The organism is Glutamicibacter sp. 363, assembly GCF_052379505.1.
Lineage (GTDB): Bacteria > Actinomycetota > Actinomycetes > Actinomycetales > Micrococcaceae > Glutamicibacter.
This window is the reverse complement of record NZ_JBQSYR010000008.1, coordinates 1-55983: the sequence shown is the minus strand read 5'-3', so window position 1 is coordinate 55983 and position 55983 is coordinate 1. Positions and strand designations below refer to the sequence as shown.

The following is a 55983-nucleotide window of genomic DNA, read 5'->3' as shown; positions in this document are numbered from 1 at the left end:
GGCAGGTAAGTAGCCAAAAGCTACCGGCCCCAATCCGAAAGTGAGTACCAAAGGATGAAAGTAATGGACGCGAAAAAGGTCGCACAGGATCCAACGGATCTGCCGGCGAACGTCGAAGCAATGCAGCATGCCGATGAAGCAGATGCCCTCACGCCCGAGGAACTTGCGGCGCAGTGGGAAGCGGAAGCTCCGGAGCCGGCTGGACCAATCGCAAACCTGGTTTCCTCCCTGGTGGTTCTCGGACTGAGCCTTGCTGGACTGGGGCTGTCAATCGGGTTGGGGCTGGGCACCCCTGCGGCGCCGGCGGCAGGCATGTGGCCATTTATCATCACACTGATCGCAGCGGTGATGGCAATCGCGCAGATCATTGTCGGACGCTCCGGAGGCAAGGACGGCGAGAAATTCAGCGGTATGAGCTGGTATGCGGTCATCGGTTTCGGAACACTGATTCTGATGGTGGTGCTGATGCCGCTGATCGGCTTTGAAGTTCCGGCACTGCTGTTGTGCTTCGTCTGGATGCGTTGGCTAGGTGGTGAACGCTGGAGGTCGGCCACGATCTACTCGATCTTGATTGTCGCCGCCTTCTACGCGATCTTCATCGCCGCACTCGGCACCACCATTCCCCGACTGTTTTAAGTCGCAAGTAAAGGTATATGCGCATGGAATTCTTCGGACCGGTCCTCGACGGCTTCACCGTCGTCTTGGATCCCACAAACCTTCTCTACTGCCTGCTCGGTGTCGTCGTCGGTATGCTCATCGGCGTGCTGCCGGGCCTCGGCCCCGCCGCGACGATCGCGATTCTGCTGCCGATGACCTATGGCGTCGAGCCGGTCACTGCGATCATTATGCTCGCAGGAATTTTCTACGGTGCCCAGTACGGTGGCACCATCACCTCGGTACTGCTTCGCCTGCCCGGTGAAGCAAGCAGCGTGGTCACCGTCTTCGACGGATATGTCATGGCCAAGCAAGGTCGGGCAGGTACCGCACTGGGAATCGCGGCCATCGGCTCTTTCTTTGGCGCCACGGTCTCTATTATCGGGTTGACCTTCTTGGCCCCTCTGGTTGCAAGCTTTGCCTTGGACTTCGGACCACCGGAATACACCGCGCTGGCAATGCTCGGCATCCTGCTGGTTGCCACAATCTCCGGGGGCACGAAGATCAAGGCGATCATCGCCGCCGCGGTAGGCCTGTTCCTTGCCACCGTAGGCCGTGATGGATTCACCGGTGCCGAACGTTTCACCTTTGGAAACCTGTCGCTGGCCGACGGAATCGATTTCGTACCCATCGCCATGGGACTCTTCGGCGTCGGCGAGATCCTCTACAACCTTGAAGAACGCCACCGTGCAGCCACGGCTCCGATGAAGGTCTCTAATGTCTGGCCCAAGGCCAAAGACATCAAAGAAGCTTCGGGCGCTATTGGCCGCGGTTCGGTGCTCGGGTTCTTCCTGGGAATTCTGCCAGGCGGCGGTGCGACTATCTCTTCGCTTGCCTCCTACGCCATGGAAAAGAAAACCGCGAAGGACCCCTCGCGATTTGGCAAGGGAGCCATTGAAGGAGTTGCGGGCCCTGAAACGGCAAACAACGCCGCGGCGACCAGCTCGTTCATCCCCTTGCTGACCCTGGGCATCCCGGCGAACGCCACCATGGCAATCATCTTCGGTGCCCTGTTAATCCAGGGAATCACCCCTGGCCCGCAGCTGATTAGCAACGACCCCGAACTTTTCTGGGGCGTGGTGAACTCGATGTATATCGGAAATATCCTGCTGCTGATCATGTCCATTCCCCTGATCGGGGTGTTCGTCAGGATCCTGCGCATCCGTGCAGCGATCCTCGCTCCGATTACCGCATTGATCACCCTGCTGGGGGCCTACACGATTCGAAACTCGATGTTCGACGTGCTGCTGGTGGTGCTCTTCGGCGCCCTTGGCTACCTGATGAAGAAGTTCGGTTTTGAACCAGGCCCACTGGTCTTGGCCTTCGTCCTAGGAAGCCTGCTGGAATCCAACCTGCGCCGCTCACTGCTGGTGCTGGAAGGAGATCCCGCGGGGTTCTTCACCCGCCCAATCTCTGCAACGCTGCTGGCTCTGTTCATCTTCGTTGCGGTATGGCCAATGATTAAGTCAGCTATCGACAGGCGCAAAAACGGCTCGCTAGCCGACGCGGCCGCGAAGGAAAAGGAAAACGCATGAGTATCATCGTCGGATACGTCCCCAGCAATGTCGGAGAGGCCGCGGTAGCCGCGGCAATCAAAGAATCGAAGTTGCGCCAGGAGGAGTTGCTGATCGTAAATTCCTCGCGCGAAGGTTCTTTGGTGGACAAGAACACCGCATCATCAGAAGATCTGGACAGAGTCCTGGAAGCCGCTACACAGGCGGGCATCGATGCTCGGGTGCTCGAATCGACATACCGTGATGATCTCACCGAAGAGTTCCTGGGATTGGCAGATGAGCACCAAGTGTCACTCATTGTCATTGGGCTTCGCCAGCGCTCGCAGGTGGGGAAGTTCATCATGGGTTCCCAAGCGCAACGCATCTTGCTCCAGGCCCAGCACCCGGTGCTAGCGGTGAAGGTAGAACAAGCGTAGCAAGCGCTTCTCCGCAGATAAATCAAGGCCGTAGTTACCCCGGAATATCCGGGGTAGCTACGGCCTTGATGCTGTTGCAGTGAGCACCTGTGCTGCCTAAATGCCAGTTAGTTGCCCTCGGGAATGCCAGATTCAAGGTCCAATCGGTGCAAGGAGTTCGCGAGGTGCAAGCGCATGGCGGCGCTGGCAGACAATTGGTTTCCCGAGGCAATGGCAGCTCGGATTGCTTCGTGTTCCTCGGCTACGCGTTCCAGGCGCGGGGCAAGCTTGCCATCAGGGATCTCGAACCGCTGACGCGGCATGGCGATCATTGCCGGTCCGAAGAGCTCTACGGCTTGCACGAAGTATGGGTTCGCGCTGGCGCGAGAGACCGCCAGATGGAATTCATAGTCACAGCTCATGGCTTGGGCAGCGTTGGGGCCGGCGGCGCGGAAAGCGGCCAGTGCCGAGTCCATGTCGGTGAGATTCGCTGAGGCAGACCGGCTTGCGGCACGAGCCGCCGCCTCGGATTCAATGCCCATGCGGAACTCGATCAGCTGACGGCGTTCGGCCAGGGTGCGCGGTACACGCGCCTGCGTCGAGGCATCCTCTGCCGGGGGAGTCAACGCGAAGCTGCCTGCGCCCCGGCGAGTATGCACCAGTCCCTCGGCCTGCAGCCGGGTGATGGCTTCACGGACCACTGTGCGCGAGACCCCGTGGTCGGCAATGAGCGTATTCTCGCTGGGAAGCTTGTCGCCGGGGGCGATTGCCCCAGAACTTATCCGCTCACGAAGGTGTTCGACCAGCGTGGTGGTCAGATTCGGTTTCATGCTCTCCATAGTTCAACAATAAGCGCCGGGACACCTCAACGAGGTGTCCCGGCGCTTATTAATGCTTCCTTAGGCCCGGCCGAACTCAACCGATTCGGTGGTCCAGGCGCGTGCCTGATCGCTGAAGCTGAATCCCAGACCTGGTCGATCTGGCACGATCATGCGGCCATCCTTGGTTTCCAGGCGTTCATTGAACAGCGGATCCAACCAGTCGAAATGCTCCACCCAGGGTTCGCGTGGGTAGGCGGCGGCCAGATGCAGATGGATTTCCATGGCGAAGTGCGGCGCCAGATCCAGTCCAGCCTGATCGGCTAGCGTCGCCAGACGCAGGAACTGGGTGATGCCGCCGACGCGTGGAGCGTCAGGCTGAATGATGTCGCACGCACGGGCGGAGATCAGCCGCTCGTGTTCGGCGACCGAGGCAAGCATCTCGCCGGTGGCGATGGGGGTATCCAGAGCAGCGGTCAACGCCGCATGGCCCTCGGCATCGTAGGCGTCCAGCGGCTCTTCGATCCATACCAGGTCGAACTCTTCGAGCTTGCGGCCCATGCGCAAGGCGGTAGCGCGGTCCCACTGCTGATTTGCATCCACCATCAGCGGGAAGTCCGCCCCGATGTGCTCGCGCACGGCGGCGACGCGGCGCAGGTCTTCGGCGCTGTCGGGCAGGCCGACCTTGATCTTGATGCCGCCGATGCCCTCGGCAATGGATTGGGTCGCGCGGTCCTTGACCTCTTCGATACTGGCGTTCAGGAATCCGCCGGAGGTGTTGTAGGTGCGAACCGAATCGCGGTGGGAGCCAAGGAACTTGGCCAAGGGAAGCCCCGCGCGCTTGGACTTCAGGTCGTAGAGCGCAATGTCCAAGGCGGCTAGTGCCTGGGTGGCCACCCCCGAACGTCCCACCGAGGCACCGGCCCACAGCAGCTTGGTATAGAGCTTGGCGATGTCGTTGGGGTCCTCGCCGATCATTGTCTGCGCGACTTCCTTGGCGTGTGCGTACTGCGCGGGGCCTCCGGCTCGCTTGGAGTAGGAGAAGCCAAGGCCCTGGTGGCCCTGTTCGGTGGTGATTTCCGCGAAGAGGAAGACCACTTCGGTCATCGGCTTCTGGCGTCCGGTGAACACCTTGGCATCCGAGATCGGCGTGGCTAGGGGGAGCCGTGCGGTGGAGAGTTTGACGTGGCGAATGGCATCGGGTGTGTAGCTCATGGGGTTTCGAACTCCTGCAGTGGATGTGCCCTGTGCGGGCCCTTCATGCAACTTATGCTACAAGTTCAAAACTTGTAACACAAGTAGTTTATCGGGGAATCCGAAACCGATTCTCACGGCACACCGAATCGCCTTCGCCGTGGTTAATGTGAAAGACCGCCCGGAAAATCCGAGCGGTCTTTCGTGTGGGAGGCCTGAACTAGCTGATGGCCTCGGGGATGGGGGTCGAGCCGTCGTAGAAATTAACTGTTCCGCGAGTCGCCGCGTCCGTAGCCAGCACGTGCGTGATGACCTCGGCGACGTTCTCACGAGAGGTGTTGGCTTGGTCATCTTGCGCGGCTTGACCCTGAATCTTGCCTTCTGCATCGGCCAAGACGATCTGCCCGGTTGCCGGGTCGAGGGTCAACACGCCCGGGCCGAGGATCGTGTAGTCCAGATCGGTGCCGCGCAGGTACTCATCCGCGTCATGCTTGGCCTTCGCGTAGCCAAAGAATGAATTCTCCGGATCGAGGGTATCCACGTCCACCGCGGCGCGTGAGTACGAAACCATCACAAAGCGCTTCACCCCGGCCTGCTGTGCCGCTTGCATGGTGCGCACGGCTGCCTGGTAATCCACCGCGAGCGTGCGTTCGGGATTGCCGCCGCCGGCACCGGCGGAGAAAACTACGGCCTTGGCGCCGGCAAACTGCCGAGCGAGGCTGTCCACGTCGGCCTGCTCGATGTCGAGCACGACCGGAGTCGCGCCAAGGGCGGTGATTTCTTCTGCATGGTCCGGATTGCGAATCAACGACTCGACGTCCATTCCCTGACGTGCGAGTTTGGGCGCCGCGAGAAGTGCGATCTTCCCGTGTCCGCCAATAATGACTACTCGATTTGTTTCGGCCATATTCTGCTCATTTCTCCTCGGTTGTCGTCTTTGGCACAACACCAAGTAGTGGCGCGATATTCCATACCCCGGTCTTGAGCTGCTGGTTTTGTGTCCTCGGCCGCTGGAGAGCATGTGGCCGAAAGCCATTTCCCGTGGCTGCTCGCTCCGAAGCGGGACCAATTCCTGCAGGTTAAAGCGGTACTTGATGCACCCAGCTGGCGGCCTTTCCGGCGCTGCATTACACGGCCTCCAGCAAGCCAGCGCGTAGCAGGCCAGATTGCGTTGCCTCATAGTGGCCTGCCAGATAGGTGAGTGGCGGGCGAAAGTGACAAGATGGTTCCAGACGTGTTCAACAACAAGGAGTCATCGTGAGCTACCAAGTCGGTCCCGCAGAACAGATTGCCAGAGGAGACGCATTGCTGGTCCCCGCCAGTGACAGCGGCGCCAGCGAAGACATTGCGATTTTCCATGCAGCAGACGGCAATTTTTATGCGTTGCAGGACGAATGCCCCCATGAGATCGCTTCGCTCTCCGACGGCTGGGTCGAAGGGTGCGAAGTTGAATGCCCCTTGCACGCATCCACCTTCGATTTGAAGAGCGGAAAGGTGCAGTGCCTTCCCGCCACCGATGACGCGCGCACCTACAAGGTTGCGGTAGTTGACGGGAATTTGGAGCTAGATATCTAAATGCCGTCAGTTCATATTGTCGGCGGTGGCGTTGCCGGATTTACCCTTGCGCGCGAATTGGTCAACAAGGGATATTCCGGAAGCATCAAGATCAGTGACCCCGAGGGGCTTCCCTATGACCGGCCACCGCTAAGCAAGTCGCTGCAGCGTGAGCACTTCGTTCCGCTTGCTTGGTTCGAGGAACATGGTGTGGGCCTGGTCCAGGAATCGGTCACCGAACTGAGCGTACCCACGGAGCCGGACGATTGGGTGGTGCTCGCCACGGGCACCACTCCCAACAAACTTCAGGTGCCAGGCGCAGAATACGCGCGCAGCCTGCACACCGGAGACGACGCCGCTTACCTGTCGTCGATGCTGGAAGATGGAATGTTCGGCCAACGAGTCCTCGTCATCGGCGCCGGGCTGGTCGGTGCGGAGTTCGCCGCCACCGCAAAAATGCTCGGTGCGCAGGTGACCCTCGTGTCCAGCTCTTTGGCACCACTGTCCAAAGTCTTGGGCACAGACATGGCAACGGCGTTGCATGCCGAGCATTCCCGCCGAGGGATTACCTCGATGACCGGTGCGGTGACCGAGCTCGGTCCGACGCACGCGATGGTTTCCGGTCGGCGGATCGACGCAGAAGTCATCGTTGCAGCAATCGGTGTCACCGCCGAAACCAAGCTCGCAGCAGAGCTGGGGCTGGAAATCAACGACGGGATTCTCGTCGATGAATCCCAGCGTGCCACCGGTCAGCGGCAAGTCCTTGCCATCGGGGACGCCGCGCGCATGGTTCAGCGGCCACGCGCGGTGCACTGGGAAGCAGCCATGGAAGACGCAGCCATCGCTGCCGCAACCATCATGGGCACCGAAGCAACCGCACACTCGGTTCCCTGGTTCTGGTCTGACCGCCACGACAGCCACGTCGAAACGGTGGGGGACTTCGGCAAGGCAAGTCGAACCATCTCGCGGTTGAACCGGAGAGGCCAGCTGCAAGTACTCTTTGGTTTGGACGAGTCTGGAAGCCTGATCGCCGCATCAATGGTCGATGGCGGGCTGATGTCCAAGGCAGTTAAACGACTTATCGCCCGAGGCGTCACCCCGAGCATTGAAGAACTACGAGACCCACTGGTCGGTCCTCGCGACCTTGGACGGCAGGACCGAGCATGATCACAGAACGTAATTCGCAGTTGCCCGAAGCTCTTCGCGTTCCGACGAAGCGCGTAGGAGCCGGCTGGATAGCGGCGGTCGTCATTGTCCATATCGGCATCAATGTCGGCTTCTTCGCGCCGATTCAGGTGCTGCTCGGCCTGCACGCCGAACAGCTGGACGCGAGCCAGAAAAACGCCATTCTTTCGCTGGTCACCGGCGTGGGCGCCGCGGTATCGCTGGTTGCCAACCCGTTATTCGGTGCTTTGAGTGACCGGAGTACCTCGAAGTTTGGTCGACGCGTCCCGTGGGTGATGTGTGGAACCGTCTTTGCCGCGCTGGCATTGCTCTTGATGTCCACCGCGCAGACGGTGACCGTGCTGGTGATCGGCTGGGCGTTGATGCAGGCCGCCGGCAACGCGGCACTGGCCGCGATCTTCGCGGCCATCCCCGATAAGGTGCCGGTGGAACAGCGTGGACTGGTCGGTGGACTGGTAGCACTGGGCCAGACCTGTGGTTCGCTTATTGGCGCGGTCATCGGCATGGTGGCCGCCTCGAACCTGGTTTTCGGCTATGCCATGGTCGCTACCGCGGTGGCGATCTGCGCCATCCCGTTCGTATTAATGCGCCAGGACGTGCCATTGCCCAAGGGCACGCTGGAACCGTTGAAACTCTTGGAATTCATCAAAAGCTTCTGGATCAATCCGGTGCGGTACACCGATTTCGGGTGGGCTTGGCTGACTCGATTCCTGCTGTATCTGGGCAGCCAACTGTGTTTGGTCTACCTGCTTTTCTTCCTGCAAGACGAACTGCATCATCCGGAGCCGGCTACCGGGGTGCTGGTGCTGACCGCCATCTACGCCTTCTGCGTGATCTTCTCCTCGGTGATCTCCGGACGGTTGTCAGATCGGGATGGGAAGCGCAAGAAGTATGTAATCATCTCCTCGGTCATCGTGGCCATTGCTGCCCTCACGCTGGCTTTCGCCTCGTCCTTCGGCACAGCAATCATTGCCGCGGTACTGCTGGGCATTGGTTTCGGAGCCTACCTGGCGGTGGATTTTGCCCTGCTGACCCAAGTGCTTCCGCATGAAGACTCGCGGGGCAAGGATCTGGGCATGATCAATATTGCGAACTCCCTGCCTCAGGTCGTAGCCCCGCTTGTCGCTTGGCTGTCGGTGACTTGGTTCGGCGGGTATTCAACCTTGTTCATCTGCTCCGCGGTGATCAGCCTCGTTGGTGCCGTACTGGTCACGAAGATTAAAAGTGTTCCGTAGTGGTAAATGACAATTGATTGGCTGGTGCATGACGCACCTTTCCTGGTGACCTTCACTTTCTTCTTTTGCACAGCGTTGCTTCGCGGCAACGCGACCTATTGGGTAGGCCGCGCAGTGGCACGCGGAGTGGAAAATACCCGGTATCAGAGAATCATGCACGGAATTATGTACCGGCGTGCCCAAAGATTCATTGCCCGGTGGGGAATGCTTGCGGTTCCATTGTGCTTCCTCACCGTCGGAATTCAGTCTGCGGTCAATGCCTCGGCCGGGGCTAGCCGGATGCCACTACGGCGCTACCTGCCTGCGGTGACAGTAGGAGCGCTGGCCTGGGCCTTGATCTATTCGACCATTGGCATGGCGGTGTTCTACGCCTGGCTCTTGCTGGATTGGCCGTTTATTGTTGCTGCACTATTGGTCATCGCGGTGATCGTGTATTTTTTCCTCCGCTACCACAAGCGCAATTCGGAACGGATTAGAGATGCCGCTTGCGATGAGACCATGCCTGATCAAGCATGAACTCACTATGATGTTGTTCTAGAGAATGCAAAGACGTCCAAGACAGCAAGGCCCGCAAATTTGGTAGTGAAAGCTGGTGCAAATAGATGCTCAATACCCCCGCGTCTGGCGAAAAAAGAACTGCCCAGCTCGATGAGCTAGACCGGCGGTTGTTGGCGCTGCTCTCGGAGAATTCGAGGAGAACCAACAACTCGTTGGCCGAGGAATTGGGAATCGCGGCATCCACCTGCTTGGCTCGACTCAATGCGCTACGCGACTCCGGAGTCATCTCCCGATTCACCATCGAGGTCGACCCGCAAGTACTTGGTCGGGAGCTCGAGGCGCTGATCTTCGTCAAAATACGCCCGGGTGCACGTCACCTCATGTCCAGCTTCGCTTCGGACATGCGCGCTAAACCCGGAGTCCGCCAACTGTTCTTCCTCGGCGGCGCCGACGACTTCGTCCTGCACGTTGCGGTCCGAAACTCTTCAGATGTGCGACAGTTCGTCTTGGACAACCTGTCGGCAAATCCCGCGGTGGCCACCACCCAAACTTCTCTTGTCTTTGAACACAGCCACGGTACCGACGAATATTAGCGAACGGTTGCAACCAGGCTGGTACCCCGCGACGATACTGACGTTTGGATGAGAACGTATCGGGAATATGGTCCACAACGGAATCGAAGCCAGCGTGCGAAAGTAGAACGATTTGCAGGCTTCGGGAACACGCTCTCGATTCGTACTTCCTGACGATAGCGACTAGCATTATTCGAATAAAAATGCTAAGATGAACGTTCTCTTCCGAGGTGAGGCGTATCGAAGTCGCGAACCATCGCTGATGATGCCTCGGTCGAGTCTAGCCGCATCCGCGGTTGAGTTTTGAGGAGGCCGAGAACTTAATGAGTGTTGACGTAACTATACTGGCCGCATTGGTCACCCTTACGGCGCTTGTTGGCGCCAGTATCTATCTGGTCGCGAAATACCGGCGAACACACGCAGCAGAGATCCGCGAGTCGCTGATTCGGCATGCAAATAAGCATGGCGTCGCATCCCCGGAGAACCTGACGAATCAGGAGCTCAAGGCACACATTCACGAAGTTAAGCGCGACCGCAAGCAAGGGCAGATGAAGACCGCCTAGCAGGTATCGGTGCGCTACCTTCAATGGCGGCGGTGAATAGAACATTTTGGATTCGCTCACCGCCGTCATTCATTTCCCCGCTCAGGCTCTTCGCTAGACCCGTCGCATTCGCCGCCTGAGTGATGATGGACGGGTCGCAAAACCTAGATTAGTTAAAGAATAAATATTCTTCAGAATCATATTTACGCTTTGATTTTTAGCCTCTTTGATAAATGGCGCAAGTCACCATTTTTGCCGTAACTTCCGGTTATTCATGCGGATTGAATCACAAGGTGCTGTGACGTTGTGAACGAATTAGAGGGTTCTGTAAAAAGGGGGAAATTTATGGGCTTTACTGGAATTACGATGTTGGCAAAAATCTAGGAGCAGAACATGGGTGCGATCCCTCTCGGCGAAGACATACTCTTGGCCCGTCATGGCGCAAGTATCGTCAAGTTTCGTCAGGATCGCAAAAACCGTGCAACTGTTGCCTATCTGCGTGGGGGCGCAACGGATTCGGCTTCGAATCTGCTCAGTGCCCGAGCGCTTAGTCCGGCAGAATCGATTAGCCGCGGAGCAGTTTCCTACCTGGAAGATGAATCGGTAGTCAGCCGCCAGGAAGTGCGCTCGCTGGTGAAGATCTCTCTCGGGTTCAGCGCCGTGATGGGAATCGTCTTTGGCGGATTGCTGCTGGCTCTGTACAAGGTCGGTGGCAACGAGGCGATCGCGTCACTGTCGACCATGGGTGCTATGCCCTAACTCCAGAATTTTCAAGCAGTTTGGGCGAAACCTATTGGTTTCGCCCAAGCTGCTTCTGTATTGCTGGTACTTCGGCTGCGTGCGCATCTCGGAGCGCCACTGACAAGACTCGTAATTAAGAAATTCTGGGCATAGGATGGCGACAATCCCACGGATTGGAGCCCGGCATGCGTTTCGTAATGGAAGTAAACTTCGACTCCGAGAGTATGAAGCTCAAGCCACTCGAGGAGTTGCAGAAGATACTCGCGGACTGGTCGAAGAATATCGCCATCTACCCGCTAGAGCCAGGCGCTCAGGGGGACATCCTCGATGCCGAGGGTGAAGAGGTTGGCGAATGGGCGTTCCTTGATGACTAATCCCGCTTCTTAGAGAACCGCCCAATCACATAACCTATGGCCAAAGTGGCGGAGAGCACGGCCCACAGCGGAGCTGCGGTGTGGAAGAGCAGTAGTTCCACACGCACGAATTGAAGGTTCTGCAAGATAAAGACCAGCGCAATAATTCCCAGCGCGATGGCTGCCCACTGTTTGGCCGAAAGCCTTGAACTCCCAGCAGGCGTACGGCTTTGCCTCATAGCTGGTCTCGCGAAGCCAGCAAGCCGAGCACCAGCGCGCGGATTCCGCGTCTAAAGGAATCGTCGCTGGTGTTGATTCCCGTCTCGCGCTGCGCCGCAACGGCCTGCGTGAAATTAGGGGTGGCATCTTGGCGATTGCTCGTGTCAAAAATGTCATGTGGCGCTGCGGTGTCCATGGCTGAGCCGAAGATGAACGACTCCAGGGCGACAATCGTCGGAACGATCTCGGATTCGGCGAGCCCGTAGTTTTTCAACGCCTTTGCCACATGCTCATACATGCCCAAGGTGCGTGGCGAATCGGCCACCGGGAGCACGGCGATAATCGGGATCAATGGAATGTGCTTGGCGAAAATATCGCGGTAGCTGGTAGCCCAGTGAATCAGCGCCTCGTGGATTTCTAGTTTTTCGAACGCGGAGGTGTCCACCTCCGCCATCACCAATTCCTGAATCCATTGCAGTAGGTCTTGCTTGGAATCCACGTGGTTGTAGAGGGCCGAAGGCGAGACCCCCAAGGACCTGGCCAGTTGCTGCATGGTCAGTGCGTCATAGCCGTCCTGCGATACGAGACCCAGCGCGTGCTCGGTGATGCGGTCACGGTTGAGTATCGCTGTGCGTGGTCGACCGGCCCGTCGGGCACCTTCGGTGGTCATTCCAATTTCCCCCTGACGTGGCATGCTTCACAAGCGCATGTTCGTACTCTATGCTATACGCAGAGGTAAATGAACCAAATTCATTTAGCGTTGAGGAGAATTACCATGAAACAACTTGAACGTGACGTCGTTGTGATCGGTGCTGGGCCATCGGGTCTCACCGCCGCCTTCGAACTGCAAAAATGCGGCAAGACCGTGGCGGTGCTCGAAGCGCGTGACCGTGTAGGCGGGCGCACCTGGAGCGAAGAAATGGACGGCGCCACCATTGAAATCGGTGGCCAGTGGATCAGCCCGGATCAGACCGGATTGTATTCGCTGATCGACGAGTTGGGCATCGAAACCTTCGAACGCTACAAGGCGGGCAAGAGCGTCTATCGAACCACCGATGGCGAGAGCATCGTCTATGAAGGCGCGGATTTCCCGGTCGCGGCAAGCACCGTAGTCGAAATGAACAAACTCATTGAGCTGATGAATGAGCTTGCGGCACAGATGAATCCAGACAAGCCATGGGAGCACCCGCGCGCCAAGGAGCTGGACATGGTCTCCTTCCATCATTTCTTGCGCGAACATTCGGCAGACAACCTCGCCTGCGAAAACATTGGGCTATTTATCGCCGGTGGCATGCTGACCAAACCGGCGCACACCTTCTCGGCATTGCAAGCGGTGCTGATGGCATCCTCGGCAGGATCTTTCGACAACCTTGTTGATGAGGATTTCATCCTTGACCGACGCATCGTGGGCACCATGCAGGGAGTTTCCAAAACGGTGGCCTCGCGCCTCGGCGACGACGTATTCCTGGACAATCCGGTGTTGAAGCTCGAATGGTCTGAAGATGGGGTAATCGCCCACGGAGCTACCGTCAGCGTGAAGGCCAAGAAGGCTGTCATTGCAGTTCCGCCGAACCTGTACTCGCGCATCAGCTATGTGCCGGCGCTTCCCCGCAAGCAGCTGATCACCCACCAGCACCACTCCATGGGTCTAGTGATCAAGGTCCATGCCGTGTACGAGACGCCGTTCTGGCGAGAAGCCGGGCTATCCGGAACCTGTTTCGGCCCAAGCTCCTTGGTACAGGAACTCTATGACAACACCTACACCGGAGAAAGCACCGGTACCCTGGTCGGTTTCATCTCTGACGTCAACGCCGATGCCATGTGGGAACTGAACGAAGAAGACCGCAAGGAGCAGATCCTGCAGGGGATCTGCGAATTCCTCGGCGAGAAAGCCTTGGAGCCAAAGGTCTTCTACCTTTCGGATTTCGGCGCCGAAGAATGGACCCGCGGGGCCTATGCCACCAGCTACGACTTGGGCGGCCTCTCGAGGTTCGGCGCAACCCAAAATGACAACGTCGGACCGCTCTACTTCTCCTCCTCAGACCTCGCCGGAGAAGGATTCCAGCACGTGGATGGCGCCGTGCGAATGGGCCGCCGCTCGGCCGCACGAATCATCGCCGAGCTTGACGGGGCCAGCTACGACGAAAACTATGACGGTGTGGCTCCACTGAATAAGGTCACCGCCTAGCCATGAAATTGCTTGTAGGATACACCGCAGATCAACGCGGCGCCGAAGCCATCGAACTGGCCGCGGCCCTGGTGCAGGGCACCTTGTCACCCAGCCTGGTGATCGCGATAGTGCTCCCTGCCAGTACCCCGTTCAGCGCCGTCTATCCCGGCGGGGACCACGGATTCGACTCGATTCTCTCCGCCAAGGTCGATGAATGGGCCGCCCACGCGCTGAACCAGGTCCCGGCGGGAGTCACCGTTCGCGTGGTAGCCCGCTCGGTGCCTTCGGTGGCCGAAGGTCTGATGGAGCTGGCCGAAGACAGCGGAGCCCATGGGATCGTCTTGGGCGGACGCAAACGCCACCGGGCGGGTTTCTTCATGCCCGGTGGCGTGGCGAACGCGCTCCTGCACGCTTCGAGCGTTTCGGTGATCATGTCCAGCCCGCAAGCGCTAGCCTCGCTGCGTGCGGCCCAAGGGAGGATCACCCGCATGACAGCCTTCGTGGGGGACCGCCCCGGGGCACGCGAGGTGATCGCCAGCGCAGCTAGATTCGCCACAGCCCGTGGCGTGGATTTACGTGTGGCCACCCTCGTGGCTGACTCTGATGTGTCTGACCCGGCCACCGAGCTGAACCAGCATCTGGTGCGCACCAGGAAGTTCCTCACCGAACTGACCGACTCCATGGGAATGCAGGCATCCGTTGAAGTGGTTTCGGGGCAAAGCCTGGATGAGGCCATCGAGTCCCTGGAATGGATTGATGGCGAATTCGCCATTCTTGGCTCGGCGCGGCTTGCCGCCACCCGGCGCCTATTCATCGGTCCCAAGGCACAACGAATTCTGCGCCAGCTCAACGTCCCCATGGCCGTGGTGCCGAACTAAAAATCCGTGGAGCGGGCGCTGCCCGCACCCTGGACAGACGACGACGCCTGCCCAGCATGAACCCCAGAAGGTAATCACTATGTCGCAAGATCTCAGACGGGACACCGTCGAGCAACCGGACACCGGCCTGCACTCCAAGGGACTGTCCACCGGCACCGTAGGCGTGCTGGGACTGGTCGTGATCGGTATTTCCTGTATTGCCCCGGCCTACACCTTGACCGCCGGCCTAGGCGCCACGGTGTCCGAGGTCGGCACGCAACTTCCGGCCATCTTGCTGGCGGGTTTCATTCCGATGCTGCTGGTGGCACTGGGCTACCGCGAGCTAAACAACGCGATGCCGGACTCGGGGACTTCATTTACCTGGGCCACCCGCGCCTTTGGTCCCATGATCGGTTGGATGGGTGGCTGGGGTCTGATCGCGGCGACGGTGATCGTCTTATCGAATCTGGCGGCCGTAGCCGTGGATTTCTTCTATATCCTCATCGCCCAGCTCACCGGCAATCAAGCGATTGCCGAGCTGACGGATAATCTTTGGGTCAACATTCCCACCACACTGGCCTTTATCGCCGCGGCGGCTTATATTTCCTATCGCGGACTGAACGCAACCAAGGTGTTTCAATATATTTTGGTCGGTTTCCAAGTATCGGTGCTGCTGCTCTTTGCCGTCATGGCCTTCACCAACAGCACGCCCTTTGACCGCACGCCGATCACCTTGGACATGTTCAACCCGGCGAGCGTGGATTCATTCTCGGCCTTTGCCGCGGGCATCTCGCTATCCATCTTCGTGTTCTGGGGATGGGATGTCACGCTGACCATGAACGAAGAAACCACCGACCCCAACAAGGTACCCGGACGCGGCGCGACCTGGACAGTGCTCCTGATCATCGCCTTGTATCTAGCGGTTTCCTTGGGAGTCCTCTACTGGGCAGGTGTGGGTGAAACCGGGCTCGGGGCAGGCAATGAAGCGAACCAAGAATCGATTTTTGCGGTGCTTTCAGGGCCGATCATGGGTCCACTGGCCATCCTGATGTCATTGGCGATTCTCTCTTCTTCGGCAGCCTCGCTGCAGTCAACCATGGTGTCTCCGGCACGCACCTTGCTCGCCATGGGCTACTACAAGGCCTTGCCGCCGAGCTTCGCCAAGATTTCGCCACGCTTCATGTCGCCCTCGGTAGCTACCATCGTCTCGGCAGCTGCCGCCGCGGTGTTCTATGTCGTGACCCGGCTGATCTCCGAAAATGCATTGTGGGACACCATCACGGCGCTCGGGCTGATGATCTGCTTCTACTACGGACTGACGGCGCTGGCCTGCGTCTGGTATTTCCGCGGTGAACTATTTACCAATGTGCGGAATTTCTTCTTCAAATTCTTGGCTCCTTTGGCCGGCGGTGTGGTGCTGCTGGTGATGTTCTTCAGCACCGCCGTCGAATCGATGAACCCCGATTACGGTTCCGGATCCGCGATCGGCAACGTGGGAATGGTCTTCATCCTCGGCATAGGTGTGCTGCTGCTTGGCGTAGCAATCATGCTCTTCACCAGGGTGCGGCATCCCGCTTTCTTCAAGGGAGAAACAATCAAAACGCGTTGAGCGCAGCCATATTGTGCCCTCAACAAATATCATTGAACCACCCACGAATGCCTTGTGGGTGGTTCAATGAGTTCATGGCTACTTCGGTTCTTTTTATCTGCTCGCGCAATGCAGGCAAGTCGCAAATGGCTGCGGCATTGATGGATCTTGTTTCTGGCGGCACGGTCACCAGCTATTCGGCCGGTACAAACCCTGGCACCGTGATCAATCACGAGGCGGTCGATTCTTTGGCCGAAACCGGTGCAGACATGTCTGCCGGAACGCCCAAGGCTATTGATTCATCGGTCGTGGAGAAGGTGGACCGCGTAGTCATCTTGGGGAGCGAAGCCAACCCGAGCATTGACGAAGCGATCCCCACCGAACGCTGGATCACCTATGAACCGAGCGAAGACGGGGTCACCGGTGCGGAACGGATGAATATGATCCGTGACGAAATTGCAGATCGCGTTCGCGAACTGTTCCATGAACTGGAGAAGTAAGATCACCACGAGCAAGACCAAGCAGGGCAAGAATTCATGGTGGCTTCCAGGCATCTGCCTAGTCCTCACTGGCTGGTGCGCCAACCAGTACGTATCGCTTATTAGCTGGTACCAGCAGCACCGCGAGTTGAACGAAATTGAAGCGATGCTGGTGATGGGCAGCTATTTGCTCGGCATGATCCCCACTTTGCTCTTGGGCGGGCCCCTGGCCGACAAATTTGGCCGCAAGCCGTTCACGCTGCTGGCGCTGACCGCGTCCACGCTGGGTTCGGTTGCCATGATGTTCGGCATGGTGAACGACTCCGGGTTGTATCTCGGACGTGTCTTCACCGGAATGGGGATGGGACTGGCGATGGTCGCGGTGACCAGCTGGGTTAAAGTACTGAGCGTCGGTCCGGCAGGAGCCACTCGTGCGGCCCTGTGCACCTCGGCAGGCTTTGCCTTGGGACCGATAATTTCCGGGGCAATAGTTGGCGCGAGCGCTAGCCCCGAACTGGCTTATGGAATTCACGCCGTAGCTGCTGTGTCTTGGCTGCTGCTGATCACCACAGTCAAGGAAGAAAAAGCTGCCAAACTTCGAACAGCTGGAGGCAGCACCACGGCGGAGAATCTCGCCCGCTTCAGATTCGTAGTTCTTCCAGCGGCTCCGTGGGTCTTTGGGCTGGCCGCTAGTGGCTTTGCCATAGTTCCCGCATTGAGCACGGACGCTGGCCAGTCATCGCTGTTCTACACCACCGCCGCGGTTGCCATCACCATGGGCATGGGAGTGATCGTCCAGCCACTGGCCAAACGATACAACAACACCAGCAAGGTGAACCTATTGCTCGCCGGGCTCACTCTGGCGGTCCTGGCTTTTCTCTTGATGATCGTGGTTTACACGACCGGCTCCGAAGCCTTGGGCGTCGTCGCCTTTATTCTCTCGGGTTCGGCAAATGGCGTCTTGCTGGTGGCTGGGTTGAGCCAGGTGCTTGACCTTGCCGGATCGGCAGAAATGGGCAAACTCACCGGACGGTTCTATGCGGTGTGCTTTATCGGATTTAGCTTCCCGACCCTCTTCGCCATGTGGCGTCCATTCGCGGACCCTATCTGGTTTATCGCGTTGCTAATCGGGCTTTGCTTGCTCAGCATGGTGTGCGTATTTGCCGCGCGTAGAAACCTTCCGGCAAGGACACTGGATCTAGTAGCTAGCTAGTTCTTGGTTCCGCTGAGTTTCTTGAGCAATTCGGTGGTGCGGTAGGGGATCACGTCGCGCAGAATCATCGAGGTAGATGTGCGCGTGATGCCCGGGCATAGGCGGATCTCTTCGGAGACTCGATATAGATCATCTGGATCGGTGGCCGAGACGCGGATCATCAAGTCGGTTTCTCCGGCAGGAGCAACACATTCGAGTACCTCTGGAATGCCGCGCAGTGCTTCGATGGCTTCATTCAAACTTGACTGGTTGAGCTCTGCACTGACGAACGCGCTGACTCCGCGCCCCATCGAGCTTGGCAGGATCCGTGCGGTATTCGGACGCAACGCGCCAGAGTGGGCTAGCCGTTCCAACCGGGTCTGCACGGTGCCGCGGGCCAAACCCAGCTGCTGTGCCAGCATCATGATCGGCACTCGGGGATCGGCATCCAGAGCCAACAGGATTCGGCGGTCGGTCTCATCGAGCTGATACGTTTCCGAATGCATATGGAGTTTCTCCTGTGCTGGCAAGTTGGGTGGGCGGCGGCGTAAGTGCCTTCATAGGATTTTAGTCAAAATGACCAGCCGCACCCAAGTGTGTTGCACGGTCTGACCGGTTTTGTTGCGTCTAACTCATTATGTGTCATCGCCCGGATGCAGTCGAATCTTCGAATGCCGACTTATCCACAACCTGCCTATTTTCACACCAAATAACCGCAAATAACAGTAACCTTTCAAGTATGAGGTTTATGAGATTGGAAGACGTCGCCGAAGAGCTGAACGTCAAGCTTCCGCAGGTACGCGCACTGGTGAAAAGCGGCGAGCTTCCGGCGATACAGATTGGTGGACGCGGCATGTGGCGGGTAGAAAGGGTCGAATTGGAAAACTACATTCAGCACCGCTATGCCCAAGCCCGCGAGGAAATCAGCGACGGCAGCGAATAGCGCATGTGCAGGCGACAGCAGTAAATCCCGACCGAGGGACAGCCCCGGACGGGATTTACATCCAGGAGTTCAACTATTTCTGCATAAAACGTTCCAAAGATGCCTTCACGAAGGGAGCTTGGTCTTCGTAGTTCTTCGCGAATCGTTCATCGGCCACGTACATCTCGGCCAACCCCAATACATATTGTCTTAGCTGCGCTTCATCTCCCTCATGGCCCGGAGTTCCGGGGATGCTATTGAGCCAAGCTACATGCTCCGCAGCAATTTGTTGGGCTTGGTCACCAGTTGGGTCTATGCCCGAACGCCCAGCCTGTATCCACTTTTCATTTAGGTCCTTCACCAGCTGCAGCTGTGCGGCCTGTTGGCCCTTCGACTGTCCGCGCCACCACTGATCCGACTTTACGTAGCTCTCTTGGCTCCAACGGGCGACTACCTCGTCTTTGTATTGTTCGTTGAAGCCGTCGAAGGCTTGATCTACATTCATGCTCTCTCCTGATTTTAGCGATTGGATGGTGTGCCTCAGGGCGTTGATTTGCGCATCTAAGGCAGCGCGTTGGTTCCGCAACTCGGTGATATGGGTTTGGAGGGCAGAAATCTCATCTTGATGCTCGTCAATGATTTCGCCAATGGTTTCCAGCTTCAGGCCCAACTGACGCATTAAAAGAATGCGCTGCAGGCGCACCAACTCATGCCGTGTGTAAAAGCGGTACCCATTGTCTGCGGTCCAGCTCGGATGGAGCAGACCGATATGGTCGTAGTGGCGCAGGGTTCGACTACTCACACCTGCGGCCCGTGCCACTTCGCTGATCGAGTGCGCACCACCGGGATTGGTCGGCAGAAAATCGTTCATGGCTACCACGCTAAGGGTTGACGCAGCGTCAAGGTCAAGGCGTAGTGATGATTCTGCAGACAAAGTTGTCCTGCAAATACCAACCTTGTGTAGATTTACTATGAATGCCGATTTCGGCACCGACTGCACCCGCACCAGGAGCGGAATTGGCACCGACCATTACCCAACGCCGTTGGGCGCTGTATACGCTGTTTTTCCTTCCCGGGCTGACGATGTCCTCTTGGGTTACCCGAACACCGGCCATTCGCGATCTGCTCGAAGCTACCCCCGCCAAGATGGGGCTTGTGCTCTTCGGCTTGTCCGTAGGATCGATGCTTGGAATTATCTTCTCCGGAAAGCTCGTTGCGCGTTTCGCGGCCCGTCCGGTGATCCAAGCAGGCTCATCCGCCGTGATTATCTCTATGCCGCTGATTGGAATGAGCGCCCACTTCCAATTGGAATGGTGCGTCGCCGCGGGTCTATTCATTTTCGGCGCCGGAATGGGCAGTGCAGAAGTTGGCATGAACGTGGAAGGCGCCGAGGTGGAACGAATCACCAAGAAGCCATTCCTTGCCAGCCTGCATGGCTTCTTCTCGCTCGGTACCGTCATTGGGGCGAGCCTCGGGATAGTCTTCACTTCGCTGGCCTTCCCCGTAATTTGGCACTTAGTGCTCAGCGGCCTGCTTTCCCTCGCACTATTCTTCTGCGTCAATCGCTATCTTCCGCAGGGAACCGGCAAAATCGATATGCACAGGCAAGATGGAGAAGCGCCGCAGCGCACCGCGCGGTTGTGGCTGGATCCTCGCCTGTTGCTAATCGGCTTCATCGTCTTGGCGATGGCGCTCGCCGAAGGGTCCGCCAATGATTGGCTCCCGCTAGTCATGGTGGACGGCCACGGATTTGACCCGGCCGCGGGCTCCCTGATTTTCACCGGCTTCGCGCTGGCGATGACCATTGGCAGGTTCTGCGGCGGCTGGTTCATCGCACGTTTCGGCGCGAGCCGGACTTTTGCCGTGAGCGCCTTCCTCGGTGCGTCCGGCCTGTCCGGCGTCATCTTTCTCGAAAGCCCGGTTCTTGCAGGCAGCGCAGTCATTCTTTGGGGAATTGGCACCTCGCTCGCATTTCCGCTGGCAATTTCTGCCGCTGGAGCCTCGGGAAATGATCCTGCAGGACGAGTAGCTGTGGCAGCAACCATTGGATACATCGCATTCCTGGTCGGTCCGCCACTCCTCGGATTCGTGGGTGATGAATTTGGGCTGCGTCAGGCATTGATCCTGCCTTTGTGCTTTGTCATCGTGGCGATGTTCTTGTCCTCCGCAGTGTCCGAGCGAAAGATCAAGATTGAAAGAGTCCATAGCGAAACCGTTGAAGACAGTGACCCGCGACACTAAATTCAGCGCATTCGGCAGAATGTCGGCTCTAAGGTACCCCAAGGTACTAGGACTGATCATATTGATCACTCATCAATAGGTCGGTTGCACACAGTGATTGATTTGGTATTTACTGGTTTCAGTTGAAGTCATCGGGTTACCGCCTGGCATGGCTTACGCCGATCACCGCAAAGATCACCCATATCTTCGCTGGCGCATCTAGACACGGGACAAATACACCGTCGTCGGGCATCGAAAGGTCTGATCAAGAGACCCGTACACGCTTCCCCGTTTTGAGGAGAAACGTGGACGGGTCTCTTTGCCGTTGTACCGCAGGGCAGTGCAGCCCAAAACGATCCGGACCGCCGAAACCGTTGAGCTTGTCGACGCTGTGACACCGGTGGCCGACGCGCTGAAACAGCTCCTCGGGTCCTAGGATCAGACTCGCTCCTCTGACACAATGAGCCCGTGGGAGCACATACGTTGAACATGAGAAGCAGCCGGAACTTCTGGAGTCCCTGGTGGGCTCAGATCGTTGCGGGGTTATTCGTTGTACTGCTTGCCGTTGCTCCTTGGCTCTGGTTATGGCTTGGGCAACGAGACGAGTCGCTGTTGCCTGCTCCGAATTCCGATGCAGCGGGCCTGATTATTGTTTTGTCTCTTGTCGCTTTACTCGGCGGTTGGTTTGCCCGAGTCATTGGGCGGAGTGCGACGAGCTTCGCGATTCTGACCGATGTGGGCATGATGCTCTCCCTCTTAGGACTTGCAGCGCAATGGATATTGGGCGGCGACCCGGATTTTCTGCAGGGAGGTGCCAGCCCCGAAACCCAAGGGGAACTATGGGTTTTCGGAACACTGCTGGTGATTTCCCAGGTCCTCTATTTTGTCATCGCAAAATTGCGGCTGAGCGTGGTGGCGCTGGTGGTCGCCTTGCTCGCATTCAGCGTGGGCCAATGGATACAAATGGTGGCGACTTATACTCCGGCAGATCCGAACATCTATTCCTCGCTGATTTACGCCGGCCCGTTGCTGCTCGGACTCGTGCTGGGATTCCTCGGTTTTCTCCGAGCCTGGCACCTGGTTCTCTGGATTGTTGCCTTGGCAATTCAATGGATCATGCCCGCGGTGATCTCAGCGGTAGTCACGATCCTGGAAAACCCTGTGGGGTCATGGGGCGAGTCCTTGAGCGAATTCGGCGGGCTGACCGTAGCTTCCGTGCGGCTATCCGACTGGATCATTCCGGCGTTGGTGACGCTTGCGACGGCGATGATGGTGAGCGTCATTCTGCTCATCGTCCGCAAGGTCAGGCGGCGCTCCTACTAGCCCCGCTGCGGCCAATGCGCTCGCAGCCTTGGAATGCAGGCAAATTCTGGAATACTCGAAGGAGATTGGACCTTCAGCACCGGGCACCACCTGACGTAAAGGAAGATTCGTGATGGACAAGGACGACACCAAGGTAGCAAGTACCCTGTTGGCTCAGGAATTGGGCGATCTTGAATTAGCGAATCCGATCAAGCCAGGGAGTTACTCGGCCCAGCGGATCAGTTCCGCTTCCGGCGCCACGCTCGTGCAGATCGCTTTTGACGCGGATGTCGAATTGGCCGAGCATAAGGCAGCGACTCCCATCATCGTGCAGGTTCTCGACGGGCAGGTGGACTTCAGCGTGGGTGATCAGACTCATCAGCTGAGCTATGGCGGAATGATCCGGTTGGAGGCAGGTGTGGTCCATGCCGTTTACGCGGAAAACCCTGCCCGCATTCTGATCACCTTCATCGACGCCTAGGGCTGTATCAGCTGGCCGTTCTCTCCTCCGAATAATTCTGCGCTGAGCTCCGCGACCGGAAGCGGCGCAGAGGCGGCCAGTGCCGAGACATGAGTGGCGGGCACCGGCAGCCAGCGCAGCTGGTATTCTGCCGGGTGCTTCACCTCGATCCAGCGCCCCTCACGCTCGGCACGAAGCGCACGCGCCGATAGCACCGGGACGGCGGACGGCTCTTGGCGCAGCCCCGTGCCCGAGGCTTTGAGCAGAGCCTCCTTCGCCGACCACGCGATGAGGCGCACCCGATCCGCGTTGGCCTCTCGACGAACCAGTCTGCGTTCCGCGGCGGTGAGCGCCACGTCATCAAAACCGGCAAAAACGCCTTCGGGGGAAAAGCCGGGCCCCCGCTCGATGTCGACTCCAAGGTCGATCTGCTTCGGGCCAACTGCCGCAATGAACATTTTGCGGCTACGCGAAAGCGAGATCGAATGCTCTGGGGTTGCAGGTTTCCCATGCTCTACAGAGCCACACGAAGTGCAGCGACGTGAGATCCGCAGCTGCTCGGCCATCGCCAGATCGCCGTGCTGGACATGCGCCAGCAACAAGCGCAGCAGCGTGCGCGCCCCGAGGAAGGCCGCGCGGTCTTCGGCCTGCAGGAAGTCGGTGGCGCGCCTCGCCTCGGTGCCAAGAATCCGCTCTGGACCGCCGAATTTCTCCGCCGCCAGCTCGACCTCGCGGGCGGTAGCCACCGCGTAGAAAATCTGTGACTGAGAATTTTCGATGCCCATGTGCTTAAGCCTACGTGCTGGAATTCGGCAGGGGAGGAACCACGGGTCCCGCCGGGTAAGGGTCAGTGGACCGCCTGATGCATCAAAAAAGTAAGCCAGCTTACGTCTGCGCGCGATAAGGCGACAAACTGGGAAAATGATGTGCAAGCCGGGCCAGATTATGGAAAGGTGTTGCGTAGAAGTACTTTCGGTGGCGAGCTTGGGGCGGCTTTCCTGATGGGGTGGGTGCCGATTGAAAGAACTAGCACACGCCGCTCGGACATTGCCAGATTCCCTATGAACCGTGATGGATGAGCGCCGCCGACTGATAGCAAGTAGGGACATATGAGGAATCCGGGACGCACCGCAGCACTGGCCTTGGCCGTGACCATGACAATCGGAACCGGCGCTCAGGCAGCCGCAGCGGCACCGGCATCCGCAGATGTGCCGAACTCATTGCCGACGGCGAAGCTCACCGTCCAAACGGCCAAATCGGCAACTATCAAGCGCACCACGGCAAACCTGCGGTTGCGCGAACGGGCCTCAACCTCCTCAGCCACGTTGCTGGTGATCCCGAAGGGCACCAAGCTCAGCGTGCTGGCGACCAGCAATGGTTGGAACAAGATCAAGTACGGCGGGAAAACCGGGTGGTCCGCTGGGTCATACCTGGAAAAGACTTCGTCCACCACGGATTCCAAGGGCGGTTCGGTCCGCTACACAACGGCGAACCTCAACCTGCGCACCGGGGCCGGGACCGGCTACCGTTCGCTCGGCGTGATCCCCCAGGGGGAGAAGGTCACCGTTTCGCAGACATCCAAGGGATGGGCCAAGGTGTCCTCGTCAAAGGGGACCGGCTGGTCCAGCGCCAGCTACCTGACCTCGAAGGGGTCTTCGTCGAAGCCAAGCAACCCGAAGACGGACTCCCCGGAGGGCTCGCGCTATACGACCGCGAACTTGAATCTGCGCACCGGGGCCGGAACCGGCTACCGCTCGCTTGGCGTGATCCCGGAGGGCGAAAAGGTCAATGTGCTGCGTACCTCGGGCAACTGGGCCCAGGTCTCCTCCTCGAAGGGGACCGGTTGGGTCAGCCGGACCTACCTGGGCGGTGGCGCCTCGAACACCGAACCAAAGACCCCGCCCACCGCCAAAAAGTCCGCGTACACCACGGCCAACCTGAACGTGCGCTCCGGGGCCGGAACCAGCCACCGTTCGCTCGGCGTGATCCCCAAGGGCGAGAAGGTCACCATCCACACGACCTCCAGCGGCTGGTCGCAGGTGAGCTCCTCCCAAGGCACCGGTTGGGCCAGCAGCGCGTACCTGTCCACGAGCGCCAAGAGCGACAGCCAGCCCAAGGGCGAGGACAAGGACGACAGCGTCCGCCCTATCGGGGGCAGCACCCAGTGGACCACCGCGAACCTCAACCTGCGCAGCGGGGCAGGTACTAGTCACCGTTCCCTCGGCGTGATCCCGAAGGGCGAAAAGCTCACCGTCCACCTGACTACGGCGGGCTGGTCGAAGGTGACCGCCTCCGAGGGCACCGGCTACGTCAGTGCCGACTACCTGAGCGACGAAAAGCCCTCCAGCGCGCAATACCGCTGGACAACCGGCAGCTTGCATCTGCGCACCGGCCCGGGGACCAGCTACGCCAGCAAGGGGATTCTCCCGGCCTATGGGCGCGTGCAGCTGATCAGCGCGCAGAACGGCTGGGCTAAGGTGACCAGCAGCGTCGGCACCGGATACGTCAGCTCCCGCTACTTGAGCACCGCAGAGCTGCACCCGGTGCGCAGCGATACCCAAGTGGTCATCAAGCAGCTGCGGCAGCTGTTCGCCGGTGACTTCACCTCGCTGGGCACGGTGCGTCCCGGATCCGTTGGCCACAGCTCCGGCAAAGCCGTGGACGCGATGATCGGCAACTACCAGAGCGCCGCCGGAATCGCCGCCGGAGACCGCATCTCCCAGTTCCTGCTGGATAACCGCAAGCAGCTGGGAGTCCACTACCTGATCTGGCAGGACAAGATCTGGTTGTCCGAGGCGAAGGGCTGGGAGCCGTACTCGACCTCTGGCAAGTACGGCACCCAATTCACCGACAACTGGAATGACACCACCCGGCATATGGACCACGTCCACGTGGAAACCTACGGCGATTCCGCCACCGGAGGCGCTCTGGATTACAGCGCGCTGAACGGCTAGGCAAGTAGAGGGCTGCGGATCCTGTCCCCTGAGGGCAGGGCCGCAGCCCTTGCGTTTCCCTGCAGGGGTATTGTGTCTCACCGCACGCGCAAGGACAGACTCTGCTGCGCTTCAGCCGCGGAATACGGCATGTTGGATCTCCACCGAGATCCTGTATTTCTTATTGCTTCGAGGAATGGAATGACCTGAAGCGATCATCCGGAAAAAGCGCCAATCGGTAAATCAGCAGTCCGGGCTCCGACCGGTGCCTGGCATGGGCGCTCTTAGCCGGGCGCAGCAATGGTAGTTGATAGCTGCCCGCGGTTACCTATCCAGCCATGACGGTGCCGCAGCGCTCAGCCCTTGTTATCCTCGGCCCAACGGTGTCATTCTGAGGTATGGGTGCGAACATCACTTGGTATCAACCTCGCCGCCGCCGGGCGTCGGCTGCAGCCATCGTGGCGGCGCTCGCCGTGCTGCTCTCCGGCTGTGCTCCCACCGAAGGGGCCGAGGACTACCCCGTGCCGCATCACAGCTTCGTCAGCCGCCCGGATCTGACGCCGCCGAAATTGGCAGTTTCGCACGGCGAAACCGCGGCCGCAAAGCACGGGGGAATGACCGAGTATATTTTCTTGACCCCGGGCTACGAGACCGGCACTCCCTCATCCGGGGCGATGATCTTCGATGCCCAAGGCGAACTTGTCTGGATGGAACCGATCGACCCGGAGGACCCTAAGGACAACTATTTTGACCTTCGTCCGCAGGAATACCGCGGCGAAACAGTATTAACGGTCTATCAGGGCACCAGAGACGGAGGCCGCGGCAATGGCGAGATTCTCATCCTCAACGCCGCCTACGAACAGATTGCCAGCGTCACCACCGGCGGTTCTCTAGGTCCGGGCAAGGCAGACTTCCACGACTCGACCATCACCGCAGCCGGCACCATGCTGATCGCTTCCTATGTGCCCACCCCGGCCGATCTGTCTGCCGTGGGAGGCCCGGAGGATGGAAACATCGAAGATGCGGTGATCCAAGAGGTCGACATTGCCAGCGGCGAGGTGATCTTCGAATGGAGCGCGCTGGATCATGTTCCGCTGACGCAGACGATGCTGGATTTCGACTCCGAACGGGCCGCGCAGACGGAGGACGAGGACGAACTGGGCACCGCGGAAAAGCCTTTTGACTACTTCCACATTAATTCGATAACCGAAGACCACGACGGCGCAATTCTCGTCTCGGCCCGGCATACTTCGGCGGTGTACCGGCTGGACCGCACCACCGGGGAGGTGGTCTGGACGTTGGGTGGATCGGCCAGCGACTTCGACCTCGATGAGGATGCCGTGTTCGTCTGGCAGCATGACGCGCAGCGAGCACCCGACGGGACGCTGACGCTGCTGGACAACCACGCCAAAGGAGATGAGAGCGAACGGTCCTCCCGGGGGCTGCGGCTGTCACTGGACGAGGGGGCAATGACCGCCTCGGTGGTCACCGAGTATGCTCCGCCGCAGGAACGGGCGGCCGGCAGCATGGCCAACGCCCAAGAACTGTCCAACGGCAACATGCTTATCGGCTGGGGCTCGCAGTCCTATTTTTCGGAATACAACCATGATGGTGAATTGCTCTACGATATCTGCCATGGCGATGCCTGCTACCCGGAAGGATTCTCTGGGGGAGGCACCAGCTACCGGGCGTACAAGGCTGCGTGGCACGGGCAACCATCGACCGACCCGCAGCTCACGCTCCGGGATCGCACCGCATACGTCTCCTGGAACGGTGCTACCGAGGTCGCGCAATGGCGCCTGCTAACCGGGGACGACGCGGCAACCGCAAGCGAACAGGCCACCGTCGAACGGGAGTCCTTTGAAACAGCCATCCCGTTGCCCGGCGATGCACGGTACGTCGTTGTTGAAGCCTTGGACGGCAACGGTGAGGTGCTTGGCAGCGCAATGCACCAGGAGTAAGCGACTGGCAGGTAGGCCGGTGTGGATTTCGACAGCTCGGCTCGTCGGGTTAGCTCGCTGACTCCGACACAAGTGGCCGCTGCATCGCCGAAGGCCCGGAGCAAGGCCATGGCCTTGTCTTCGGCGGTGCGTGCATCGCGGGATTCCGGATCCTGGGAAGTCAAACATGAAGTGGGCCGATCTGCATGCAATTCATTGCCTGAAATCGGCGGAATCCACCATTACCGGATTCGGCGATCTAACCGCGGCGGGGATCCGACATGCATCCCCCAAGATTGCATGTCGGATCCCCGATTTCCGCCCCCAGCGGCGCCGGCTCAGCGCACCACGATGGTGATCGCCTTGCTGGTCCGATCGACGGTGATCTGGTCCCCGCCGGCTCCATTGAGCGCAGGCAGCGCCGCGGGCTCGGCGTTCGGCACCGGCTCGACCGGGCTATCCGCGCCAGCGTCCGCACCTTCTACCGGTGGCACGGTCTCGCTCACGCCCTGTGCTTCGTCCAGGACGCCGGCACCGGCGTCGGCCGGCTCCTGGGCCCCGAGCGGATGCAGCGGTGCACCCGGCCGCCAGAAGGTGTAGCCCCAGTTCGCCGACCACTTATAGGACCACCGCGAGCGGTTCCCGTTGGCCCGCAGCAGCACGTTCGTGAAGCGCACGTCGTGCCCGCTGCGCGCCAGCATCACCGGGCCGGGATTGCCCGCGAAGCTGAACTGGTCCAGTACGGATCCGTTCGGAGCGTGCGAGCGGAAGGTCAGTCCGTTCAGCCGCACCGTGTTGATGCCCGGGTTGTAGAGCCGGATGTTGGCGCGGATATAGGTGTCGCGGCCGGAGCCGAGGAAGACCGGGGTGACCTGGATCGAGTACCAGATCCGGGAAGCGGCCTCGAGCGCCTTGCGGGCGTCGATCCGGCCGAACCCGAAATGCTGGTCCCGGCCCCCGGAACCCAGGTCCCGCGCCGTCAGCTTGATGATGTCCTCGACCTCCCAGGAGCGCAGCGCCGGATCGACGGCAAGGATCAGCGCCATCAGTCCCGCGACATGCGGTGTCGCCGAGGAGGTGCCGTTGAACGTGTTCACATAGTTGCCGCCGGAGTAGCCGCCGGAACCCATGATGTCGGTGGTCGGGATCTTGACCCCGGGCGCCACCACGTCGACTTGCGGGCCGTAGTTCGAGCCCCACCAGGTCTCGCCGTCGAGGCTGGTCTTGCTCTTGCGCTGGTCCCACTGGTTGCTGGCCCCGACCGCGAGGAAGCCGCGGATCGAGGGGGAGAGGCGGGCCGGGTAGCCGACCCCGAGAATGTCGCCGTTGCCGGTGGCCGCCGCGATCGGGGTGCCCCGGCCGCCGCGCCCGGTGGCCTGGGCGTAGCGGAACGCGTTGGTCACCACGGTGCTGGTGGGGCTGCCCCACGAGTTGGACAGCACATCGGCCCCGAGGTCGACCGCCTTGCGGACGCCGGCGGCGATGATGGCGTCGGTGGTGGACCAGAAGCCGTTGCCGATGCCGTAGGCGATGCGGATGTGCCGCACCCGGCTGTTCGGCGCGACACCGGCAATGCCGCGCCCGTTGTGGGCGGTGGCCGCGACGATCCCGGCGCAGGCCACCCCGTGGCCATCGGCCGACCTGGGGGCCGGGTTCGGGTCGTTGAAGCGCGCGTCGTAGCCCGGGGCCAGGACGTAGTCCTCGTGCGCGTTGCCGCCCTCGTCGATGACCGCCACCGAGATGGCGGAGCTGCCGCGGGTGATGTCCCAGGCCTCGGGGCAGCGGATCTTCCTGATGCCCCACTGCGCCGGCAGCAGCGGGTCGTTGGGCGTGAACGCCGGGCCGGTGCCGTTCGGCTCGGCCGTTTCCACGAGCTCCTCCAGGGTGCTGGTCAGCCGCGGGGCGATCCGCACGAAGTTCGGCACGGCGTACTCCACGCCCTCCTGCTCGTGCAGCTCGTTGGCGATGGCCAGCGCGGAGTCCGGCGCGCGGGTGGTGCGCAGCAGGTAAGCGCCGGGCTCCGGGTAGTCCTCCTGGACGGTCTGAAGATGGTGCTTTTTGATGAGCTTCGCCGCGGCGTCGGCGCCGGGCTCGAACTTGGCGATGAGCTCGCCCTGGTCGATCAGCGCGCTCGGCGCGTCTTCGCCGTCCCCGGCCTGCGCGGCCACCGGCTCGTAGATGTCCACTGCCCCGGCCTCCGCGGCGGCTTGCGCCCCGGCTGGCCGCGCGAGCGGCGCGTCCTCGACGCGCATGACCACGAGGTTCTGGTCGGTGACCCGCAGCAACTGGACCGGGTGCTGCGGGTCGTGGGATGCCGCCGCGGCGCGGGCGTTCATGGCCTCGGCCTGATCCGCGTCTGCATGGATGGCGACGAAGTTCGGTGATGCGGCCAGCGGAACCCGCTCGCCGTCGGCGTAGTAGTAGGCCTGCGCCTCATTGTTCTCTGACATTGGATTGCTCCTGGAGCCGATAACGGATGCGGCGCCCCTTTGCGCCGCACCCCCTAGGAGCGCCGGCGGCGGCCGGTGATACACCGCCGCCCAAAAAGTTTCCGCTCAGCTGCCCGGGCCGGCCCGCCAGTCGGAGCCGAACCAGGCGAAGCTGCGCTCCAGCGGCCCGTCGCAGGCCGCGGCGAGCGCCGCGGGCCCCTCCTGCCCGGAGGCGAGCCGGCGGTGCAGGCCTGCCATGGTCCGCTCTGCCAGGGCGTCGGGGATGTCGGTCAGCGGCGCCACGACGGCGCCCACCCCCATGGCGAGCAGGCTCGAGGTCAGGCCCAGCGCCTCGTCCCCGGGGCGCAGCCGCCCCCGCCCGGCGCTGCAGGCGGAGAGCACCACCAGCGAGGCGCGGATCGGCACTTGCTCCAGCTCGTGGGCGAACAGCGAACCGCCGTGCAACCGCAGCGAGGAGAACAGCGGGCTGTCTTCCCGGTGCTGCCCGTGGGCGGCGATGTGGACGACGTCGTAGGCGGCCAGGGCGGCTTTGAGCGCGGCCGGTTCGGCGGGGACCGGCCGGGCGCCGGCCCAGCAGCCGGCCACCGCCGCGCATTCGGTTTCGGCCAGCGCCAGCCCGGGACCGGCAACCACGGCCACGCTGGGTGGGCCGGCAAGCCTGACGCCGCCGGCAGCCCAAGCCGCAACCGAGCGGTTGAGCGTGAAACCGCGGTGCCGCAGCCGCGGCAGCATGCCCCAGGGCAGCCTGGCCAGCTCCCCGCTGGGGATGATCACCAGCGGGGCGTTGCCGAGGTCCTCGGGCAGCACCAGTTGCTCGAGCCGTTGCAGCGCGGCGTTCAGCGAGGAGCGCACCGCGCGGGACAGCGGGCCCGCCGGCGCGTTGCCGGCCGCCGCGGTGTCGGCCAGGGCGGCGGCGATCAGGTCGGAGACCTCTGCCCGCCCGGCCAGCGGCAGCAACCGCGCCGGAGCGCCAGGCGCCAGCTGCACCAGATGCAGCGCGTCCGCGGACCAGAAGTAGCTGAGCACGCCCACCGCTGACAGCTCGGCACGGCCCACCGGCCCGGGCAGGTCTTCCGGTTCATGGGTGCGGTGGGTCCAGTGGTGCTCGCGCAGCTGCCTTTCGATTCTGCCGGCCGCGACGCGCAGGGCACCTGCCGGACCCGGTGCGGCGGTGCGCAGCTCTTCGCGCAGCCGGCGCAGCGTGGCGAACAGGGCGGCGGCCGCGTCGTCCGCGGGCGGCAGGACCGAGGGCACCTCGGCGAGCGCCGCCCGCCAGCGTTCGGTGGCCCGCAAAGCGGTCCAGCCCTCGCCGCTGGCAGCCACCCGCGCTAGATCGGAGCGCATGATGGGGGCCAGATGGACGGCGACGGCGGTACGCAGATCCAGGCTTGCCATGCCGGCGCGGGCGGCGGCGGTATCCCGCGCCGCGGCGCGCAGCAGGCGGCCGCGCCGCGCCGGGTCCGTGGTGGTGCAGAGCCCTGCGAGGACGGCCAGCAGGCGCGTGGAAAGGTAGGGGGAGGCCCGCATGCGGCGCAGGCCGCGCAGGGCCTGCGGATCGCCGGGCTCCGGCTCGGGTCCCTCCGCGGCGGCGATCAGCTGCAGGGCGGCGGCCCGATCCGCGAGCCAGGGCCGTCCGGTGGCTCGGGCATCGGCGGCCAGGGCCGCGGCCTGCGCCGCAAGCTGCGCTTTCCCGGGCTCGGAGCCCAGGACCAGCGCTTCGAGCCGTGCGGCCCGGGCCTCCTGGGTGCGGGCCGTTTCGCCGCGCCCCGCGGCCTGCGCCAGGACCCCCTCGGCGAGGCGGACCGCCTGGCCGGGGTCTCCGGCGAGCGCGGCGCAGCGGGCCTGGTCCAGCCGGGCCTCGGCCCATTCTTCGGCCAGCCCGGCCAGCTGCAGCTCGGCCACGGCCTGCTCGAAGAGCTCGGTGGCCTCCTCGATGAGCCCGGCCTCCAGCAGCACGCGCGCGCGGTCGTGGCGCGCGACGGAACGGTCCACCTCGACCTCGAGCCCGTCGGCTTGCGCCATGAGCTGCAGGGCCGCTGGCAGGTCCCCGCGCAGATACTCGACGAATCCCAGGTTGTGCAGCGCCATGAACCGGTAGGCCGGCAGGTCCTTGCCCAGCTCCGCCGCCGCGCGCAGGTCCGCGGCGGCCTCGGCCAGGGCGCCGGTCTGCGAACCGATGGTGCCCTTGTTCAGCAGCAGCCGCACGCGGTCATCGAGCGGGAGCCGTGTTGCGTACTTCACCGCGGGCCGCAGCTGTTCCAGCGCCTCCTCGAAGTTTCCGGCTCTGGCGTGGAGCACCCCGGCCTGGATGCGGGCGAGCGCCACGAGATTGTCGTCTGCGGCGGTGGCGGCTTCTTGCAATACCGCCTCGATCTGCGCCAGCGCCGCGGGAAGCCCGCGCGCATCGCAGATCAGCCAGGATTCGGTGAGCCGGATCCGCTGATCGAGGTCCATGCGCTCGGGCCGGGGCAGCGCGGCCAGGTGCCGGCGGGCGGTGCCCAGCAGCGCGCCTGCCTCGGGCAGCCGGTACGCGGCAATGGCCGCCCGGGCGCCCCGGTAGGCTTCGGTTGCCGCCGACAGGTGGTCCTCAAGCGGCATAACTAGAACTCGATGACTGGTGTCAGCACCGGCTTCGCCTCCGGGTCCGCGGGCCGCAGCAGGAACCGGATCGGCCCGTGCGGGATCGAGCGCCAGAGCAGCCGGCCGTTCACATCCGAGGTTGCCCAGTGCGCGGTGCTGCCCGCGTAGAGCGCCACGTCGAGCCCGCCGCCGGTCACCCAGCCATCCACGCGCAGCGACCCGTCCGGCTCCGGCGCGGTGGACACCATCAGCTGCAAGGCCGAGCTGGTGAAGGTGACCGAGTCGGTGGCGCTGGTTTCGGCGGCGCGCAGCGCCGGAGCCTGGCCTTCCAGCAATGTGGCAAGCTCCGCATTGAGGGTGGCCAGGGAGAGCGCAAAGAGCACCGTGTCGTCCAGCGTGGGCGGCGGCGGGTCCAGGGTGTCATAGATCGCCGCGAGCTGCTCCAGGATCGCGGTATCCAGCCCGTCCAGGGGCCGCTGGTGCGGCTCGAATTGCTCGTTCATTGGGTGCTCCAAGCCGGGTCGGCGGTCAGGTAGGTGCGCAGGGTGTCCAGGCAGCGCCCGCGGGTGGGGCCGATGGACCCGACCGGGATGCCCAGCGCCGCGGAGAGGGCGGCGTAGTCCGGCGCTCCGCCGCGGCTGATGACGCGCAGGATGGCCTGGCAGCGCGGCGTCAGTCGGGAAAAGTGCGCCCAGAGCGTGCGCCGGGCCTCATCGCGCAGCAGCGCCTCGGCCGGACCTGGCATGGGGCCGGGGCCGAGGTCTGCTGCACCGGGTTCCGGGTTCTCCCAGGGTTGGGTGCGCCCGCGATCGCGGGCCACGCGCCAGGCTTCGCGCCGCACCGTGGTGCCCAGCCAGGCGAGCACGGTCTGCGGGTCCCGGATGGTTTCCGCCCGATCCACCAGCCGCAGCCAGGCGGTCTGGACCACATCCTCGGCGTCGGCGCGCTCGAGCCGGCAGCTGCGGGCCAGATGCCACAGCGTGGGATTCAGCAGCCGCACCAGCTCTTCGAGCAGTTCGCGCCGGCCGCCGCGGAACTCTTCGAAGAGGGTTGCGGCCTGCCCGACGAGGTCAGTATCCCCGGTCATGGCCGTTGCCAGCCCAGCGTGGTTCCCAGCGCCGTCCATCCGCGTTCCAGGCGTTCGGCCAGCCCGGTGGCGGCGGTCTCGGCCAGGGCGCGGGCGAGCTCGGCGGCGAGCACCGGGGCGGAGAAGGAGGTGCCGCTCCACACCCCGAAGCCGCCGGTGAAGTCATCTGGGTCCAGCGTGGCGCGCGGCAGCCCGGAATTCTGCAGGGCGGCGATCATCTGCCGGTCCCCGCCAAGGTGCGTGGGCATCGTGGAGACCAGCGCCGCGCCGGGGCGGTGGCAGCTGACCCATGGCCCGGCGTTGCTGAAGTAGGCGACGCTGCCGTCCGGGTTCAGCGCGCCGACCGAGCACAACGGAAGCAGCCCGGCGGCGGCAGGTCCGGCGGCGAAGCCTGCCGGGTACATCGGGGCGGTCGTGGAGTTGTTGCCGGCCGAGGCGACGACCAGCACGCCGAGGCGGCCGAAGTCCTCGAGCAGCGCGCGCAGCGGGGCATCGGCAAGCCGGTCCGCCGGGGCCTCGTGGTAGTAGCCCAGCGAGAGGCTGAGCACGTCGATGAGCTCCGCCTGGTCTCCGGACGCAAGGGCGGAGAGCTGGCCGGTGCGCAGCGCCTGGAGCGTGGCGATCAGGCAGGATTCGGAAACCACGCCGTCGTCGGCCATGACCGGGATGCCCAGGATGCGGGCCTCGGGGCAGCGTTGGCGGATGAGCCCGGCGATGAACGTCCCGTGGCCGGCGAAGGGCGGCAGCGTGCCGTCCAGCGGGTTGCGCACCGGTTCGGGGACCGCGCAGCCCGGTACCGTCCCGTGCCGCCCCAGCAGCTGCCCGTCGACGTGGACCTCTGCGGTCGCGGTGGCCGGGTCCTGGAACCAGGGATGCTGCTCCAGGCCGGTGTCCGGCACGACCACCACGGGCGCGCGCTTGGTGCGCGGGCGGCCGTCGAGCGGGTCCGGCAGCACCACCGACACCGGGGTCCGACCGCCCATCCCCGGTGCTCCGTAGCTGGTGGCCGGCGCCCCGGCGACGCCAGCGTAATAAGGCACGCCCGCATAGTAGGGCACCCCGGCGTAGTACGGGGTGGCGACCAGCGCGTGGTCCAGGGCCACCCCGTCAGCGGCCCCCGCCCGGCGCAGCCGCCTCAGCAGCTGCCAGGCATCGACATCCTCCGGGTCGCCATGCAGCACCAGCCGGCTGACCGGCGGTGCGAGCTTCACCGGGGCCTGTTCCCGGCCGGGCTCGATGCCCAGCGGCGTGGCCTCCACCTTGATCCCCAGCTCACCGGCCACCTTGTTGATGGCTGCGAGGCGGCCGGCGATCGTGCTCGGCTCCGCTAGGAGCATCAGGGAATTGGCCACATAGGCGGTCGCACCGCCGGAATGCGGCACCACCGTGCGAAAGTTCCAGGCCGCTGCGACCAGCGGGTCAAGGTGCGGGAAGGGATTGCTGGCGACGGTCAAGTGCTCGGTCATGATGGTCCTCTCAAGGTCGAGTTCTTGAGACTTAGGAGGGATGAGGCTCCGCGGTGATACATCAATGCTGGAACAGAATTTTCGGCACCATTCCAATATGCCTGCATCCTACGCCGGATCCGGGTTCCGCGCACCGCTGGAGCGCCTGCTCAAGGCGCAGCCCCGGCCCATGCAATGGGCTAGCGGAGCAGGGCAGGGGCGCCGCACATAGAATGAAGTGGTGAGCGAGCAAACTGAACGAGAACTTTTCGAATTAGTGCAACCCATCATCTTGCGGATCGATAAGGAAGATCCGTCTACCGAGGATGAAGGGATCTCGGCGGTGGCCCGGGCCGCGGTCATTGCCTACCTGCAGAATCCGCAGAACCCGGAATGGCAGACCTGGGCTAGCCAGGCCTTCGCGAAATCGGTGCGCCGCGCGAATCCGAAGATGTTCGCCAAGGTCTTGGAAATGTTCCCCGAACAGATGATCAGCGAGGTGGGCAAGGCCCAAGCCGTCGGGTTGCCACCGCTTCCCGCCACGGACTTGCCCAAGCTGATCGCCAAGCTGCAGGTCTCCGGAACCGAGCTGCCAAAAAGCGACGAGGCGCTGGTCGCCTCGGTGAACATCGTGCTGAACAAGTCCTTGGACATGTCTACGGGCAAAGCCGCCGCGCAAGCAGCCCATGCGCTCTTCGCCTGGCTGACCGAGGCACGGCCAACCATCATCGAAGGTTGGCTCAAAGTCCACGCGCCGGTTGGCATCAAGCAGCTGCCGCGCAACGAGTTTGATCGGCTCTCCGCTCAAGCGTCCGGTCCGGTGATCCAGGACGCCGGGCGAACCGAAATTGAACCCGGCTCGACCACCGCATTTGTTCTCTGCGCTGAGTCGTAGAGCTCAGCTTTAGCTCGGGTATCCGCGAGCCTCATTTGTGTGTCATGATTCTTTTTGGCGGTAACAGTCATGTCACCACAGCGGATGGCTGTTCACTTTCGTGAGCCACTGAGGATCGGCAGAAATGCCTTGTCACGAAGGTAAATAATTTCATGTATGCCAACCGTGTACTGAGTCTTGCGCTCGCAGCGGTATTAACCGTGGGGCTGGGAATGCCGGCTGCCGCTTCAGCGCAGATTCGACCGGAATCCGCGGTGGAAATTTCCGCGGTGAAAGCGAAGATCTCCAAGAAGACCACGGCGAATTTGATTCTGCGGAAAACCGCGTCAAGCACATCCGCCGCGCAGCTGGTGATTCCGAAAAATACCACGCTATCGGTGATCCGGAGCAGCTCCGGATGGGACCAAGTAAGTTTTGCGAAGAGGACCGGATGGGTCTCATCAAAATACCTGACCACGGTTGGGGTTCCCAGCGAGTCCAAGCCCAAGGCAAGCGTTTATCGCTACCTGAAGTCTTTCCAGCCCCTGCGTCAGAAGGCCTCTGCCGCAGCGCCTTCGCTGACCGGTGTGATCCGTAAAACCAAGGTTCAACGACTCGGGTCTTCGGGAGCTTGGACACGCATTAAGGCCGGACGCACGATCGGGTTCGTACCGACCAACCAGCTTTCCACGTCCCTTCCGGCCGCAGTGCATCGGTACACGAAGTCCGCGCAAACGGTCTACAAATCAGCTTCCACGAAGGCATCCACCGTCACCCGTGTCGGGGCCGGTGCAAAGCTCGAATGGTTGCGCACCTCGGGAAGCTGGGCTTATGTCTCCGCGTCCGGTGCCAGGGGATGGATATCCGCAAAGCAGCTATCCAGCACGAAGCCAAGGGTCGATAAGGTCATTGGGAATCGGTGGATGATCACTCATACCGTGGTGCGCCAGGGCAACTGGAACAAGGCCAAATCCTTGGGGATGATCAAGGCCGGCGACAAGGTCGGCCTCTACCTGAGCAAGGGGTCTTGGTCCAAGGTGCAGACAACGCGCGGGACCGGTTGGGTGCCCACCAGCAGCCTCGTGAGCAGTTATTACAAGCCCCATTCCGCCGCATCCCGCTGGACCGTGAAGCAGACGGCACTGCGCTCGGGCAACGCTGGATCGAGCCGGCGGCTAGGCACCGTGGCCAAAAACGAAAAGGTGTCCCTGCATGGCACCTCCAACGGTTGGTCCCGAATCAAATCATCCAAGGGTACCGGCTGGGTGGCCACCCGGGTCCTGACCGCGAGCAAGCCCGTCGGCAACGTCCTCAAAGGCCATCGTTGGACGGTGCAATCCGTGGCGGTGCGCGCCAGCGCTTCGGCAAAAGCCAAATCCTCTGGCACCATCCGTGCCGGGGCGAAGGTTGGGTTCTACACCGCCAGCGGCTCGTGGTCCAAGGTGAAAACCTCCCGAGGCACCGGCTGGATAGCATCCAGCGCGCTGGTCAACAGCGCCTACAAACCGCTGAACAGGCTCAAACGCTGGACTACAAGCAACGTGCACTTGCGCGCTGGCTACTCCAGGGCGCACCAGTCCCTGGGGGTGATCACCTTGCACCAGCCGGTCACCGCACACGGAAGCGCCAACGGCTGGACGCGGGTGAGCACCTCCGAAGGCATCGGGTGGATCAGCTCCGGCTACCTCTCGGCTGCCGAGCCCACGAAGCCTGCGCCCGACAAGCAGCAGAGCAACAGCTACCGATGGACAACAGCCAACGTCAACCTGCGGGCTGGCGCCGGGGTCCATCACCGGGGCAAAGGCGTCGTTCCTTCGGGCGAGAAGGTCACATATTTGACGTCCAGCACTGGCTGGGCGAAGGTGAAAACTTCCAGAGGCAGCGGATGGATCAAAGAAAGCTACCTATCCCGGCGGGCCCCGGCGGCCCTCCAACCGGATGCGCGACGCGTCATGAAGGCAATCGACGGCCGATTCCGCGACACGGTCAGCGGCATCCACACGATTCGCAGCGGCTCGGCCGGGCATAGCGCAGGCAAAGCAGTGGACTTGATGATCCGGGACTACAAGAACAAGCGCCGGATCGCTGAAGGCGATGAGCTGGCCCAGTTCCTGATCGACAACCGCGCTCAACTGGGTATCTATTACCTCATTTGGCAGGACCGGATTTGGCTTCCGACGACAGGCTGGACTGCGTACTCCGGGTCCGGCAAGTACGGAAACCAGTTCTCGAATAACTGGAACGACACCACCGTGCATTTGGACCACATCCACGTCGAGGTCTACGGGGACTCGGGCACCGACGGCAGGCTGGATCTCAGCGCGCTGCCACGCTGAGCGTGAAAGCTGCTCCGTCGGAGGGGCTCGCGGCATTGCCGCCGAGGGCCCCAAAAGTGCCGCGAGGAGCCAACCCAAGAAGGGCCAGTCCGAGATCTCGGACTGGCAACGGTGGCAGGCCTAGTGCGCGCCGGCATACATCTGGTCTGCTGGTGAGATGGACAAATTTATGCACAATCCGGAAATTCAGGCAGACCGACCAGCCGCAGGCTGGAGCGGCCGCATCGACGGGAGCGGCAAGCAGCACCTGCGCTGGCATCAGCACGTCGCCACCGGGCCCTCCGGGATGCCCGCGCCGCAGGCAGGTGGCCGACCGGTGGCCCTGCTCGGCTTCGCCTCGGATGCAGGAGTGCTGCGAAACCAGGGAAGAATCGGCGCAGCCAAAGGGCCAGCCGCCCTGCGTGCCGCGCTCAGCTCGCTTGCCATCCATGAATCGCGCATGGTGTGCGACGCCGGTGACATCGTGGTGGTCGGCGACGAGCTTGAGGCAGGCCAGCGGCGACTAGCCCAGAGCGTGAGCCAGCTGCTCAAGTCCGGGATGCTTCCCGTAGTCCTCGGGGGCGGGCATGAGACGGCCTACGGATCCTTCGGCGGCCTTTTTGATCGGCTTCAGCACCAGCCGGATGCCCGCATCGGAATTCTCAATCTTGATGCGCACTTCGACCTGCGCAGCGCACCACGGCGAAGCAGCGGGACACCGTTCAAGGACATAGCCAACGATATGCACGCCGCCGGACGAGAATTCAACTATGCGGTTCTTGGCATCAGCCAGCCGAATAACACGCGGCTGCTATTCGAAGAGGCAAAGGCCCTCGGCGTCACGTATCTGCTCGACGAGCAATGCGGGGCAGGATCTTTGGGGCAGGTCGCCGAGTTCGTAGATCTTTTCCTGCAGGGCATCGATCAGCTGTATCTGACGATCGATCTCGACGTCTTGCCCGCCGCGGTTGCGCCCGGGGTGAGCGCGCCAGCAGCCTACGGGGTTCCGCTAGAGGTAATCCATGCGGTCTGCCGGCAAGTTGCACAAAGCGGAAAGCTTGCCCTGGTCGATGTGGTCGAACTTAACCCGCGCTTTGATCTGGACGGACGTACCGCGCGCACCGCGGCGCGGCTGATCAACACGCTGGCAGGGGTCTAGCAACCACATATATTTCACAATAATTGCGTCACCAAATTTGAATGTTTGACCCCTCAAACATTATGCTGTGTGCAAGCGGATTTTTCGTGGCGATCAAATGTGAAATGGTGTGGGCAACGGTGCAAACAGCGCAAAGTAGACGACATGGGTCGCGGCTTCTGCGCGCCCTGACCCTGACCTGCGCTTTAGCGCTGGTGCTCGGCGGATGCGGTGCGTCCAAGGAGCCGGAAGCGAAGCCCGCGCAGGACGGCCGTCCGGTGGTGCTGACGACTTTCACGGTCCTTGCGGACATCGCAGAAAATGTTGCCGGCGAACATCTGCGCGTGGAATCGGTGACAAAGCTGGGGGCCGAAATCCATGGCTACGAACCAACCCCGGACGACCTGCGACGTGCCTCCCACGCGGATCTGATCCTCGACAACGGGCTGAATCTGGAAGCCTGGTTCGAGCAATTTGTCCACGACAATCCGGCACCGCACCTGACGGTCAGCGACGGGGTGGAGGTCATCTCCATCGCCGAAGATGCCGGTATCGGCAAACCCAACCCGCATGCCTGGATGAGTCCGCTGAATGTCAAGATCTATGTGGACCATATGGTCCAAGGCTTCAGCGAACTCGATCCCGAGCACGCGGCGGACTTTGCCGCAAATGGCGAAATCTATAAGAACAAGCTGCAAGCGGTCCAGGACCAGCTAGCGGCAGACCTCGCCCAAGTGCCGGAGCGGCAACGCGTGCTCGTCTCCTGTGAAGGGGCCTTCAGCTATTTGGCCCGCGATGCCGGACTGCGCGAAAAATATCTCTGGGCGGTCAACGCCGAATCCATGGCCACCCCGCGCAAGGTCGCGGCAGCCATCGACTACATTCGCGAGCACGAGGTTCCCGCGGTCTTCTGCGAATCGACGGTCTCCGACTCCGCCATGCAGCGCGTGGTCGAATCCACCGACGCCGCGTATGGCGGAACGCTCTTCGTGGATTCCCTCTCCGAGCCCAACGGTCCGGTGCCCAGCTATCTGGACCTCATCACCCATGACGCGCAAACCATCGCCCGTGCCCTCCGAGGAGAACTCAAATGACACTTGCAATCGACGTTGACGCAGCGACGGTTCACTATGGAACGGTCCTCGCCCTCGATAAGGCCTCGGTGCAATTGGAGCGCGGATCCGTCTGCGGATTGGTCGGCATGAACGGTTCCGGAAAATCTACGCTATTCAAAACCATTATGGGGTTGCTCAAGCCCGATACCGGCAAGGTGCTGGTCAACGGGTCCAGCCCGCTGCAGGCGCGGAAATCCGGGGCTATCGGCTACGTCCCGCAGAATGAGGCGGTCGACTGGGACTTCCCGATCTCGGTGCGCGAGGTCGTGATGACCGGACGCTACGGGCATATGGGCTTCACCAGGCGTCCGAAAAAGGCGGACCAGATCGCGGTGGACGCCGCGCTCGAACGCGTGGACCTGGCCGAGCATGCGGGACGGCAAATCGGGCAATTGTCCGGCGGGCAAAAGAAGCGCGCCTTCGTGGCCCGCTGCATTGCCCAGGAATCAAACATCATGCTCCTGGATGAACCATTCGCCGGAGTGGATAAGCGCAGCGAAGCGACAATCACCAAGCTCTTGCGCGAGGTGGCGGACCAGGGCGGAAGCGTGCTGATCTCAACCCATGACCTGCACGCCTTGCCGACCTTGGCGGACCAAGCGATCCTCTTGATGCGCAAGGTCCTGATGCAAGGAGACCCGCAATTGGTCTTGCAACCTGAAAATCTTGCCATGGCCTTTGGCCTGGATCCGATGAACCGAGGCGGCGCAGCATGAATCTGATCGAGTTATTAGCCGAACCGCTGAGCTACACCTTCATGGTGCGAGCGCTCGCCGTCACGGTCATCGCGGCGATCCTGTGCGCGGTGCTCTCCTGCTGGCTGGTGCTGATCGGCTGGTCGCTGATGGGAGATGCGGTCTCCCATGCGGTGTTGCCCGGGGTTGTGCTCGCTTACATTGTCGGCGCGCCCTTCGCTTTGGGGGCCCTGGTCTTCGGCTTCCTAGCCGTGGCGCTGATCGGGGGAGTCCGGGACACCTCCCGGCTGAAGGAAGACGCGGCCATCGGCATCGTCTTCACCACGCTCTTTTCCTTCGGCCTGGTGCTGATCTCGGTCACCCCGAGCCATCTGGATTTGAACCACATCATCTTCGGGAATCTGCTGGGAGTCTCGGCCGCAGATCTCTGGCAGGTCATCATCCTTGGGGCCGTGACCTTCCTGATTCTGGTCTTGAAGCGCAAGGACTTCACCTTGTACGCCTTCGACTCGACCCACGCGCACGCGCTGGGGATGAATCCGCGGTTGATCGGGGCGGTGCTCCTGGGCCTGCTCGCCATGACCTCGGTGGTGGCCCTGCAGGCAGTGGGGGTCATCCTGGTGGTGGCGATGCTGATCATCCCCGGGGCCAGCGCCTATCTGCTGACCAACAGCTTCGGCAAGATGCTGATCATCGCTCCGGGCCTTGCCGCGTTGGCTGGGATCATCGGAGTGTACGTCAGCTACTACGTGGATGCTTCAACCGGTGGCATGGTGGTGCTCTCGCAGGGCGCGATCTTCGTCTTGGTCTACCTGTTCAGCCCGCGGCAGGGACTGGTGGCGCACCGGCTCATGTTGCTGCGCCGCCGCAAAACCTTGGAAGCCGCCGCCAAATAGCGGCGCATTCGGCGACGGATCAGGGCAGGGAAGAAACCCAGACCGATTCGGTGGCCCGGGTGCCGAGCCGGATCACCGAGTCGCTGCCGTTCGCCGAGACCTCCAAGGTATCGGAAAACGGGGCGCCGGTGGCGATGGTTAGCCGCGCGCCGACCGTGATGCCGTTCTCGGAGAAATACTGCAAAAGTTCGGAATCCGAGTCGGAGATCCGCTCCACCGTCACCTTTTGCCCCGGCTGCGCTTCGGCGAGCAGGATTGCGACCGGAGTGGAGACCGCGCCCTCCGCGGTGGGAATCGGATCCCCATGCGGATCACGGGTCGGGTGCCCGAGCAGCTCGTCGATGCGCTGAATCATGAATTCCGAAACCGCATGTTCAAGTTGCTCGGCCTCATCGTGGACCTGATCCCAGCGGTAGCCGAGCATCTGCACCAGAAAGGTCTCGATCAACCGGTGCCGGCGCACCATGGTGACGGCGTACTCGCGGCCGAGCGCGGTCAGCGAGACCGCACCATAGGGTGCGTGGTCCAACAGTCCTTGCTGGCGCAGCTTGGCCATGGCACCGGATACCGTGGACAGCTTCACCCCGGCCTTCTCGGCGATGACGGTTGGGGTCACCGGCTCATCAGACCATTCATTCAGGCTGAAAATGATCTTGAGATAATTCTGCGCACTATCCGAAAGCTGAGTAACCGACACGCTTTCATCATAGTCAACTGCGCGCACTGGGCGCAGGGGAGCCGCCGATCCGGCGGAATAAATCTGAGTTTTTCGGTGACCAATTCCTGCTTCTTGCCAAACTTGCTGGTCGCAGGCGGATCCCCGGCGCGCGCCGGGCGCGCTCCTGCTGGATGCCGCAGGGCCGGCCTTGACTAGAAATCTTTCGTAGGGAAGACTGTGTAATCGATTCCATGGAATCGATTACATGAGTAAGCAAGGGAGCTTATTGGCCATGAATGCGGTCACCATCAAGGATGTCGCCAGCGCAGCAGGTGTATCCGTTGCCACCGCCTCGCGCGTCCTCTCCGGCCACCCGGCCACCTCTCCGGCCTCCCGCTCCAAGGTTGAGGCAGCGGCCAGCGAGCTGGGCTTCATGCCCAACGCGCAAGCCCGCTCCCTGCGCTCCACCAAAACGGACTCCATCGCCTTGCTCATCTCCGATGTGCGCAACCCCTACTTCTCCGATTTGGCGCACTCCGTGGAACAGCATGCGCGCGCCGCGGGCCTGATGACCTTCATGGGCAACGCCAACGAAGACTCCACCCAGCAGGACGACTTCCTGGCCACCATGCTTTCGCGCCGCGTGGATGGGCTGATCATCGTCCCGCAGGGCCTGGACGAAGAGGCCGATGCGCCCAGCTTGATGATGCACCGCGTCCTTTCCAGCGGCATCCCCACGGTCTTCGTGGACCGCGCGCTGCGCGGAAGCAGCGTCCCGGCCATCACCACCGACAGCACCGCCGCGGTCCACCAAGCGGTGGCCGCGCTCAAGGATCTGGGCCACACCAAGATCGCGTTCATCGGCGGGCCGAAGCATGCCTCCACCGCGCTGGAACGCTACAGCTCCTTCAAGTCGGCGCTTGCCGCAAACGGCCTCGAACATGACGAAGCGCTGCACTTCGTCGGCGACTTCAAACCGGCCTCCGGTGCCGAGGCAGCGCGCTGGCTGCTGAACCACGGCGCCAAGCCGAGCGCCGTGATCATCGCCGACGCGCCGATGGCCATCGGGGCGCTCACCGTCTGGCGCGAAGCGGGTCTCCGCGTGGGCGCCGAGCTGTCGGTGATCACCTTCGATGAGGTCGACGCGATGCTGCTGCATGACCCGCCGATCGCCACGATCAGCCACGATCTGGGGCTTATGGGAAAGCTCGCGGTCGCCTCCCTGACCGCGGTCATGCAGGGCGAGAACCCGGCACCCCACGAGCTGCAAAGCAAATTTACTTCGCGCGCCTCGGTGGCCGCTCAAGCAACACAAGTGATGGAAGGAAAGCCACGCCCATGAGTAATGACGCTCTACTGGTCCTGGACCGGGTCTGCAAATCGTTCGGCCCCGTCCAAGTGATCGACGAAGTCACCGTGGAGGTCCACGCCGGCAAGGTCTCGGTCCTGCTCGGCGAAAACGGCGCGGGCAAGTCCACCCTGATCAAGATGATCGCCGGAGTGCACACCGCGGACTCCGGGCGCATCCTGATGGACGGCAAGGAAGTGAAGATCCCGGATACCAAGGCCTCCGAGGCCCTGGGCATCGCCACCATCCACCAGGAACTGAACCTGGTGCCTTCGATGAGCATCGCCGAGAACATCACCCTGGGCCGAGTGCCGCGCCGCTTTGGCATCATCAACCGCCGCGAGATGCGCCGCATCGCCCGCGAGGCTCTGGACCAGCTGGGGTTGAACCTCGATGTGAACACCCCGGTGGGGGACCTCGGCCTGGCCGAGCAGCAGCTGGTGGAGATCGCCAAGGCACTGTCCCTGGACGCCCGCGTGCTGATTCTCGACGAGCCGACCGCGGCGCTGACCAACGCGGAAATCGCAGGCCTCTTCGAGGTAGTGAACCAGCTCAAGGCCAAGGGCGTGGGCATGGTGTTCATCAGCCACCACCTGGATGAGATCGCCGAGATCGGCGACTTCGTCAACGTGCTGCGCGACGGCAAATTCATCGCCACCGTGCCCGCGGACACCGACGAGAGCGAACTGGTGCGCCTGATGGTCGGCCGCGATATCGACGCCCAGTTCCCGCGCCAGGCAACCGTTCCCGGGGACACCGCGCTGCTGAGCGTGGAAAATCTGTCCCTCGGCGCGCTGGAGAACATCTCGCTGTCGGTCCGCCCCGGCGAGGTCGTCGCCCTGGCCGGGTTGATGGGAGCCGGGCGCACCGAACTGATCCGCGCGATCGCCGGCGCGGACAAGTACTCTTCGGGAACCGTGAAGATCGCCGGCAAAAAACTGCCGAGCAACGACGTCGCGGCAGCCACCCGCGCGGGCCTGGGCCATGTGCCCGAGGACCGCAAAACCCAGGGGCTGGTGCTGGACGCCTCGGTAGCCGAGAACATCGGCTACGCCACGATGGCGGCCACCGCCAAGGGCGGGCTGGTGGACCGCAAGGGCCAGCGGGCGCGCGCCGAGTCCGTCGCCGTCCGGCTGCGCATCCGCATGGGAAATATCGACCAGCCGATCCGCTCGCTCTCCGGTGGCAACCAGCAGAAGGCGGTGTTCGGACGCTGGTTCTCCGCCGGCGCGAAGGTGCTGCTGCTCGATGAGCCAACCCGCGGCGTGGACGTCGGGGCAAAGGTGGAGATCTACGAACTGATCAATGAGATCACCGCCTCCGGGGGCTGCGTGCTGATGGCCTCCAGCGAACTGCCCGAAGTGCTGGGCATGTCCGACCGCGTCCTGGTGATGAGCCAGGGGCGCATCGCCGGGGAACTAGCCACCGAACAAGCCACTCAAGACAGCATCATGGCCTTGGCCGTGAGCAATGTGCACCGCGAAGATGAAATGGGAAAGAAGTAATGAGCAGCGTAGCCACCACCCCCAAGAAGGGCTTTGACTTCAAGGCATTCCTTGCCAACAACGGTGCCCTAGTCGGCCTGGTTGTTCTTTGCCTTGCCATGTTCATCGCGACCCCGCGCTTCTTGACCGGGCCGAACTTGATGAACATCGGCATCCAGGTCTCCACCATCGCGGTGATGGCCTTCGGCATGACCTTCGTGATCGTCGCCGCCGGCATCGACCTGTCCGTCGGCTCCATCGCCGCGATCTCGGCGATGACCTCCTCCTACTGGGTGACCACCGCCGGACTGCCCGACGGGCTGTCGATTATCGTCGGCCTGGCCATCGGCGGACTGTGCGGGTGGGTCACCGGGGCGATGAGCGCCTTCGGCAAGCTGCCCACCTTCATCGCTTCGCTGGCGATGCTCACCATCGTGCGCGGGCTGACCCTGGTCATCTCCGATGGACGGCCAATCGCCACCGGCGAGGCGGTGTCCTGGCTGGGCGGGGGCCTGGGCTTCATGCCGGTGCCGATCCTGATTCTGATCGTCTCGGGCCTGGTCGCGGCGTTCGTGCTGAACCGCACCATCATCGGCAAAAACGCCTTCGCCGTGGGCGGCAACACCGAGGCCGCGCGGCTCTCCGGAATCCCGGTCAAGCGCGTGCTGGTCACCGTCTTCGTCATCTCCGGCATCTTCGCCGCGCTCTCGGGGATGATCCTGGCCGGCCGCCTGGATTCGGCGCAGCCGACCCTCGCCAGCGGCTACGAGCTGGATGCCATCGCCGCGGTAGTCATCGGCGGCGCCTCGCTCTCCGGCGGCGTCGGACGCATCTCCGGCACGCTGATCGGCGCGCTGGTCCTGGCGGTCATCCGCAACGGCCTGAACCTGCTCTCGGTCTCCGCCTTCTGGCAGCAGGTCGTCATCGGCCTGGTCATCGCGATCGCCGTGGGCTTCGACGTGCTGCGCCGCAAGAACGTGCGCCACTAAAAATCTTATAAATCAACCACTCAACATTCAGTTCAAAGGAGAACCCGATGAAGCACATCGTGCGCAAGACCACCGCCCTGACCCTGGGCCTGGCCCTCGTACTCGGCGCCAGCGCCTGCGGCCGCGGCGAAGCGGCAACCGAGGGCGGCAAGGCGACCCTGGCCGTCTCGACCCTGAACAACCCATTCTTCGTAGATCTGCGTGACGGCGCAGAAGCCGAGGCCAAGGCGCAGGGCATCGAGCTGTCGGTGGTCGACGCGCAGAACGACTCGGCCAGCCAGGCGAACCAGCTGGCCACCGCCGCCACCGACGGCAGCGCCGGGGTCATCATCAACGCGGTGGACACCGAAACCGCGGAAGCCGGCCTGGCTCCGGTAGTCGCGGCCGAGCTTCCGATCGTCGCCGTTGACCGCTCGGTGGGAGAGACCGAGGTCGCATCCTTCGTCGCCTCGGACAACGTGGCCGGCGGCGAGCAGGCAGCCAAGGCACTGGCGGAGTCCCTGGATGGCAAGGGCAAGATCATCATCCTCGAAGGCGTGCCGGGGGCCTCGGCCACCAACGAGCGCGGCGAGGGCTTCACCAAGGGTCTGGAGGAATTCGCAGGCATCGAGGTCGTTTCCAGCCAGACCGCCAACTTCGACCGTGCCGAGGCACTGGACGTGGTCACCAACCTGATGCAGTCCAACCCGGACGCCGACGGCGTGCTGGCCATGAATGACGAAATGGCACTCGGCGCCATCCAGGCGCTGGGCAACAAGGCCGGCAAGGACGTCAAGGTGGTCGGCTTCGACGGCACCGAGGACGGCTTCAAGGCAGTCGAGGCAGGCACCCTCGTGGCCACCATCGCGCAGAACCCAGCCGAGCTGGGCAAGCAGTCGGTGCAGATCCTGGCCAAGGCCATGAAGAATGAAACCGTCGAGGAAAGCGTCCAGGTCGCGGTGGACACCGTTGACACCGAAAACGTCGCCGAATACATCACCAAGTAATTCCAGGCAGCACCCCATTCGCCGGCCGAGAGCCCATGCGGCTGCAACAAGCTAAGGAAAAATCATGAAGGACAACGTACAGGTCACCATCGTTGGATCCAGCAACGTGGACATCACCGCACTGATGAACCGCCTGCCCGGCCCCGGCGAGACCGTGTTGGCCGATTCCTACCAGCTCTCGCCCGGCGGCAAGGGGGCCAACCAGGCGCTGGCCGCTGCGCTGGCCGGCGCCGCCACCGAATTCATCGGCGCCGTTGGCAACGACTCGCACGCCGGCATCGCTCTGGGGCAGCTCGAAGAGGCCGGGGTGAAGCTGGATCGCGTGGCCCGTGCCAGCGAGCCCACCGGCGTGGCCATCATCCAGGTGGATGCGGCCGCGGAGAATTCCATCGCGGTGGTTTCCGGAGCCAACTCGACGGTGACCGCGGACGCGGTCAGCGCGGCCGGCGAGCTGCACGGGATCCTGGTGCTGCAGGGCGAGATCCCTGCCTCCGGCATCAAGGCAGCCATGGATTCGGCCACCGACCGGGTTGTGCTCAACCTGGCGCCGGTGATTGAACTGGACCGCGAGTACCTGCTGAAGGCCAACCCGCTGGTGGTCAACGAGCATGAGGCCGAAGCCGTGCTGCAGCAGCTGAACCCGCACCCTGCCCGCCGTTTCGACAGCAAATATGAGCGCCTCGCCGGAATGCTGGTTGATGAGGGCATCGCCAGCGTGGTCATCACGCTCGGTGCCAACGGTTGCCTGGTCGCCGACCGGGTCACAATAGAAAACGGCGGAGTCCAAGTTCGCGCGCTGCCAGCGGTCAAGGTCAAGGCCGTGGACACCACCGGTGCCGGCGACGCCTTCACCGGTGCGCTGGCCGCCCGTTTGGCCAACGGCGATAGCTTGGCTCAAGCCGCAGAATTTGCGGGCAAGTTCGCAGCCCTGACCGTGCAGGCGCACGGTGCCCAGGCATCCTACCCGCGTTCTCTAGAGAACCTCTAAGACCATTTCGAGCAAGACCTAAGGAAGCCTTCGTGCTGAAATCCGAAATCCTCAACGCCCCGCTGCTTGGCGCACTGGCCAAGTGCGGGCACACCGACACCGTGGTGATCGCCGATTGCGGCCTGCCGATTCCAGAAGGTCCGGTGGTCATCGATCTGGCGCTGACTCCGGGTCTGCTCAGCTTCGAGCAGGTGCTTCAGGTGCTGACCCGCAACATGGTGATTGAGCAAAGCACCTTGGCTGCAGATGCCGAGGGCGGGGTGGTCCAGGAACTATGCGTGTCGCGGGGGCTTGAACCGGGGTTCATCTCCCACGAGGAGCTGAAATCCGCATTGCCCCAGGCCAAGATCATTGTGCGCACCGGGGAAGCGACCCCGTTCGCCAACGTGATTCTGCACTGCGGCGTAGCCTTCTGACCGACCTGATTCCAGCCGGTGTCAGCAGCTTGCCGGCACCGGCATTGCTGTCTGCCAAGCAAAGAAATGCATTGGAACATGAATTGACCGGCAGTCCACTTCATACCTAATTCGCGTGCACCCGGTAGCTCAGTAAGGGGATATGTGCTTGGTTCTCTTCTGGTGGGTTAGTCGAGACGAGCTGCTGTTGACGGGAGCTTGGATTAGCATCGCGCACAGCGCTTCACTCGCAAGCGCACCGGAATGAGCATGGTGTTAGCGTCATGCCGATCTTTTATGGAGGATAGCCAATGAAGATAGCTTTTTATGCAGCATTTGCTGCTATGGCGATCGGCGCGGCAACTGTGATCCTGACCGTGCCAGCACTATTCCATGAACCTAGCCAGTTGCAAGCAGGCTTGGTAATTTGGGCGGGAATAATATTCTTGGCTGGGCTTACCATCGTGAAGCTGCTGAAGTACGTGGCCACGAAAGAAGCTTGATGCTTCTGTTCCCAGATTCTGACAGGGCTTCCTCATGTTTGCCGGCTACGCGGGGGAAGCCCAGATAGTTGTTTCACAAGCTGGTCCCTAGAATTGGCCTCATGAGGCAACGCAAGATGGCAGGACGACACGGTGAGGTTTTTTCCCTTATTGCGCCCGAAGCCGGGCTCTTGCTCGGCGCCGGACGGGCGATCCTGCTGCAACTCGCCCACCCGCAGATTGGCTTGGCCATCGCCAAGCATTCTGATTTTGCTTCGAATCCGCTCGGCCGGTTGATCCATACCCTTGGCTATATTTACGCGCTGAGCAACGGGACCCCAGAACAGCAAAGAACCATCATCGACTACGTGAACACCGCGCATCAACCGGTACACGGTACGCGAAACCCCGATCGGGAAACTCCGGCCTACTCGGCGATGGACCCAAAATTGCAGATGTGGGTTGCCGCAACCCTCTATGACTCGGCACGGGTTATCGCCGCCGAAATCCTCCCCATGGCTGAATCCAGCGACAACGAGAACCTGTACCGGCAGTACGCCGCTCTGGGTGATGCTCTGCAAATGCCGGCTCACTTCTGGCCGGACAGCCTTGGCGAATTTGATGAGTATTTCGACCGAACCCTCAACACGCTGAGCGTCACTCCACAGACTCGTCGCCTGGCCGATGAACTCTTTTTGGGTAGCAACGCCCCGTGGTGGATCCGCATTGGACTGCCCTTGATGCGCGATGTGACCATCGCCCAGCTTCCACCCACGGTGCGCGAACAATTCGGCTACGAGCTTTCCGCGAAGGCCGCCAAACGCAACGCGCGAGCCATCTCCTTCGTGCGGTTGGCCACGCGGATATTGCCCAAATTTATCAGGCACGCGCCAATGCGATGGATGCTACGTCATGTGGACCGGATGGGCTAGCCGCCGGTCTTTGCTTGGCCAACACCTTGGAGTCTGCCTGGAAACAGGATGCGTGGCAAGGCAAGCAGCAAGAACAACGTCACCAGGATCAACGAGCCACCGATCCAAGCACCGGTTTCCCAGCCGAAGAATACCTGCAACACGAACCAGACGCAGCCAGAGACAAGCAATCCCACCCCGATACCCACGATTTTTAGCACGATATGGCCAAGGTTTACCGTTTTTTCCTTCAGCCGCTGGCCAAAGAAAAAGCGGTGAACGGCCACGGGGGTAATCAGTAGCAGGATCAGCAGGGTCGCAGCGACCAGCAAGACGACGTAAACAATTTCATCCTTGTGGGTGAGCACTTCAAATCTCGCCTGGAAAGGCAGGACCACCAAAAAAGCTGCCAGAATCTGCAGACCTGTCTGCATCACGCGCATTTCCTGGAGCAATTCGTTCCATTGGCGATGCGGGGCACCGTCGCTGGTATCTGGATGGGAACGCTTATTCATCACAGCTCTCCTCGATCTGAAGGCGACCGCCAGCGGAACAGGTTCGCCAGCTGAGGCTACGCCAATTTTCTTGAAACTAGACAAGACGTCGGGTTGCAGACTTTCCAAACTGTCGGCCTTCATGGGTAATTTGAGTATCCCAGTAGGAAAACTATAAGGGAGGTCATGATGAAACTCGAGAACGAAGCACGCATTCAGCCAGATATCTGGACCATGCCTGACAAAGGACTCTCGTGGTGCGATTGCGGCGCGGCGCATGAACTCAGCGCCGACATTGTGTACGGATTCGCCGAAGAGCTCGGGCTGGATACACGTGAGGCGATGACGCACCCCCAACTGGTTGAACTCACCATGGAGGTATGGAACTTTGAAGCGGTTTGTCGTTTCTTCCACCTCGCCTTGAACGAAGCGACACAATTTATCCACGGCACCGTAGCCGAGGAATATCCGTTCGCCGAAGGGATCGATATCGTCGGATACTTCTCGAAAACCTGGCAAGGCTGCCCGGCGGCAGAGTGCCGTGGCGATGACTAGCCAAAGCGACCGGACAGGTTTGGGTAGCTAGCGTTCACAAGAGCCAATCGCACGGCGTGGAAATTGGGCGGTGAGGCTCGCGGCGCATACTGTGGAGAAGATGAAGAGCATTGCACCGAGCCAGGCGACGGCAAACCATGACGGATACATCCATGTGCGCGGCGCAAACGAGAATAACTTGGATAACGTGGAAGTGCGGATACCGCGCGACGCGATTGTGGCTTTCACCGGGGTCTCCGGCTCAGGAAAGTCTTCCTTGGCCTTTGGCACAATTTTCGCCGAATCCCAGCGGCGCTTCCTCGAATCTGTAGCGCCCTATGCGCGCCGATTGATCGCCCAAGGCCATGCCCCGAAGGTTGAATTCATCTCCGGTCTGCCGCCGGCGGTCGCCTTGCAGCAGCGTCGGGGGACCGCCAGCTCCCGGTCCAGCGTCGGGACGCTGACCACGTTGTCCAACTCGGTGCGGATGCTCTACTCACGTGCCGGGAATTACCCGCAAGGAGCGGCCCGGCTCGATTCGGATGCCTTCTCCACGAATACCGCTGTCGGCGCATGCCAACAATGCCATGGAGTGGGCACGGTGCACTCGGTCAGCGAGCAGTCGCTGGTTCCCGAACCATCGCTGAGCATCCGGGACGGCGCGATTGCCGCCTGGCCGGGAGCCTGGCAGGGTAAAAACCTGCGCGATATCACCACCCACCTCGGCCACGACATTGACGTTTCCTTCGGCAGCTTGCCGAAGGAAACGCGTGACTGGCTGCTCTTCACCGAGGAGCAACCGGTGGTCGAGGTGACCCCCGAACGAGATCGTGTAGCAAAACCATATAAGGGACGGTTCTGGAGCGCCGAACGCTATGTGCGCCATACCGTGGCGACCTCCAAGAGCGAGAATTTACGCGCCAAGGCGTTGGCCTTCATGCATTCGCAACCCTGCGCCGAGTGCTCCGGGACGGGGTTCCGCCGCGACTCGCTTCGGGTGAAGTTCGCCGAGCTGGACATTGCCGAATTCAACGCGCGCTCGTTGCAATCCTTGGCTGAGCTCTTGCGCCCCTTCGCGACCGTGACCGGTGGCGAGGCCCAAGCCGATGTGGTGAGCATGATCAGCACCGACCTGCTCGCCAGAATCGAAGTGCTCCTAGAACTCGGGCTGGGGTACCTGAGCCTAGACCGCAGTACTCCAACCCTTTCACCGGGGGAGATGCAGCGGCTACGCATTGCCACGCAGCTGCGTGCCGGATTATTTGGCGTCATCTATGTGCTGGACGAACCCTCGGCGGGGCTGCATCCGGCCGATGTGCAACCGCTGATCGAGGTGCTTTCCGCCTTGAAGGACGAGGGTAATTCGGTGTTCGTGGTGGAACACAATATGGATGTAGTCACCCGCGCCGAGTGGATCGTTGATGTGGGACCCGGGGCGGGCAGCGGTGGTGGCCAGGTGCTTTATAGCGGGGAGGTCGCCGGTCTGGCTCAGGTCGAAAAGTCGGTGACTCGCCGGTTCTTGGACGCTTCTCCGGCACCGGCGCGCAACCTGCGCAACGCCACCGACTGGCTGGAACTGCGCGGGGTGAACCTGCACAACCTGGTGGATGTCGACGCGAAATTCCCCTTGGGTGTTTTCTGCGCGGTGACCGGTGTATCAGGTTCGGGAAAATCCAGTCTGGTCTCCGGGGCGCTGGCCCAAGGCGCGGGCGGTTCGACCGTACCAGCCCAAGATGAACCCGAAGATGCACCGGTGCAGGCTGTCATCAAGGAAGTGACCGGGGCGGGTCAGATCAATCGGGTGGTGCTGATGGATCAGAAACCCATCGGACGTACCCCGCGTTCCAACGTGGCCACGTATACCGGCCTGTTCGACGCGGTCCGCAAGACCTTCGCCGACCAGCCACTGGCGCGTGAACGCAGTTACGGGGCAGGCCGGTTTTCCTTCAACGTCGCCGGCGGCCGCTGCGAGAACTGTCTGGGCGAGGGCTTCTTGGAGATCGAGTTGCTCTTCCTTCCCGGCACCTATGGACCATGTCCGCAGTGCCAGGGAACCCGGTACAACGAACAGACCTTGGAGGTCGAATACCAAGGGAAGAACATTGCGCAGGTGTTGGAGCTGAGCGTTGCTCAGGCAGAGGAATTCCTGGCCGGAATTCCGGCCGCGGCCCGTGCGCTGGCGACTTTGCGGGAGGTCGGGTTGGGCTACCTGTCATTGGGACAGCCGGCCACCGAAATGTCTGGTGGTGAGGCCCAGCGGATCAAGCTGGCCACCGAACTGCAACGCCAGCGCCGTGGTCATACCCTGTATCTGCTGGACGAGCCGACCACCGGGTTGCACCCTGCCGACGTGCAGCTGTTGGTGGCGCAACTGCACCAGCTGGTGGACCAAGGACATACCGTGATCGTGGTGGAACACCATATGGATGTCGTCGCAGCCAGCGATTGGGTGATCGATTTGGGGCCAGCCGGAGGGGACGGAGGCGGACGAATTATCGCCGCGGGAACACCGCACCAGGTGGCGCAGAACCAGGCCAGCCGGACCGCGCAATTCCTCGCACTTCGGCTGGCCGGAGACGACAGCTAACTAGTTGCCGCGAAGCTGCGCGTACGGCGGACTCTGCACGCCATCGGCAATTGCTTCGGCTGGGTCATCACCGAGATGGATCATCTTGTTTTGGCCATCCACGTGGACCACGCTTGGCACGTAGGCGCGGGCCTCGGCGTCCTGCATCTGCGCGTAGCTGATGATGATCACCAGGTCTCCCGGATGAACTAGGTGGGCGGCGGCACCGTTGATGCCGATCACGCCGCTGCCTGGCTCGCCGGCAATGGTGTAGGTTTCCAGACGTGCCCCATTGGTGACATCCACGATGCTGACTAGTTCGCCCGGCAGGATATCCGAGGCCGCAAGCAGTTCGGAATCGATGGTGATCGAGCCGACGTAGTGCAGGTCGGCCTGGGTGACGGTCGCCCGATGGATTTTGGACTTAAACATGGTGCGTTGCATGGAACGAGTTCCCAATCTAAAAGAAGGTTTGCCGTGCCAGTTTACTACCCGGCACGGCAAACTTCCTGTGGGCTATCGTCCCTGTGCGCGATGCAAGGCCTGGAGTACCGTTCCGTCGGCTACCAATCCGTAGGCCGCTTCGAGCTCTGCGGAGAGGAACCGATCCTCGCCGGGGCCGGCAACTTTGGTGCGCAAAACGTCGTGCACGGCTCCGGTGACCGGTGCCGGGGTCAGCGGCTGGCGCAGGTCCAAGGCCCGCGCGGCAACCACTAATTCGATGCTCAGCACTCGGCGCAGATTGTCTACCGCGGTGCGCAGCTTGCGGGCCGCGTGCCAACCCAAAGACACGTGGTCTTCCTGCATGGCAGAAGACGGAATCGAATCAACGCTCGCTGGCACAGCCAATCGCTTATTCTCCGCAACCAGTCCGGCCTGCGTGTACTGTGCGATCATCATGCCCGAATCAACTCCGGGATCATCGGCGAGGAATGCTGGCAAGTCCCGCGAACGTGCCGGATCAAGCATTCGGTCGGTGCGGCGTTCGGCGATGGACCCTAGATCGGCCACGGCGATTGCCAGGAAATCCAGTACGTAGGCAACCGGGGCACCGTGGAAGTTTCCGTTGGAGGAAACCTCACCGGTGGACAGCACCACGGGATTGTCGATGGCGGCGGCCAATTCGCGGGTGGCGACCATGCGGGCGTGGGTAATGGTGTCGCGGACGGCCCCGGTGACTTGCGGAGAACAGCGCAACGAATAGGCATCCTGCACCCGGCCATCGCCCTCGCGGTGCGAGGCGACGAGCTCGGAGCCGTCCAGCGCGGCAAACATGTTGGCGGCGCTCACAGCCTGACCGGGGTGCGGTCGCAGCGGTTCGTGGAGCTCGGGACGGTACACCTGATCGGTGCCGAACTGGGCCTCGACGCTCATTGCGGCACTGAGATCCGCAATGTCAGCCAAATCCTCCAAATCGGCCAAGGCCATCAGCAACATGCCCAACATTCCGTCGGTGCCGTTGACCAGCGCGAGACCTTCTTTTTCTGCAAGTTCCAAAGGGGTGATGCCCGCTTCGGCAAGAAGTTCGGGAACCGGACGGACCTCTCCATGCTTATCGGCGGCTTCACCTTCACCCATCAACACCAACGCACAGTGCGACAGCGGCGCGAGGTCGCCAGAGCAACCCAGCGAACCGTATTCGCGCACCAACGGGGTGATTCCGGCATTAAGCAGCGCCACCATGGTCTCTAGAACTATCGGGCGCACACCGGTGTGGCCGCTCGCCAGGGTTTTGGCGCGTAGGAACATCAAGGCACGAACCACTTCGCGTTCCACCGGTGCACCCATGCCAGCAGCGTGCGAACGAATCAGCGAGCGTTGCAGCTTGGCACGGTCTTCCGGAGCGATGTGCCGGGTGGCCAGTGCGCCAAACCCAGTGGAGATTCCGTATACCGGAGTTTCGGATGCAGCCAAGGCATCGATATGTGCGCGAACCTCTGCTAATTTCTCGCTGACTTCAGCGGAAATATCAACGTGGATATCCTGACGGGCCACGCGCAATACATCCTGTGCGGT

At 62.0% G+C, this 55983-nt stretch carries 55 protein-coding genes (1 of these 55 only partly in view); 39 read left to right on the top strand and 16 right to left on the bottom strand.

Annotated features, from left to right (window positions below; translation table 11 throughout):
• The 4 genes in view from ACT3UA_RS06425 to ACT3UA_RS06410 are tightly spaced (at most 50 nt apart) and all read left to right on the top strand, a layout consistent with a single transcriptional unit that may run on beyond the window.
• Positions 1 to 13 carry the 3' portion of a tripartite tricarboxylate transporter substrate binding protein gene (locus ACT3UA_RS06425; protein WP_255248317.1) on the top strand. Its footprint begins 989 nt before the window's first position, so the window shows 13 of its 1002 coding nt (coding positions 990-1002); its start codon lies off the left edge, out of view; its stop codon occupies positions 11 to 13.
• A gap of 50 nt (positions 14 to 63) precedes the next feature.
• Positions 64 to 636 carry a tripartite tricarboxylate transporter TctB family protein gene (locus ACT3UA_RS06420; protein WP_096283174.1) on the top strand — a complete coding sequence of 191 codons (573 nt, stop codon included), beginning with the start codon at positions 64 to 66 and terminating at the stop codon, positions 634 to 636.
• Positions 637 to 659: 23 nt separating this feature from the next.
• Positions 660 to 2189, top strand: coding sequence for a tripartite tricarboxylate transporter permease (locus ACT3UA_RS06415; protein WP_444615709.1), 1530 nt, complete (start codon positions 660 to 662; stop codon positions 2187 to 2189).
• Complete coding sequence (locus tag ACT3UA_RS06410) at positions 2186 to 2584, top strand: universal stress protein (protein WP_096283172.1); 399 nt, start codon at positions 2186 to 2188, stop codon at positions 2582 to 2584. The genes ACT3UA_RS06415 and ACT3UA_RS06410 overlap by 4 nt, the downstream gene beginning before the upstream one ends.
• Before the next feature lie 107 nt (positions 2585 to 2691).
• Here ACT3UA_RS06410 and ACT3UA_RS06405 read toward each other — a convergent pair whose 3' ends face one another.
• The 3 genes from ACT3UA_RS06405 to ACT3UA_RS06395 form a co-directional block, all read right to left on the bottom strand.
• The gene (locus tag ACT3UA_RS06405; protein WP_343252101.1) at positions 2692 to 3402 is read right to left on the bottom strand and encodes a FadR/GntR family transcriptional regulator; all 711 of its coding nucleotides are present in this window, start codon (positions 3400 to 3402) and stop codon (positions 2692 to 2694) included.
• 60 nt (positions 3403 to 3462) lie between these two features.
• Positions 3463 to 4596, bottom strand: a complete 1134-nt coding sequence (locus ACT3UA_RS06400) for an L-talarate/galactarate dehydratase (protein WP_096283170.1) — start codon at positions 4594 to 4596, stop codon at positions 3463 to 3465.
• 199 nt (positions 4597 to 4795) lie between these two features.
• The gene (locus ACT3UA_RS06395; RefSeq protein WP_444615708.1) at positions 4796 to 5482 is read right to left on the bottom strand and encodes an SDR family oxidoreductase; all 687 of its coding nucleotides are present in this window, start codon (positions 5480 to 5482) and stop codon (positions 4796 to 4798) included.
• Between the two features lie 350 nt (positions 5483 to 5832).
• On the opposite strand from ACT3UA_RS06395, the gene ACT3UA_RS06390 reads away from it, so the two are divergent.
• The 8 genes from ACT3UA_RS06390 to ACT3UA_RS06355 all read left to right on the top strand — a co-directional run bounded on the left by ACT3UA_RS06390 (position 5833) and on the right by ACT3UA_RS06355 (position 11276).
• Positions 5833 to 6150 carry a non-heme iron oxygenase ferredoxin subunit gene (locus ACT3UA_RS06390; protein ID WP_096283168.1) on the top strand — a complete coding sequence of 106 codons (318 nt, stop codon included), beginning with the start codon at positions 5833 to 5835 and terminating at the stop codon, positions 6148 to 6150.
• Positions 6151 to 7296, top strand: coding sequence for an NAD(P)/FAD-dependent oxidoreductase (locus ACT3UA_RS06385; RefSeq protein WP_444615707.1), 1146 nt, complete (start codon positions 6151 to 6153; stop codon positions 7294 to 7296). It abuts the gene before it with no gap.
• On the top strand, positions 7293 to 8549 hold the full coding sequence (locus ACT3UA_RS06380) for an MFS transporter (protein WP_444615706.1): 1257 nt from the start codon (positions 7293 to 7295) through the stop codon (positions 8547 to 8549). The genes ACT3UA_RS06385 and ACT3UA_RS06380 overlap by 4 nt, the downstream gene beginning before the upstream one ends.
• A 6-nt stretch (positions 8550 to 8555) precedes the next feature.
• Positions 8556 to 9065, top strand: coding sequence for a DedA family protein (locus ACT3UA_RS06375; RefSeq protein ID WP_096283165.1), 510 nt, complete (start codon positions 8556 to 8558; stop codon positions 9063 to 9065).
• 86 nt (positions 9066 to 9151) lie between these two features.
• On the top strand, positions 9152 to 9640 hold the full coding sequence (locus tag ACT3UA_RS06370; protein ID WP_096283164.1) for an Lrp/AsnC family transcriptional regulator: 489 nt from the start codon (positions 9152 to 9154) through the stop codon (positions 9638 to 9640).
• A 302-nt stretch (positions 9641 to 9942) separates the two neighbouring features.
• The gene (locus tag ACT3UA_RS06365) at positions 9943 to 10182 is read left to right on the top strand and encodes a hypothetical protein (protein ID WP_444615705.1); all 240 of its coding nucleotides are present in this window, start codon (positions 9943 to 9945) and stop codon (positions 10180 to 10182) included.
• 372 nt (positions 10183 to 10554) lie between these two features.
• Positions 10555 to 10920, top strand: coding sequence for a hypothetical protein (locus ACT3UA_RS06360; RefSeq protein WP_105552897.1), 366 nt, complete (start codon positions 10555 to 10557; stop codon positions 10918 to 10920).
• Positions 10921 to 11087: 167 nt separating this feature from the next.
• Complete coding sequence (locus tag ACT3UA_RS06355) at positions 11088 to 11276, top strand: hypothetical protein (RefSeq protein ID WP_105552898.1); 189 nt, start codon at positions 11088 to 11090, stop codon at positions 11274 to 11276.
• Between the two features lie 214 nt (positions 11277 to 11490).
• On the opposite strand, the gene ACT3UA_RS06350 is transcribed toward ACT3UA_RS06355, so the two are convergent.
• The gene (locus tag ACT3UA_RS06350) at positions 11491 to 12144 is read right to left on the bottom strand and encodes a TetR/AcrR family transcriptional regulator (RefSeq protein WP_444615704.1); all 654 of its coding nucleotides are present in this window, start codon (positions 12142 to 12144) and stop codon (positions 11491 to 11493) included.
• 105 nt (positions 12145 to 12249) lie between these two features.
• On the opposite strand from ACT3UA_RS06350, the gene ACT3UA_RS06345 reads away from it, so the two are divergent.
• The 5 genes from ACT3UA_RS06345 (at position 12250) to ACT3UA_RS06325 (ending at position 17781) form a co-directional block, all read left to right on the top strand.
• Positions 12250 to 13662, top strand: coding sequence for a flavin monoamine oxidase family protein (locus ACT3UA_RS06345; protein WP_444615703.1), 1413 nt, complete (start codon positions 12250 to 12252; stop codon positions 13660 to 13662).
• Between the two features lie 2 nt (positions 13663 to 13664).
• Positions 13665 to 14522 (top strand): universal stress protein, encoded by an 858-nt coding sequence (locus ACT3UA_RS06340; protein WP_444615702.1) that lies wholly within the window; start codon positions 13665 to 13667, stop codon positions 14520 to 14522.
• A gap of 79 nt (positions 14523 to 14601) precedes the next feature.
• Complete coding sequence (locus ACT3UA_RS06335) at positions 14602 to 16110, top strand: APC family permease (RefSeq protein ID WP_444615701.1); 1509 nt, start codon at positions 14602 to 14604, stop codon at positions 16108 to 16110.
• Positions 16111 to 16184: 74 nt separating this feature from the next.
• A complete protein-coding gene (locus tag ACT3UA_RS06330) occupies positions 16185 to 16589 on the top strand; it encodes an arsenate-mycothiol transferase ArsC (protein ID WP_105552904.1) in 405 nt (134 codons plus the stop codon).
• Positions 16573 to 17781 carry an MFS transporter gene (locus tag ACT3UA_RS06325; RefSeq protein WP_105650300.1) on the top strand — a complete coding sequence of 403 codons (1209 nt, stop codon included), beginning with the start codon at positions 16573 to 16575 and terminating at the stop codon, positions 17779 to 17781. The genes ACT3UA_RS06330 and ACT3UA_RS06325 overlap by 17 nt, the downstream gene beginning before the upstream one ends.
• On the opposite strand, the gene ACT3UA_RS06320 is transcribed toward ACT3UA_RS06325, so the two are convergent.
• Positions 17778 to 18266, bottom strand: coding sequence for an Lrp/AsnC family transcriptional regulator (locus ACT3UA_RS06320; protein WP_096283153.1), 489 nt, complete (start codon positions 18264 to 18266; stop codon positions 17778 to 17780). The two genes, ACT3UA_RS06325 and ACT3UA_RS06320, sit on opposite strands and share 4 nt — an antisense overlap.
• A 242-nt stretch (positions 18267 to 18508) precedes the next feature.
• Here ACT3UA_RS06320 and ACT3UA_RS06315 point away from each other — a divergent pair, with 242 nt between their 5' ends.
• A complete protein-coding gene (locus ACT3UA_RS06315) occupies positions 18509 to 18703 on the top strand; it encodes a helix-turn-helix domain-containing protein (RefSeq protein WP_096283152.1) in 195 nt (64 codons plus the stop codon).
• A gap of 73 nt (positions 18704 to 18776) precedes the next feature.
• Here ACT3UA_RS06315 and ACT3UA_RS06310 read toward each other — a convergent pair whose 3' ends face one another.
• Positions 18777 to 19553, bottom strand: a complete 777-nt coding sequence (locus tag ACT3UA_RS06310) for a MerR family transcriptional regulator (RefSeq protein WP_444615700.1) — start codon at positions 19551 to 19553, stop codon at positions 18777 to 18779.
• A 146-nt stretch (positions 19554 to 19699) separates the two neighbouring features.
• Between ACT3UA_RS06310 and ACT3UA_RS06305 the strand changes: the two genes are divergently transcribed.
• The 3 genes from ACT3UA_RS06305 (at position 19700) to ACT3UA_RS06295 (ending at position 22685) form a co-directional block, all read left to right on the top strand.
• The gene (locus ACT3UA_RS06305; RefSeq protein ID WP_255248316.1) at positions 19700 to 20923 is read left to right on the top strand and encodes an MFS transporter; all 1224 of its coding nucleotides are present in this window, start codon (positions 19700 to 19702) and stop codon (positions 20921 to 20923) included.
• A gap of 468 nt (positions 20924 to 21391) precedes the next feature.
• A complete protein-coding gene (locus ACT3UA_RS06300) occupies positions 21392 to 22225 on the top strand; it encodes a hypothetical protein (protein WP_141393438.1) in 834 nt (277 codons plus the stop codon).
• A gap of 112 nt (positions 22226 to 22337) precedes the next feature.
• Complete coding sequence (locus ACT3UA_RS06295; protein ID WP_096283148.1) at positions 22338 to 22685, top strand: cupin domain-containing protein; 348 nt, start codon at positions 22338 to 22340, stop codon at positions 22683 to 22685.
• Here ACT3UA_RS06295 and ACT3UA_RS06290 read toward each other — a convergent pair.
• Entirely contained in the window at positions 22682 to 23449 is a 768-nt protein-coding gene (locus tag ACT3UA_RS06290; protein ID WP_444615699.1) for a 4'-phosphopantetheinyl transferase family protein, read from the bottom strand. The genes ACT3UA_RS06295 and ACT3UA_RS06290 overlap by 4 nt on opposite strands.
• A gap of 324 nt (positions 23450 to 23773) precedes the next feature.
• On the opposite strand from ACT3UA_RS06290, the gene ACT3UA_RS06285 reads away from it, so the two are divergent.
• Positions 23774 to 25618 carry an SH3 domain-containing protein gene (locus ACT3UA_RS06285; RefSeq protein WP_444615698.1) on the top strand — a complete coding sequence of 615 codons (1845 nt, stop codon included), beginning with the start codon at positions 23774 to 23776 and terminating at the stop codon, positions 25616 to 25618.
• Positions 25619 to 25995: 377 nt separating this feature from the next.
• Complete coding sequence (locus tag ACT3UA_RS06280; protein WP_105650304.1) at positions 25996 to 27558, top strand: arylsulfotransferase family protein; 1563 nt, start codon at positions 25996 to 25998, stop codon at positions 27556 to 27558.
• A gap of 317 nt (positions 27559 to 27875) precedes the next feature.
• On the opposite strand, the gene ACT3UA_RS06275 is transcribed toward ACT3UA_RS06280, so the two are convergent.
• The 5 genes from ACT3UA_RS06275 to ACT3UA_RS06255 all read right to left on the bottom strand — a co-directional run bounded on the left by ACT3UA_RS06275 (position 27876) and on the right by ACT3UA_RS06255 (position 35216).
• Positions 27876 to 29987, bottom strand: a complete 2112-nt coding sequence (locus ACT3UA_RS06275) for a S8 family serine peptidase (protein ID WP_444615697.1) — start codon at positions 29985 to 29987, stop codon at positions 27876 to 27878.
• 105 nt (positions 29988 to 30092) lie between these two features.
• A complete protein-coding gene (locus tag ACT3UA_RS06270; protein WP_444615696.1) occupies positions 30093 to 32585 on the bottom strand; it encodes a CHAT domain-containing protein in 2493 nt (830 codons plus the stop codon).
• Between the two features lie 2 nt (positions 32586 to 32587).
• On the bottom strand, positions 32588 to 33070 hold the full coding sequence (locus ACT3UA_RS06265; RefSeq protein WP_105552917.1) for a hypothetical protein: 483 nt from the start codon (positions 33068 to 33070) through the stop codon (positions 32588 to 32590).
• Entirely contained in the window at positions 33067 to 33654 is a 588-nt protein-coding gene (locus ACT3UA_RS06260) for an RNA polymerase sigma factor (protein WP_105552992.1), read from the bottom strand. The genes ACT3UA_RS06265 and ACT3UA_RS06260 overlap by 4 nt, the downstream gene beginning before the upstream one ends.
• A complete protein-coding gene (locus ACT3UA_RS06255; protein WP_444615695.1) occupies positions 33651 to 35216 on the bottom strand; it encodes a S8 family serine peptidase in 1566 nt (521 codons plus the stop codon). Before ACT3UA_RS06255 ends, ACT3UA_RS06260 begins: the two co-directional genes overlap by 4 nt.
• 124 nt (positions 35217 to 35340) lie before the next feature.
• Between ACT3UA_RS06255 and ACT3UA_RS06250 the strand changes: the two genes are divergently transcribed.
• The 6 genes from ACT3UA_RS06250 to ACT3UA_RS06225 all read left to right on the top strand — a co-directional run bounded on the left by ACT3UA_RS06250 (position 35341) and on the right by ACT3UA_RS06225 (position 42132).
• Complete coding sequence (locus ACT3UA_RS06250) at positions 35341 to 35994, top strand: peptidyl-tRNA hydrolase (RefSeq protein WP_105552919.1); 654 nt, start codon at positions 35341 to 35343, stop codon at positions 35992 to 35994.
• 152 nt (positions 35995 to 36146) lie between these two features.
• Positions 36147 to 38309, top strand: coding sequence for an SH3 domain-containing protein (locus ACT3UA_RS06245; protein ID WP_444615694.1), 2163 nt, complete (start codon positions 36147 to 36149; stop codon positions 38307 to 38309).
• Between the two features lie 169 nt (positions 38310 to 38478).
• Complete coding sequence (hutG, locus tag ACT3UA_RS06240) at positions 38479 to 39447, top strand: formimidoylglutamase (protein ID WP_444615720.1); 969 nt, start codon at positions 38479 to 38481, stop codon at positions 39445 to 39447.
• A 104-nt stretch (positions 39448 to 39551) separates the two neighbouring features.
• Complete coding sequence (locus tag ACT3UA_RS06235) at positions 39552 to 40520, top strand: metal ABC transporter substrate-binding protein (RefSeq protein WP_444615719.1); 969 nt, start codon at positions 39552 to 39554, stop codon at positions 40518 to 40520.
• Positions 40517 to 41257 (top strand): metal ABC transporter ATP-binding protein, encoded by a 741-nt coding sequence (locus ACT3UA_RS06230; RefSeq protein ID WP_105552922.1) that lies wholly within the window; start codon positions 40517 to 40519, stop codon positions 41255 to 41257. The genes ACT3UA_RS06235 and ACT3UA_RS06230 overlap by 4 nt, the downstream gene beginning before the upstream one ends.
• Positions 41254 to 42132, top strand: a complete 879-nt coding sequence (locus ACT3UA_RS06225; protein WP_105552923.1) for a metal ABC transporter permease — start codon at positions 41254 to 41256, stop codon at positions 42130 to 42132. Before ACT3UA_RS06230 ends, ACT3UA_RS06225 begins: the two co-directional genes overlap by 4 nt.
• 19 nt (positions 42133 to 42151) lie before the next feature.
• On the opposite strand, the gene ACT3UA_RS06220 is transcribed toward ACT3UA_RS06225, so the two are convergent.
• Complete coding sequence (locus ACT3UA_RS06220) at positions 42152 to 42829, bottom strand: metal-dependent transcriptional regulator (RefSeq protein WP_444615693.1); 678 nt, start codon at positions 42827 to 42829, stop codon at positions 42152 to 42154.
• A gap of 226 nt (positions 42830 to 43055) precedes the next feature.
• On the opposite strand from ACT3UA_RS06220, the gene ACT3UA_RS06215 reads away from it, so the two are divergent.
• The 8 genes from ACT3UA_RS06215 to ACT3UA_RS06180 all read left to right on the top strand — a co-directional run bounded on the left by ACT3UA_RS06215 (position 43056) and on the right by ACT3UA_RS06180 (position 50394).
• Positions 43056 to 44132 (top strand): LacI family DNA-binding transcriptional regulator, encoded by a 1077-nt coding sequence (locus tag ACT3UA_RS06215; protein WP_444615692.1) that lies wholly within the window; start codon positions 43056 to 43058, stop codon positions 44130 to 44132.
• Positions 44129 to 45643 carry a sugar ABC transporter ATP-binding protein gene (locus tag ACT3UA_RS06210; protein WP_105552925.1) on the top strand — a complete coding sequence of 505 codons (1515 nt, stop codon included), beginning with the start codon at positions 44129 to 44131 and terminating at the stop codon, positions 45641 to 45643. Before ACT3UA_RS06215 ends, ACT3UA_RS06210 begins: the two co-directional genes overlap by 4 nt.
• Positions 45643 to 46611: an ABC transporter permease gene (locus tag ACT3UA_RS06205; protein WP_444615691.1), complete on the top strand. Its 969-nt coding sequence runs from the start codon at positions 45643 to 45645 to the stop codon at positions 46609 to 46611. Before ACT3UA_RS06210 ends, ACT3UA_RS06205 begins: the two co-directional genes overlap by 1 nt.
• Positions 46612 to 46658: 47 nt before the next feature.
• Positions 46659 to 47597 (top strand): substrate-binding domain-containing protein, encoded by a 939-nt coding sequence (locus ACT3UA_RS06200; RefSeq protein WP_444615690.1) that lies wholly within the window; start codon positions 46659 to 46661, stop codon positions 47595 to 47597.
• 64 nt (positions 47598 to 47661) lie between these two features.
• On the top strand, positions 47662 to 48585 hold the full coding sequence (locus ACT3UA_RS06195; RefSeq protein ID WP_444615689.1) for a ribokinase: 924 nt from the start codon (positions 47662 to 47664) through the stop codon (positions 48583 to 48585).
• 32 nt (positions 48586 to 48617) lie between these two features.
• A complete protein-coding gene (gene rbsD / locus ACT3UA_RS06190; protein WP_444615688.1) occupies positions 48618 to 49001 on the top strand; it encodes a D-ribose pyranase in 384 nt (127 codons plus the stop codon).
• Positions 49002 to 49291: 290 nt separating this feature from the next.
• Complete coding sequence (locus ACT3UA_RS06185) at positions 49292 to 49483, top strand: hypothetical protein (RefSeq protein ID WP_096283089.1); 192 nt, start codon at positions 49292 to 49294, stop codon at positions 49481 to 49483.
• Between the two features lie 101 nt (positions 49484 to 49584).
• The gene (locus ACT3UA_RS06180; protein ID WP_105552930.1) at positions 49585 to 50394 is read left to right on the top strand and encodes an oxygenase MpaB family protein; all 810 of its coding nucleotides are present in this window, start codon (positions 49585 to 49587) and stop codon (positions 50392 to 50394) included.
• Here ACT3UA_RS06180 and ACT3UA_RS06175 read toward each other — a convergent pair.
• On the bottom strand, positions 50391 to 51011 hold the full coding sequence (locus ACT3UA_RS06175; RefSeq protein WP_444615687.1) for a DUF6328 family protein: 621 nt from the start codon (positions 51009 to 51011) through the stop codon (positions 50391 to 50393). The two genes, ACT3UA_RS06180 and ACT3UA_RS06175, sit on opposite strands and share 4 nt — an antisense overlap.
• 42 nt (positions 51012 to 51053) lie before the next feature.
• Between ACT3UA_RS06175 and ACT3UA_RS06170 the strand changes: the two genes are divergently transcribed.
• Positions 51054 to 51422, top strand: coding sequence for a hypothetical protein (locus tag ACT3UA_RS06170; RefSeq protein WP_096283086.1), 369 nt, complete (start codon positions 51054 to 51056; stop codon positions 51420 to 51422).
• Between the two features lie 100 nt (positions 51423 to 51522).
• Positions 51523 to 53988, top strand: a complete 2466-nt coding sequence (locus tag ACT3UA_RS06165; protein WP_096283204.1) for an excinuclease ABC subunit UvrA — start codon at positions 51523 to 51525, stop codon at positions 53986 to 53988.
• On the opposite strand, the gene panD is transcribed toward ACT3UA_RS06165, so the two are convergent.
• Entirely contained in the window at positions 53989 to 54411 is a 423-nt protein-coding gene (gene panD, locus ACT3UA_RS06160; RefSeq protein ID WP_096283085.1) for an aspartate 1-decarboxylase, read from the bottom strand.
• Positions 54412 to 54483: 72 nt separating this feature from the next.
• Positions 54484 to 55983 (bottom strand): histidine ammonia-lyase (hutH, locus tag ACT3UA_RS06155; protein WP_444615686.1); only part of this gene is annotated, 1500 nt, incomplete at its 5' end.

Bases quoted from the DNA above. Each gene is read 5' to 3' on its own strand.
- ACT3UA_RS06170 (WP_096283086.1), top strand. From the start codon at position 51,054: ATGATGAAACTCGAGAACGAAGCACGCATTCAGCCAGATATCTGGACC.
- panD (WP_096283085.1), bottom strand. From the start codon at position 54,411: ATGCAACGCACCATGTTTAAGTCCAAAATCCATCGGGCGACCGTCACC.
- ACT3UA_RS06345 (WP_444615703.1), top strand. From the start codon at position 12,250: ATGAAACAACTTGAACGTGACGTCGTTGTGATCGGTGCTGGGCCATCG.
- ACT3UA_RS06225 (WP_105552923.1), top strand. From the start codon at position 41,254: ATGAATCTGATCGAGTTATTAGCCGAACCGCTGAGCTACACCTTCATG.
- ACT3UA_RS06215 (WP_444615692.1), top strand. From the start codon at position 43,056: ATGAGTAAGCAAGGGAGCTTATTGGCCATGAATGCGGTCACCATCAAG.
- ACT3UA_RS06275 (WP_444615697.1), bottom strand. From the start codon at position 29,987: ATGTCAGAGAACAATGAGGCGCAGGCCTACTACTACGCCGACGGCGAG.
- ACT3UA_RS06360 (WP_105552897.1), top strand. From the start codon at position 10,555: ATGGGTGCGATCCCTCTCGGCGAAGACATACTCTTGGCCCGTCATGGC.
- ACT3UA_RS06285 (WP_444615698.1), top strand. From the start codon at position 23,774: ATGAGGAATCCGGGACGCACCGCAGCACTGGCCTTGGCCGTGACCATG.
- ACT3UA_RS06395 (WP_444615708.1), bottom strand. From the start codon at position 5,482: ATGGCCGAAACAAATCGAGTAGTCATTATTGGCGGACACGGGAAGATC.
- ACT3UA_RS06410 (WP_096283172.1), top strand. From the start codon at position 2,186: ATGAGTATCATCGTCGGATACGTCCCCAGCAATGTCGGAGAGGCCGCG.
- ACT3UA_RS06290 (WP_444615699.1), bottom strand. From the start codon at position 23,449: ATGGGCATCGAAAATTCTCAGTCACAGATTTTCTACGCGGTGGCTACC.
- ACT3UA_RS06330 (WP_105552904.1), top strand. From the start codon at position 16,185: ATGGCTACTTCGGTTCTTTTTATCTGCTCGCGCAATGCAGGCAAGTCG.
- ACT3UA_RS06200 (WP_444615690.1), top strand. From the start codon at position 46,659: ATGAAGCACATCGTGCGCAAGACCACCGCCCTGACCCTGGGCCTGGCC.
- ACT3UA_RS06340 (WP_444615702.1), top strand. From the start codon at position 13,665: ATGAAATTGCTTGTAGGATACACCGCAGATCAACGCGGCGCCGAAGCC.
- ACT3UA_RS06405 (WP_343252101.1), bottom strand. From the start codon at position 3,402: ATGGAGAGCATGAAACCGAATCTGACCACCACGCTGGTCGAACACCTT.
- ACT3UA_RS06185 (WP_096283089.1), top strand. From the start codon at position 49,292: ATGAAGATAGCTTTTTATGCAGCATTTGCTGCTATGGCGATCGGCGCG.
- ACT3UA_RS06230 (WP_105552922.1), top strand. From the start codon at position 40,517: ATGACACTTGCAATCGACGTTGACGCAGCGACGGTTCACTATGGAACG.
- ACT3UA_RS06355 (WP_105552898.1), top strand. From the start codon at position 11,088: ATGCGTTTCGTAATGGAAGTAAACTTCGACTCCGAGAGTATGAAGCTC.
- ACT3UA_RS06370 (WP_096283164.1), top strand. From the start codon at position 9,152: ATGCTCAATACCCCCGCGTCTGGCGAAAAAAGAACTGCCCAGCTCGAT.
- ACT3UA_RS06335 (WP_444615701.1), top strand. From the start codon at position 14,602: ATGTCGCAAGATCTCAGACGGGACACCGTCGAGCAACCGGACACCGGC.
- ACT3UA_RS06280 (WP_105650304.1), top strand. From the start codon at position 25,996: ATGGGTGCGAACATCACTTGGTATCAACCTCGCCGCCGCCGGGCGTCG.
- ACT3UA_RS06165 (WP_096283204.1), top strand. From the start codon at position 51,523: ATGAAGAGCATTGCACCGAGCCAGGCGACGGCAAACCATGACGGATAC.
- ACT3UA_RS06315 (WP_096283152.1), top strand. From the start codon at position 18,509: ATGAGATTGGAAGACGTCGCCGAAGAGCTGAACGTCAAGCTTCCGCAG.
- ACT3UA_RS06420 (WP_096283174.1), top strand. From the start codon at position 64: ATGGACGCGAAAAAGGTCGCACAGGATCCAACGGATCTGCCGGCGAAC.
- ACT3UA_RS06245 (WP_444615694.1), top strand. From the start codon at position 36,147: ATGTATGCCAACCGTGTACTGAGTCTTGCGCTCGCAGCGGTATTAACC.
- ACT3UA_RS06195 (WP_444615689.1), top strand. From the start codon at position 47,662: ATGAAGGACAACGTACAGGTCACCATCGTTGGATCCAGCAACGTGGAC.
- ACT3UA_RS06270 (WP_444615696.1), bottom strand. From the start codon at position 32,585: ATGCCGCTTGAGGACCACCTGTCGGCGGCAACCGAAGCCTACCGGGGC.
- ACT3UA_RS06180 (WP_105552930.1), top strand. From the start codon at position 49,585: ATGAGGCAACGCAAGATGGCAGGACGACACGGTGAGGTTTTTTCCCTT.
- ACT3UA_RS06400 (WP_096283170.1), bottom strand. From the start codon at position 4,596: ATGAGCTACACACCCGATGCCATTCGCCACGTCAAACTCTCCACCGCA.
- ACT3UA_RS06265 (WP_105552917.1), bottom strand. From the start codon at position 33,070: ATGAACGAGCAATTCGAGCCGCACCAGCGGCCCCTGGACGGGCTGGAT.
- ACT3UA_RS06325 (WP_105650300.1), top strand. From the start codon at position 16,573: ATGAACTGGAGAAGTAAGATCACCACGAGCAAGACCAAGCAGGGCAAG.
- ACT3UA_RS06350 (WP_444615704.1), bottom strand. From the start codon at position 12,144: ATGACCACCGAAGGTGCCCGACGGGCCGGTCGACCACGCACAGCGATA.
- ACT3UA_RS06300 (WP_141393438.1), top strand. From the start codon at position 21,392: ATGAGAAGCAGCCGGAACTTCTGGAGTCCCTGGTGGGCTCAGATCGTT.
- ACT3UA_RS06295 (WP_096283148.1), top strand. From the start codon at position 22,338: ATGGACAAGGACGACACCAAGGTAGCAAGTACCCTGTTGGCTCAGGAA.
- ACT3UA_RS06210 (WP_105552925.1), top strand. From the start codon at position 44,129: ATGAGTAATGACGCTCTACTGGTCCTGGACCGGGTCTGCAAATCGTTC.
- ACT3UA_RS06310 (WP_444615700.1), bottom strand. From the start codon at position 19,553: ATGAACGATTTTCTGCCGACCAATCCCGGTGGTGCGCACTCGATCAGC.
- hutG (WP_444615720.1), top strand. From the start codon at position 38,479: ATGCACAATCCGGAAATTCAGGCAGACCGACCAGCCGCAGGCTGGAGC.
- ACT3UA_RS06365 (WP_444615705.1), top strand. From the start codon at position 9,943: ATGAGTGTTGACGTAACTATACTGGCCGCATTGGTCACCCTTACGGCG.
- ACT3UA_RS06235 (WP_444615719.1), top strand. From the start codon at position 39,552: ATGGTGTGGGCAACGGTGCAAACAGCGCAAAGTAGACGACATGGGTCG.
- ACT3UA_RS06380 (WP_444615706.1), top strand. From the start codon at position 7,293: ATGATCACAGAACGTAATTCGCAGTTGCCCGAAGCTCTTCGCGTTCCG.
- ACT3UA_RS06320 (WP_096283153.1), bottom strand. From the start codon at position 18,266: ATGCATTCGGAAACGTATCAGCTCGATGAGACCGACCGCCGAATCCTG.
- ACT3UA_RS06260 (WP_105552992.1), bottom strand. From the start codon at position 33,654: ATGACCGGGGATACTGACCTCGTCGGGCAGGCCGCAACCCTCTTCGAA.
- ACT3UA_RS06385 (WP_444615707.1), top strand. From the start codon at position 6,151: ATGCCGTCAGTTCATATTGTCGGCGGTGGCGTTGCCGGATTTACCCTT.
- ACT3UA_RS06375 (WP_096283165.1), top strand. From the start codon at position 8,556: ATGACAATTGATTGGCTGGTGCATGACGCACCTTTCCTGGTGACCTTC.
- ACT3UA_RS06205 (WP_444615691.1), top strand. From the start codon at position 45,643: ATGAGCAGCGTAGCCACCACCCCCAAGAAGGGCTTTGACTTCAAGGCA.
- ACT3UA_RS06175 (WP_444615687.1), bottom strand. From the start codon at position 51,011: ATGAAGGCCGACAGTTTGGAAAGTCTGCAACCCGACGTCTTGTCTAGT.
- ACT3UA_RS06415 (WP_444615709.1), top strand. From the start codon at position 660: ATGGAATTCTTCGGACCGGTCCTCGACGGCTTCACCGTCGTCTTGGAT.